The organism is Shewanella sp. ZOR0012, from assembly GCF_000798835.1.
In the GTDB taxonomy this organism is placed as follows: Bacteria; Pseudomonadota; Gammaproteobacteria; order Enterobacterales; family Shewanellaceae; genus Shewanella; species Shewanella xiamenensis.
In genome coordinates this window covers 323325-380995 of sequence record NZ_JTLE01000094.1, presented here as the reverse complement: position 1 = coordinate 380995, position 57671 = coordinate 323325, and the positions used below count along the sequence as shown (strand labels likewise).

Annotated in this window: 50 protein-coding genes (1 of these 50 only partly in view); 29 read left to right on the top strand and 21 right to left on the bottom strand. The window is 47.0% G+C overall.

What is annotated here, in order from left to right; translation table 11 throughout:
• Nucleotides 1-898, bottom strand: the 5' portion of a protein-coding gene (locus L976_RS03550) for a DUF1963 domain-containing protein (protein WP_047534233.1). 218 nt of this gene lie to the left of the window's left edge; the window shows 898 of its 1116 coding nt (coding positions 1-898); its start codon is at nt 896-898; its stop codon lies off the left edge, out of view.
• A gap of 215 nt (nt 899-1113) precedes the next feature.
• Between L976_RS03550 and L976_RS03545 the strand changes: the two genes are divergently transcribed.
• From L976_RS03545 to L976_RS03535, 3 genes are all read left to right on the top strand, one after another.
• The gene (locus tag L976_RS03545) at nt 1114-2640 is read left to right on the top strand and encodes a YifB family Mg chelatase-like AAA ATPase (RefSeq protein ID WP_047534230.1); all 1527 of its coding nucleotides are present in this window, start codon (nt 1114-1116) and stop codon (nt 2638-2640) included.
• Nucleotides 2641-2740: 100 nt separating this feature from the next.
• Entirely contained in the window at nt 2741-3643 is a 903-nt protein-coding gene (locus L976_RS03540; RefSeq protein WP_037413712.1) for an acyltransferase, read from the top strand.
• Between the two features lie 7 nt (nt 3644-3650).
• Complete coding sequence (locus L976_RS03535; RefSeq protein WP_037431237.1) at nt 3651-4592, top strand: acyltransferase; 942 nt, start codon at nt 3651-3653, stop codon at nt 4590-4592.
• A gap of 68 nt (nt 4593-4660) precedes the next feature.
• Here L976_RS03535 and L976_RS03530 read toward each other — a convergent pair whose 3' ends face one another.
• Complete coding sequence (locus tag L976_RS03530; RefSeq protein WP_047540110.1) at nt 4661-5125, bottom strand: DUF523 domain-containing protein; 465 nt, start codon at nt 5123-5125, stop codon at nt 4661-4663.
• A gap of 332 nt (nt 5126-5457) precedes the next feature.
• Between L976_RS03530 and L976_RS03525 the strand changes: the two genes are divergently transcribed.
• The 6 genes from L976_RS03525 (at nt 5458) to L976_RS03500 (ending at nt 17381) form a co-directional block, all read left to right on the top strand.
• Nucleotides 5458-6246 (top strand): GntR family transcriptional regulator, encoded by a 789-nt coding sequence (locus tag L976_RS03525; RefSeq protein WP_047540108.1) that lies wholly within the window; start codon nt 5458-5460, stop codon nt 6244-6246.
• 64 nt (nt 6247-6310) lie between these two features.
• Complete coding sequence (gene prpB, locus L976_RS03520) at nt 6311-7189, top strand: methylisocitrate lyase (protein ID WP_037431229.1); 879 nt, start codon at nt 6311-6313, stop codon at nt 7187-7189.
• A 235-nt stretch (nt 7190-7424) separates the two neighbouring features.
• Entirely contained in the window at nt 7425-8552 is a 1128-nt protein-coding gene (gene prpC / locus L976_RS03515) for a bifunctional 2-methylcitrate synthase/citrate synthase (RefSeq protein ID WP_037413722.1), read from the top strand.
• 80 nt (nt 8553-8632) lie between these two features.
• Nucleotides 8633-11236, top strand: a complete 2604-nt coding sequence (acnD, locus tag L976_RS03510) for a Fe/S-dependent 2-methylisocitrate dehydratase AcnD (RefSeq protein WP_047534226.1) — start codon at nt 8633-8635, stop codon at nt 11234-11236.
• A gap of 86 nt (nt 11237-11322) precedes the next feature.
• Complete coding sequence (gene prpF / locus L976_RS03505) at nt 11323-12516, top strand: 2-methylaconitate cis-trans isomerase PrpF (protein WP_047534225.1); 1194 nt, start codon at nt 11323-11325, stop codon at nt 12514-12516.
• Between the two features lie 326 nt (nt 12517-12842).
• On the top strand, nt 12843-17381 hold the full coding sequence (locus L976_RS03500; protein ID WP_047534224.1) for an EAL domain-containing protein: 4539 nt from the start codon (nt 12843-12845) through the stop codon (nt 17379-17381).
• Nucleotides 17382-17421: 40 nt separating this feature from the next.
• On the opposite strand, the gene L976_RS03495 is transcribed toward L976_RS03500, so the two are convergent.
• Together L976_RS03495 and L976_RS03490 are read right to left on the bottom strand one after the other, a co-directional pair.
• A complete protein-coding gene (locus tag L976_RS03495) occupies nt 17422-18513 on the bottom strand; it encodes a branched-chain amino acid aminotransferase (RefSeq protein ID WP_047534222.1) in 1092 nt (363 codons plus the stop codon).
• Nucleotides 18514-18667: 154 nt separating this feature from the next.
• The gene (locus tag L976_RS03490) at nt 18668-19489 is read right to left on the bottom strand and encodes a DUF1223 domain-containing protein (protein WP_052183960.1); all 822 of its coding nucleotides are present in this window, start codon (nt 19487-19489) and stop codon (nt 18668-18670) included.
• Nucleotides 19490-19560: 71 nt separating this feature from the next.
• Between L976_RS03490 and L976_RS03485 the strand changes: the two genes are divergently transcribed.
• Nucleotides 19561-19827, top strand: coding sequence for a Rho-binding antiterminator (locus L976_RS03485; protein ID WP_047540106.1), 267 nt, complete (start codon nt 19561-19563; stop codon nt 19825-19827).
• 17 nt (nt 19828-19844) lie between these two features.
• Complete coding sequence (locus L976_RS03480; RefSeq protein WP_047534218.1) at nt 19845-20180, top strand: hypothetical protein; 336 nt, start codon at nt 19845-19847, stop codon at nt 20178-20180.
• Nucleotides 20181-20316: 136 nt separating this feature from the next.
• Here L976_RS03480 and L976_RS03475 read toward each other — a convergent pair whose 3' ends face one another.
• Both L976_RS03475 and L976_RS03470 read right to left on the bottom strand, forming a co-directional pair.
• Complete coding sequence (locus L976_RS03475) at nt 20317-20673, bottom strand: RidA family protein (protein ID WP_047534215.1); 357 nt, start codon at nt 20671-20673, stop codon at nt 20317-20319.
• Between the two features lie 56 nt (nt 20674-20729).
• Entirely contained in the window at nt 20730-22250 is a 1521-nt protein-coding gene (locus tag L976_RS03470) for a Na+/H+ antiporter NhaC family protein (RefSeq protein WP_047534212.1), read from the bottom strand.
• A 179-nt stretch (nt 22251-22429) separates the two neighbouring features.
• Here L976_RS03470 and L976_RS03465 point away from each other — a divergent pair, with 179 nt between their 5' ends.
• Complete coding sequence (locus L976_RS03465; protein ID WP_037413745.1) at nt 22430-22651, top strand: cell division protein ZapB; 222 nt, start codon at nt 22430-22432, stop codon at nt 22649-22651.
• On the opposite strand, the gene L976_RS03460 is transcribed toward L976_RS03465, so the two are convergent.
• The 7 genes from L976_RS03460 to L976_RS03430 all read right to left on the bottom strand — a co-directional run bounded on the left by L976_RS03460 (nt 22648) and on the right by L976_RS03430 (nt 28248).
• A complete protein-coding gene (locus L976_RS03460) occupies nt 22648-22860 on the bottom strand; it encodes a DUF1107 domain-containing protein (RefSeq protein WP_011070699.1) in 213 nt (70 codons plus the stop codon). The two genes, L976_RS03465 and L976_RS03460, sit on opposite strands and share 4 nt — an antisense overlap.
• A gap of 454 nt (nt 22861-23314) precedes the next feature.
• The gene (locus tag L976_RS03455; protein ID WP_047534208.1) at nt 23315-23923 is read right to left on the bottom strand and encodes a thiol:disulfide interchange protein DsbA/DsbL; all 609 of its coding nucleotides are present in this window, start codon (nt 23921-23923) and stop codon (nt 23315-23317) included.
• 128 nt (nt 23924-24051) lie between these two features.
• Nucleotides 24052-25089, bottom strand: a complete 1038-nt coding sequence (locus tag L976_RS03450) for a serine/threonine protein kinase (protein ID WP_047534207.1) — start codon at nt 25087-25089, stop codon at nt 24052-24054.
• A 29-nt stretch (nt 25090-25118) separates the two neighbouring features.
• Nucleotides 25119-25412 (bottom strand): DUF3630 family protein, encoded by a 294-nt coding sequence (locus L976_RS03445; RefSeq protein ID WP_156143146.1) that lies wholly within the window; start codon nt 25410-25412, stop codon nt 25119-25121.
• A gap of 11 nt (nt 25413-25423) precedes the next feature.
• Entirely contained in the window at nt 25424-26878 is a 1455-nt protein-coding gene (locus tag L976_RS03440; protein WP_047534203.1) for a protein adenylyltransferase SelO, read from the bottom strand.
• 11 nt (nt 26879-26889) lie between these two features.
• Nucleotides 26890-27201 (bottom strand): hypothetical protein, encoded by a 312-nt coding sequence (locus L976_RS03435; RefSeq protein ID WP_047540104.1) that lies wholly within the window; start codon nt 27199-27201, stop codon nt 26890-26892.
• A 228-nt stretch (nt 27202-27429) separates the two neighbouring features.
• Nucleotides 27430-28248 carry a hypothetical protein gene (locus L976_RS03430; protein WP_037429241.1) on the bottom strand — a complete coding sequence of 273 codons (819 nt, stop codon included), beginning with the start codon at nt 28246-28248 and terminating at the stop codon, nt 27430-27432.
• Nucleotides 28249-28501: 253 nt separating this feature from the next.
• Between L976_RS03430 and L976_RS03425 the strand changes: the two genes are divergently transcribed.
• The 4 genes from L976_RS03425 (at nt 28502) to L976_RS03410 (ending at nt 31072) form a co-directional block, all read left to right on the top strand.
• Nucleotides 28502-28861, top strand: a complete 360-nt coding sequence (locus L976_RS03425) for a DsrE/DsrF/TusD sulfur relay family protein (RefSeq protein WP_047534199.1) — start codon at nt 28502-28504, stop codon at nt 28859-28861.
• A 104-nt stretch (nt 28862-28965) separates the two neighbouring features.
• Nucleotides 28966-29367 carry a nitrous oxide-stimulated promoter family protein gene (locus L976_RS03420; RefSeq protein ID WP_047534194.1) on the top strand — a complete coding sequence of 134 codons (402 nt, stop codon included), beginning with the start codon at nt 28966-28968 and terminating at the stop codon, nt 29365-29367.
• A gap of 54 nt (nt 29368-29421) precedes the next feature.
• Complete coding sequence (locus tag L976_RS03415; protein WP_047534190.1) at nt 29422-30354, top strand: hypothetical protein; 933 nt, start codon at nt 29422-29424, stop codon at nt 30352-30354.
• A 136-nt stretch (nt 30355-30490) separates the two neighbouring features.
• Nucleotides 30491-31072: a lipid-binding SYLF domain-containing protein gene (locus tag L976_RS03410; RefSeq protein WP_047534188.1), complete on the top strand. Its 582-nt coding sequence runs from the start codon at nt 30491-30493 to the stop codon at nt 31070-31072.
• Between the two features lie 72 nt (nt 31073-31144).
• Here the strand turns inward: L976_RS03410 and L976_RS03405 are convergent, their stop codons facing one another.
• The 4 genes from L976_RS03405 to L976_RS03390 all read right to left on the bottom strand — a co-directional run bounded on the left by L976_RS03405 (nt 31145) and on the right by L976_RS03390 (nt 34790).
• A complete protein-coding gene (locus L976_RS03405) occupies nt 31145-31702 on the bottom strand; it encodes a hypothetical protein (protein WP_052184054.1) in 558 nt (185 codons plus the stop codon).
• 129 nt (nt 31703-31831) lie between these two features.
• Entirely contained in the window at nt 31832-32869 is a 1038-nt protein-coding gene (locus L976_RS03400; RefSeq protein WP_047534185.1) for an acyltransferase family protein, read from the bottom strand.
• 1 nt (nt 32870) lies between these two features.
• Entirely contained in the window at nt 32871-34268 is a 1398-nt protein-coding gene (locus L976_RS03395; protein WP_047534183.1) for a hypothetical protein, read from the bottom strand.
• A gap of 171 nt (nt 34269-34439) precedes the next feature.
• Nucleotides 34440-34790 carry a YkvA family protein gene (locus L976_RS03390; protein ID WP_037413772.1) on the bottom strand — a complete coding sequence of 117 codons (351 nt, stop codon included), beginning with the start codon at nt 34788-34790 and terminating at the stop codon, nt 34440-34442.
• A 456-nt stretch (nt 34791-35246) separates the two neighbouring features.
• On the opposite strand from L976_RS03390, the gene L976_RS03385 reads away from it, so the two are divergent.
• The 7 genes from L976_RS03385 (at nt 35247) to L976_RS03355 (ending at nt 43535) form a co-directional block, all read left to right on the top strand.
• Nucleotides 35247-36209, top strand: coding sequence for a LysR family transcriptional regulator (locus L976_RS03385; RefSeq protein ID WP_047534179.1), 963 nt, complete (start codon nt 35247-35249; stop codon nt 36207-36209).
• 210 nt (nt 36210-36419) lie between these two features.
• The gene (locus L976_RS03380; RefSeq protein ID WP_047534176.1) at nt 36420-37856 is read left to right on the top strand and encodes a disulfide bond formation protein B; all 1437 of its coding nucleotides are present in this window, start codon (nt 36420-36422) and stop codon (nt 37854-37856) included.
• A gap of 111 nt (nt 37857-37967) precedes the next feature.
• Entirely contained in the window at nt 37968-40169 is a 2202-nt protein-coding gene (locus tag L976_RS03375) for a molybdopterin-dependent oxidoreductase (RefSeq protein WP_047534173.1), read from the top strand.
• An 11-nt stretch (nt 40170-40180) separates the two neighbouring features.
• On the top strand, nt 40181-40729 hold the full coding sequence (locus tag L976_RS03370) for a 4Fe-4S dicluster domain-containing protein (protein ID WP_047534170.1): 549 nt from the start codon (nt 40181-40183) through the stop codon (nt 40727-40729).
• Complete coding sequence (locus L976_RS03365) at nt 40726-41358, top strand: TorD/DmsD family molecular chaperone (protein WP_047534167.1); 633 nt, start codon at nt 40726-40728, stop codon at nt 41356-41358. Before L976_RS03370 ends, L976_RS03365 begins: the two co-directional genes overlap by 4 nt.
• 9 nt (nt 41359-41367) lie before the next feature.
• Nucleotides 41368-42333, top strand: coding sequence for a formate dehydrogenase subunit gamma (locus L976_RS03360; RefSeq protein ID WP_047534164.1), 966 nt, complete (start codon nt 41368-41370; stop codon nt 42331-42333).
• A gap of 155 nt (nt 42334-42488) precedes the next feature.
• Entirely contained in the window at nt 42489-43535 is a 1047-nt protein-coding gene (locus L976_RS03355) for a porin (protein ID WP_037431621.1), read from the top strand.
• Between the two features lie 46 nt (nt 43536-43581).
• Here the strand turns inward: L976_RS03355 and L976_RS03350 are convergent, their stop codons facing one another.
• The gene (locus tag L976_RS03350; RefSeq protein ID WP_037413785.1) at nt 43582-44340 is read right to left on the bottom strand and encodes a helix-turn-helix transcriptional regulator; all 759 of its coding nucleotides are present in this window, start codon (nt 44338-44340) and stop codon (nt 43582-43584) included.
• Nucleotides 44341-44357: 17 nt separating this feature from the next.
• Nucleotides 44358-44906, bottom strand: a complete 549-nt coding sequence (locus L976_RS03345; RefSeq protein ID WP_047534161.1) for a YbhB/YbcL family Raf kinase inhibitor-like protein — start codon at nt 44904-44906, stop codon at nt 44358-44360.
• 472 nt (nt 44907-45378) lie between these two features.
• Here L976_RS03345 and speFL point away from each other — a divergent pair, with 472 nt between their 5' ends.
• The 4 genes from speFL to L976_RS03330 all read left to right on the top strand — a co-directional run bounded on the left by speFL (nt 45379) and on the right by L976_RS03330 (nt 50650).
• Nucleotides 45379-45495, top strand: coding sequence for a leader peptide SpeFL (gene speFL, locus L976_RS23835; RefSeq protein WP_367303096.1), 117 nt, complete (start codon nt 45379-45381; stop codon nt 45493-45495).
• Nucleotides 45496-45804: 309 nt separating this feature from the next.
• A complete protein-coding gene (gene speF / locus L976_RS03340; protein WP_047534159.1) occupies nt 45805-47967 on the top strand; it encodes an ornithine decarboxylase SpeF in 2163 nt (720 codons plus the stop codon).
• An 84-nt stretch (nt 47968-48051) separates the two neighbouring features.
• On the top strand, nt 48052-49371 hold the full coding sequence (gene potE, locus L976_RS03335) for a putrescine-ornithine antiporter (RefSeq protein WP_037413789.1): 1320 nt from the start codon (nt 48052-48054) through the stop codon (nt 49369-49371).
• A 124-nt stretch (nt 49372-49495) separates the two neighbouring features.
• Entirely contained in the window at nt 49496-50650 is a 1155-nt protein-coding gene (locus L976_RS03330; protein WP_047534155.1) for a porin, read from the top strand.
• A gap of 203 nt (nt 50651-50853) precedes the next feature.
• Here the strand turns inward: L976_RS03330 and L976_RS03325 are convergent, their stop codons facing one another.
• Nucleotides 50854-53202, bottom strand: coding sequence for a YgiQ family radical SAM protein (locus L976_RS03325; protein WP_047534153.1), 2349 nt, complete (start codon nt 53200-53202; stop codon nt 50854-50856).
• A 211-nt stretch (nt 53203-53413) separates the two neighbouring features.
• Nucleotides 53414-53812 (bottom strand): MAPEG family protein, encoded by a 399-nt coding sequence (locus tag L976_RS03320; RefSeq protein WP_047534151.1) that lies wholly within the window; start codon nt 53810-53812, stop codon nt 53414-53416.
• Between the two features lie 155 nt (nt 53813-53967).
• On the opposite strand from L976_RS03320, the gene L976_RS03315 reads away from it, so the two are divergent.
• Both L976_RS03315 and L976_RS03310 read left to right on the top strand, forming a co-directional pair.
• A complete protein-coding gene (locus tag L976_RS03315) occupies nt 53968-55188 on the top strand; it encodes a threonine/serine ThrE exporter family protein (RefSeq protein ID WP_037413798.1) in 1221 nt (406 codons plus the stop codon).
• Nucleotides 55189-55361: 173 nt separating this feature from the next.
• Entirely contained in the window at nt 55362-57002 is a 1641-nt protein-coding gene (locus L976_RS03310) for a hypothetical protein (RefSeq protein ID WP_047534147.1), read from the top strand.
• Nucleotides 57003-57671 lie beyond the last annotated feature (669 nt).

The window sequence follows — 57671 nt, the reverse complement described above, 5'->3', positions numbered from 1 at the left end:
ACGGCAGCGGCTGCTCGGGGACGAGCAATGCCTGCAAGTTGGATGACTGCCAGTCGGTATTAGCCCATTGCGATTGAGTGAGAATCTGACCAGGGATAAGCCCGTGCTCATTCAATTGTATCAGCTCATAGCCCTTGAGCTGATCTTGCCACTCTGGTACCAATTCATCATCCACAACCTCTATGGCCTCCAGCACCATGGCTTGTTGCGGTTCAGGTAGCGCTTGTAAACGTGCCTTGGCTAACTTTACTAAATGCGGGTTGTCACTATTAATCATGTCAGGGGCAATCATCTTAAGGCTGGCAATCCCCTGAAGTTGATAAGCCGTCTGATACTCATAGTTTGTACATACCGCATCGTCGAACTTAAGTGCGGCAATCGCTTTCCCAGAGTTCAGTTGCTGATCCTCAGCGACATAATAGACATGGCCGCGAAGCATTTCCGAGAATCGCCAGCGCTCTAAAAAGAATAACAATCGCCCTTCTCGGGGCAAATAAGATTGCAACGCCTTCAGTTCGCTACAATTGATTTGTGCGATAAATTGCATCGGCACACGGAAGGCCTGCGCCGCCTCGTCCCAGTCCCAATCTTGCGACCACCCATAATGCTCCTCGATATACTCGCGAGTATGCTCGAATTCCTCAGCGTAAGCATCCAGCATCGCCTCCCTTCCGACCAAGGTCACCGGATAATCCATCCCTACAGGTAAATCCGGCAATCCACCCAGTCGGCTGTTACCTAACTGGCTATAGTCTTCGTTTGCACAGGGATAGAGATCGACACTACTGCGAATAAATGCCGAAAGCGTATGGGCAAGATGCGGGTCTTTAAACTGCGCCAACTTTTGCTCGAGCAGCTGCTGACGAATGGGGGAATTTTCTGCTAACAACATATCCATATTGACCTCACGACTCCAATATTGGCTTTTTATCATTTCTATCAAATATTTGCTATCGCTTAACAGCTCAAATTGCCGAGGCTATCACGCTAACGCTAAAGCCTGAGTCAGCAGCTTGCGGTGCAGTCGGACAGCGATCCTATGAATTGAAAACCCTTAGGCGAATTACTGCTACACTCAAACTCTGCTCAAAAGATCAACAAAAGGATTTGTTTATGGCGATAGCCTGCGTGCATACCCGAGCCAGTTGTGGGGTTGAAGCACCCGAAGTCACGGTTGAAGTCCATCTTAGTAATGGCCTGCCGGCTTTTAATCTGGTGGGTTTGCCAGAAGCCTCTGTCAAAGAAGCCCGCGAGCGGGTACGCAGCGCCTTGATCAATGCGGGATTCGAGTTTCCGATGCGGCGAATAACCGTTAATCTCGCGCCGGCGGATTTACCCAAGCAAGGCGGCCGCTACGATTTACCTATCGCCATCGGCATTTTGGCTGCTTCAGAGCAAATCCCCCACACAAGCCTTAAGGATACCGAATTTGTCGGCGAACTTGCCCTCTCAGGGCAAATCCGCCACTGCCAAGGACTGCTGCCTGCGATCATTGCGGCTAAACGCCATAATAATCAGTTAATTCTGCCCCTCGAGAATCGCCACGACGCTGAGTTAGTTGGCTACCCTAAGGTCTACTTTGGCTCCCATTTGCAAAGTTTAGCGGCCTTTCTCCATGGACAAGCGCCACTTCCCATGTTGGAGCAGCAGCTCGAGTGGATCTCGGATGAGCCAGCGCAGTCCACGCCTTGCCTTAGCGAGGTGATAGGTCAATACCAAGCTAAACAAGCGCTTGAGATCGCCGCTGCAGGCAACCATAACCTATTAATGCTAGGTCCGCCGGGTACTGGCAAAACCATGTTAGCCAGCCGCATGATGGCGCTATTACCTGCACTCAATTATGAAGAAGCCTTAGAAGTGGCTGCAATTCATTCCGTCGCGGGCATCAATATCAAACCTGAGGACTTTCTTAAGCGACCATTTCGCGCGCCACACCATACTTGCTCCTCAATTTCCTTAGTCGGAGGTGGCAGTATTCCTAAGCCTGGCGAAATTTCATTGGCCCATCGCGGAGTATTATTTCTGGATGAAGTCGCTGAATTTCCAAGAAAAGTGCTCGACTGTTTGCGTGAACCTATGGAAACAGGTGAGGTGGTGATCTCCCGCGCGGCGGCAAAACTGACCTTTTTAAGCCGCTTTCAATTGATCGCCGCCATGAACCCCAGCCCGAGCGGCGATATCGACGGCCCCAATCGAGCTACACCCGATCAAATCCAGCGCTATCTCGCCAGGCTCTCTGGCCCGTTTATAGATAGATTTGATCTCACCATCGAAGTCCCCAAACTCCCAGCAGGCACCCTAACGCAACAGTCGACGCAAGGCGAAACCAGCCATCAAATCGCCAAACGAGTAAAATGCGCCCGCGATATTCAACTCGCCAGAGCGGGCGTGCTTAACAGCGAACTATCAGGTAAACAACTTAAGCAATTTAGTGGTATCAATGAGGCTGACCTAGTTTTTTTAGAACAGAGTGTCGTCAAGTTAGGATTATCCGTGCGCAGCTTTCATCGCATTCAACGGGTTGCCCGCACCATTGCCGACCTTGAGCAGGCCCCCAATACCGAAAGGCGCCACCTCGCCCAAGCCTTAGGTTATCGGGCTATGGATAAATTATTGGCCCGTTTATCCCAACAGTATTGAGACTCGAAATGTTAACAAATGCCCCGACCAGCCGCCCTAAGATTGAGCCAAACGCCGACACCGAGTAACATAGGCCTCCAATTTTTATCAGGGGGCGCCAATGGGGACGTTGTTTTCACAATTAAAAGGCTGCATAGCTTTCTTAGGCTATGTCGTGAATACGCTGTTTTGGGTTGTACCCATTGTTCTGGGCAGCTTCATTAAACTTATTCCTTTGCCTGTGTTGAGAACGGCGACGAGCTATTTTCTCGACTTTTGCGCCAGCGCTTGGATAAGCGTCAATGGGGTGATTGAACGTGTGCTGCACCCAGTGCAAATTGAGCTCTCGGGCGATAGCCAATTTTCTACCAAAGAATGGTATATGGTGATCGCTAATCATCAGTCTTGGGTCGATATTTTGATCCTGCAGCGCGTATTTAATCGCCGAATCCCGTTTTTGAAATTCTTCCTGAAACAAGAACTGATTTATGTGCCCGTGTTAGGGCTAGCATGGTGGGCATTAGATTTTCCTTTTATGCGCCGCTATAGCACAGCACAACTTAAAAAGAACCCAAAACTCAAGGGCAAAGATATCGAGATCACCCGTAAAGCCTGCGCAAAGTTTAAGACTAAGCCTGTGAGTGTGATGAACTTTGTCGAAGGAACACGCTTTACCAAGGCCAAACATAAAAAACAAAACTCACCGTTCCAACATCTGTTAAAACCTAAAGCGGGCGGCATGGCCTTTGCGCTATCCGCCATGGGAGAACAGATCCACAAGCTAGTCGATGTCACGATTTACTATCCAGATAGCGTTCCAAGCTATTGGGACTACCTGACAGGCAAGCTGCCAAAGGTTAAAGTACACATAACAGTGAAGGATATTTCGCCGGATATGCGTGGCGATTATATGAATGATCGCGAGTTTAAAATTAGCTTCCAAGAACAATTGAATGAACTTTGGCTCGCTAAAGATCAAGTGATCAGCCAATTGGCTGGGCAAGCGGACCAAGAAGTAAGGTAAAACCTCTATGTTGAATTTTCTCCCCGGCCCAGTGCTGTTTATTCTCAGTCTGAGCCTGCTGATCATTAACACCGCCCTTTGGGGAACCTTGGTTTGCCTTGGTGGTTTAGTGAAAATGTTGATGCCAGCTCAAGGCGCACGCAATGCAGTGACCGGACTGATGAATCGTTTTATGTGGGCATGGGCAACCTGCAATGGTGGCATTTTGTATTTGATTGCCAAAATCGAGTGGGATGTTGAAGGACTTGAAGGGCTCAATAAAAACAGCTGGTACTTGCTAATCAGTAACCACCTCAGTGGCTTTGATATTGCCGCGCAAACTTACCTGCTGCGTAACCATATCCCCATGTTGAAATTCTTCCTCAAAAAAGAGCTGATCTATGTCCCTATTATGGGCCTAGGTTGCTGGGCGCTCGATATGCCTTTTATGGACAGAACCAGCCCGGCAAAACTCAAAAAAAATCCGAAACTTAAAGGTAAAGATTTAGCCACCACTCGCCGAGCCTGTGAAAAGTTTAAAAATATGCCCACATCAATTATCAACTACGTTGAGGGCAGCCGCTTTACCGAAGATAAACGCCAGCGCCAAGATTCACCTTACCGTCATTTACTCCGGCCTAAAGCAGGTGGTATTGCCTTTACACTTTCCGCTATGGGTGAGCAATTTACTAACCTACTGGATGTGACGGTAGTGTATCCGGATGCGCCAGACGATGTGTTATTTGGCGTAATGAACGGCAAAGTACGCAAGATTATTGTACGGGTGCGAGCCTTGCCAGTACCGCAGGTCGACGCTACTCGCTACTTTTCAGAATCGGAATATCGGGTCGAGTTTCAGCGTTGGTTAAACCAAGTTTGGGCGGAAAAAGATGATCAAATTGCTGCACTCTTGCAGCAACATCAGCAGCTAACGGATAGTGCCACCAGCACCCACACACAGCTTCACTAATACAGATTAACGAATACAGATTCACTAACGTAAGTGAGTCGATAGCGGGTTAGGCTTACCTAGCCCACTTATTCGACCTCAAGTTGTGCCAGCCTCATTGCCGCTTCTGCTAATTCCGTTTCATTAAACACACTCATACCTGCCGCTAGCAGAAGTTCGGCCGTCATTCCCCGCCCTGCAATTAAATGCTTACTGAAACTGCCATCATAAATGTGCTGATTGCCACAGGAAGGACTACGCGCCTTTAAAATCGCTATCTTAATGCCTTGCTCCTGAGCCAAAGCAAGCGCCTTTTGTGCTCCCAACCTAAAAGCCGCTGTTACATCTTCACCCTGCGCCGTTAGCACTAGATCGCCAACACGCTCGGCCACAGGCCTTGGTGTGGGTAATCCGCCCGCGCATTCAGGGCAAAACGCCACTATCCGCCCTTCTCGTTGCCATCGCTGCATCCACTCGTCTTGCAGCAGATTATGACCGCCGTCATAACGTACCGCCTGCCCAAGCAAACAACTGCTAATGAGGATTTTCTCCATATTGTCCCCCGATGCATTAACCCTATGAGTGCCGACCAATACTTCCTCTGCATTGTACTCAATAAGTCGCAATGGGGTAAAAGCTGTGTTTGATCGCACCATCTGACATCACTCAACACCAAAATTGTCGACAATCACCAATTACGCAATAGAGAAGATAAAATTATCAAAATCAAATAAAATACAAAATAACAAATAAATACAACAACTAATAATTAAAACACCAGAAATGTAGACTTACGTCTAAGTAAACATATTGTTGACAATGGCATTTAACGGGACTATTTTTTACTCATTGTCGACAATCCAGCAATCAACGAGTGATGCGCAGTATGTTGAAGCAAGAGACCATATTCCCAACAGATGACACCCCAAGCTCTGTGGCTCATGCCGCAACCAGCTCAACAACGAAGGTGAAATCCCTAGCCAGCGAAAAATCGTCGACCACCTTAGCCGATCAAATTTTGGTGCAAATACAAACCAGCATCATCAAAGGCGAACTGCCTGCGGGCAGTAAGATCAACGAGCAAGCCCTCGCCGAAAAATACGGCATCAGCCGCGGCCCGACCCGTGAGGCGCTGCAAACCTTAGAAAGACAACGTCTCGTAGTCCGTGCGCCCCATGTGGGTGCCCGTGTTGCTCAACTCACAGTGAGCGAGTTAAACGATTTATATCAATTGCGTAGCGTGCTCGAAGGCATGGCCTGCGAACTTGCGGCCAGCCGTATTACCCCAGAACAATTAGCCAAGTTAGAAGACTTACTCGCGGTGCAAGAAACCGCGCTGGCCAATGGCGATACCTATTTCCAAGAGGAAGGTGATGTCGACTTCCATTATCAAATCATCCAAGCCAGCGGCAATAAACATCTGCAAGAAACCTTAATTGGCGGGCTTTATCATCTGCTGCGGATGTATCGCTATCAGTGCACCAATAAGAACCGCCCAGTAAAAGCCATTGCCGAACACAGACGCATAGTCGAAGCCATTGCCCAGCGTGATGGTGAACTCGCTAGCCTGTTGATGCGTCGCCATATTGAGCAAGGCCGTAAAAATACCGAATTACGCTTGATTGAATTACAAGCTAACGCCGCCGCGAAAGAAACTTTAGCCAATATCAGCTAAGTCGCAGCCCATAAGCATCGAATACTGATCATTCAGTACTTTTTAATTGGATAAGGACAAGACCATGACCCAAAGCGCAGGATTACGTTTTCGCCAAGCTCTTGCTAACTCAAAACCCTTACAAATCGTTGGCACCACCAATGCGTATTTCGCCTTGATGGCGGAACAAACCGGTTTCCAAGCCCTGTATCTATCGGGCGCAGGCGTCGCAAACGCCTCCTACGGTCTACCTGATTTAGGCATGACCTCGATGAATGATGTGCTAATCGATGCCGGTCGTATCACCTCGGCAACTCAACTGCCACTGCTAGTCGATATCGACACCGGTTGGGGCGGCGCCTTCAACATCGCCCGCACCATTAAAGAGTTTGAGAAAATCGGTGTAGCTGCCGTGCACATGGAAGACCAAGTGTCGCAAAAGCGTTGTGGCCACAGACCCAATAAAGCGGTCGTCAGTACCGAGGAAATGGTTGACCGTATCAAGGCCGCCGTCGATGCCCGTACCGATCCTAACTTTGTGATCATGGCGCGTACCGATGCGGTTGCCGTTGAAGGTTTAGAAGCGGGTATCGAACGTGCAAAAGCCTATATCGCCGCGGGTGCCGATATGATTTTCGCCGAAGCCTTAACTGAGCTGGACCAATACCGTCACTTCAAAGCCCAAGTTAACGCACCAATTCTGGCGAACATGACCGAATTTGGCCAAACCCAATTGTTCAACAAAGAAGAACTCGCCGAAGCGGGCGCCGACATGGTGCTTTACCCACTCGGCACTTTCCGCGCCGCTAACCAAGCCGCACTGAAAGTGATGCAAGCGCTGATGAATGATGGTCATCAACGCAATGTCTTAGACACTATGCAGACCCGTACGGATTTGTATAAGTACTTGGGCTACCACGCCTTTGAAGACAAGTTAGATCAATTATTTAGCCAAGATAAGTAAAAGATAAGTACAGACCATGGACGTCAGTAGAAGCTTAGGCTTCGCGTTGTTACTGATACCCAGATGCGAGAGCCGTGACCTCAAATAACGGCTCCTGCATCACCGATATGCTGCAACCCTACATAAGGCTAAAACTCTGTATTTAGTCAACATTTATGCAGCTTTAACCAAAAAGGTAGACGGCTAATATTGAGCCTGTCTGCAATAACCATAGCGTTAACGGAAGGGAAGAATTATGTCAGACGCAAAAAAATTAAGTGGTGCTGGATTACGTGGCCAGAGCGCGGGTGAGACTGCACTAAGTACTGTAGGTGTATCGGGTAGCGGCCTGACCTACCGCGGTTACGATGTAAAAGATCTGGCCGAAAACGCCACCTTCGAAGAAGTCGCCTACCTGATCCTTTACGGTGAGCTGCCCACCACAGCACAACTCGAGGCCTATAAGACCAAACTTAAGGGCATGCGCGGCCTGCCACAGGCATTAAAAGAAGTGTTAGAGCGCATCCCTGCCGACGCCCATCCAATGGATGTCATGCGTACCGGTTGCTCTATGCTGGGTAACCTCGAAGCCGAGCACAACTTTAGCGAGCAAAGCCAAATTGCCGATCGTTTATTGGCGGCCTTCCCATCTATCATCTGCTACTGGTATCGCTTTAGCCACGATGGCGTACGCATCGACACCGAAACCACCGATGAGCAAATCGGCGCTCATTTCTTACACCTGCTACACGGCAAAGCCCCATCGGCGCTGCACGCTAAAGTAATGGACGTTTCGTTAATTCTGTATGCAGAGCATGAGTTTAACGCTTCAACCTTTACCGCTCGTGTGTGTGCATCGACCCTGTCGGACATGCATTCTTGCGTAACTGGCGCAATCGGTTCACTACGTGGCCCACTGCATGGCGGCGCCAACGAAGCGGCGATGGAGCTCATTCAAGACATGAAAGACGAAGCCGATGCCCGCGATGTGCTGATGGGTAAACTCGAGCGCAAAGAAAAGATTATGGGCTTTGGTCACGCTATCTACCGTGATTCAGATCCTCGTAACGCCATCATCAAAGAATGGTCAGAAAAACTGGCCGCAGATTATGGCGATGATCGCCTCTACCGCGTATCGGTCGCCTGTGAAGCCCTGATGTGGGAACAGAAAAAACTCTTCTGTAACGCCGACTTCTTCCATGCCAGTGCTTACCACTTCATGGGCATTCCAACCAAGCTATTTACCCCAATCTTCGTTTGTTCACGGGTAACGGGTTGGGCAGCACATGTGATGGAGCAGCGTTCAAACAACCGCATTATTCGTCCAAGTGCCGACTATGTGGGTGTATCACCACGCAAAGTGGTACCCATTGCCAACCGTTAAGCAAAACTGACCACACTTAGCGCGAGACTTCACTCAATGTGCGTCTCGCGCCAACTTCATTTTCCGAAATGGATGATGTTATGAGCACTGTTATGAACACCCAATATCGCAAGCCTTTACCCGGCACAGCACTCGACTATTTCGATACCCGCGAAGCCATTGAAGCCATTGCCCCCGGCGCCTATGCGAAATTGCCTTACACCTCGCGCGTGTTAGCGGAAAACTTAGTGCGTCGCTGCGAGCCGCAGGCGCTTACCGACTCGCTAAAACAAATTATTGAATCAAAACAGGAACTGGATTTCCCATGGTTCCCTGCGCGTGTAGTGTGCCACGATATTTTGGGCCAAACCGCGCTGGTAGACTTAGCGGGGCTGCGTGATGCGATTGCCGCTAAGGGAGGCGATCCTGCCCAGGTTAACCCAGTGGTTCCGACCCAGCTGATTGTCGACCATTCCCTAGCTGTGGAATATGGTGGTTTCGATAAGGATGCCTTTGCGAAAAACCGCACCATCGAAGATAGACGCAACGAAGACAGATTCCACTTTATCAACTGGACTCAAAAAGCTTTTAAAAACATCGATGTGATCCCACAGGGCAACGGCATCATGCACCAAATCAACCTGGAGCGTATGTCACCCGTGATCCATGCTCGCGATGGCGTGGCCTTCCCCGATACTTTAGTCGGCACCGACAGCCATACGCCACACGTAGATGCGCTGGGTGTTATCGCCATTGGTGTGGGTGGTCTTGAGGCCGAAAGCGTGATGCTGGGCCGCGCCTCATACATGCGTCTACCCGACATTATCGGCGTTGAGCTAACAGGCAAACCTCAGCCGGGTATCACTGCAACCGATATCGTGCTGGCCTTGACCGAATTTTTACGCGCCCAAAAGGTGGTTTCTTCTTATTTAGAGTTCTTCGGCGAAGGCGCTGAGGCCTTAACCCTTGGGGATCGCGCAACCATCTCGAACATGACGCCAGAATTTGGTGCCACGGCCGCCATGTTCTATATCGACCAACAAACGCTAGACTACCTAACCCTCACGGGTCGTAGCGATGAGCAAGTTAAATTGGTTGAGACCTATGCCAAGACCACAGGTTTGTGGAGCGATGATCTCAAGCAGGCCGAGTACCCACGTACCCTGCATTTTGATCTATCATCGGTAGTGCGTACCATTGCTGGCCCATCGAATCCCCATGCTCGCGTTCCGACTTCAGAGTTGGCCGCGCGCGGCATCAGCGGCGTGGTTGAAAACGAGCCAGGCTTAATGCCAGATGGTGCCGTGATTATTGCGGCCATCACTAGCTGCACCAACACCAGTAACCCACGTAACGTGATTGCAGCAGGCCTGCTGGCACGTAACGCCAATGCCAAAGGCTTAAGTCGCAAACCTTGGGTTAAAACCTCACTCGCCCCTGGCTCTAAGGCGGTACAACTGTATTTAGAAGAAGCCAACTTGCTGCCAGAGCTTGAGTCATTAGGCTTCGGTATTGTCGGTTTCGCCTGCACCACCTGTAACGGCATGAGCGGCGCCCTCGACCCGGTTATCCAGCAGGAAGTGATCGACCGCGATCTGTACGCCACCGCCGTATTATCCGGTAACCGTAACTTCGACGGCCGTATTCACCCTTACGCTAAGCAAGCCTTCCTCGCATCGCCACCGTTAGTGGTGGCCTATGCGATTGCGGGCACCATTCGTTTCGATATCGAGAAGGATGTGTTAGGCCTAGATAAAGATGGCAAGCCCGTTCGCTTAATCGATATTTGGCCAACGGATGCCGAAATCGATGCTGTGATTGCGGCAAGCGTGAAGCCAGAGCAGTTCCGCAAAGTCTACGAGCCGATGTTCGACCTGAGCGTCGACTATGGCGATAAGGTCAGCCCACTGTACGACTGGCGTCCACAATCGACCTATATCCGCCGCCCACCTTATTGGGAAGGTGCATTAGCGGGCGAGCGCACCCTCAAGGGCATGCGTCCACTGGCGGTATTAGGTGACAACATCACCACAGACCATTTATCGCCCTCGAACGCGATTATGATGGACAGCGCGGCGGGCGAATACCTGCACAAGATGGGCCTGCCAGAGGAAGACTTTAACTCCTACGCGACCCACAGGGGCGACCACTTAACGGCCCAGCGTGCGACCTTCGCCAACCCTAAACTCAAAAACGAGATGGCAATTGTCGATGGCAAGGTGAAGCAAGGCTCACTGGCGCGTATCGAGCCAGAAGGCCAAGTGACCCGCATGTGGGAAGCCATTGAAACCTATATGGATCGCAAACAACCGCTGATTATTATCGCTGGCGCTGACTATGGTCAGGGATCATCCCGTGACTGGGCGGCAAAAGGCGTGCGTTTAGCGGGCGTAGAGGCGATTGTCGCCGAAGGTTTCGAGCGTATTCACCGCACAAACTTAGTCGGTATGGGCGTGTTGCCGCTGGAATTCAAAGCGGGCGAGAATCGCGCAACCTATGGCATCGATGGCACCGAGGTGTTTGATGTTGTTGGCAATATCGCGCCACGTGCAGATCTCACCGTTATCATCACCCGTAAAAACGGTGAGCGTGTCGAAGTGCCTGTGACCTGCCGTTTAGATACCGCAGAAGAAGTGTCTATCTACTCTGCTGGCGGCGTACTGCAACGGTTTGCGCAGGACTTTTTAGAGTCAAATCTGAAGTAAGATTCGCGCTAAAAGGCGGCAATGCCGACAAGCTTGCCGCCTATATCGACACGAACCTTTTCGCTATTCCCCTTGGAGTTAATAGCATGAGTAATAAACTTTTCCCGCCCCAGATTAAAGTGGCTGCAACCTATATGCGTGGTGGCACTAGCAAAGGGGTATTTTTCCGTCTGCAAGATTTACCCGAAGCAGCCCAAGTGCCAGGCCCTCACCGTGATGCACTACTGCTGCGCGTCATTGGCAGTCCCGACCCCTATGGTAAACAGATTGATGGTATGGGCGGCGCAACTTCCAGCACCAGCAAGACGGTTATTCTGTCTAAAAGCAGCCAAGCCGACCACGATGTTGACTATCTGTTTGGCCAAGTGTCTATCGACAAACCCTTTGTGGATTGGAGCGGTAACTGCGGCAACTTGACCGCCGCCGTCGGCGCATTTGCTATTAGCAATGGGCTGATTGATGCTGATCGCATTCCACAAAACGGTGTCTGCACCGTGCGTATTTGGCAGGCCAATATTGCAAAAACCATTATTGCCCATGTGCCGATTACCGATGGCATGGTGCAAGAGACAGGCGATTTTGAGCTCGATGGCGTGACCTTCCCCGCCGCCGAAGTGCAGATCGAATTTATGAACCCCGCCGCTGACGAAGACGGCGATGGTGGCAGCATGTTCCCAACGGGTAATTTAGTGGATGTACTCGAAGTACCTAGTATTGGCAGCTTTAATGCCACCATGATTAACGCGGGTATTCCAACCATCTTTATCAATGCCGAGGACTTAGGTTACTCGGGCACTGAACTGCAAGACGATATCAACAGCGATAATGCCGCTCTTGCCAAGTTTGAGACCATCCGTGCTTATGGCGCCGTACGTATGGGACTTATCACACATATTGATGAGGCCGCATCACGCCAACATACCCCTAAGGTGGCCTTTGTTGCTAAGCCGAAAAACTATGTGTCATCCAGCGGCAAAGCAGTTGCAGCGGAGGAGATCGATCTTCTGGTACGTGCCCTCTCCATGGGCAAATTGCACCATGCGATGATGGGCACAGCCGCCGTAGCGATTGGTACCGCGGCGGCGATTCCCGGCACTTTAGTCAATCTCGCGGCAGGCGGTGGTGAGAAGGAAGCGGTACGTTTTGGCCATCCTTCTGGCACCCTTCGCGTCGGCGCACAGGCCATGCAACAAAACGGCGAATGGACAGTGACTAAAGCCATTATGAGTCGCAGCGCCCGAGTGCTGATGGAGGGTTTTGTACGCGTGCCCACCGTATAAACCCTAACAACTGATTCGCACCTCCAAGTTGATTGATATCACCCTATCAATAGAGTTCAACCAAAGGCCTTGCTTCTCCCCCTTCCGGCAAGGTCTTTTTTTATTTATCTTCCCTGCGAGCTGCAATATGTTGGCATTCGGTAAAAAATGCTAAACTTGCGTTGGTCACAGCGGATATTGATAAAAACACCTTACGCTATATAAATCTGTGAATAAATTAACCATTATTTTAATTTTAAAACTGAGATCGTGTCAGTCTCATTCTTAACGCGACATTCCTAAAGTAACGTTAATAATACCTCCCAAAATTGGGGAAAAAGTAGGGAATGATAGGGGTAGCTTTGAGTCAACCAATCCTTAGACTAATCGTTAGCGTGCTCTGCATTCTCAGTTTTGTTGCGGTGCTTCCCGCAGGCTTGGCATTACCGCTTAATGCGGCAAATACACTGCTTAAATTTGAGCATATCCGCAGCGAAGAAGGGTTAAACCAAAACACAATCACCAGCCTATTTATGGACAGTGCTGGCATGCTGTGGATTGGCACTCAAGATGGACTCCATAGCTATAACGGTTACAACTTCAATCTTTTTATCCACTCCCCTAATGATCCTCAAAGCATTTCAGAAAGTTATATCTCGGATATTATCCAAGATGCCCAAGGTTATCTTTGGATAGGTACTTTTAGCCAAGGTATAAATCGGCTCAATTTAAAAACAGGCACCTTTGAACGCATTGGCATAGAACAGGGTCTCACCGATCCCAGGGTCACTAAACTCAATATTGTCGGCAATACGCTGTGGATTGGCACTCAAAGTGGCTTGTTTTTTTTTTCCACAAGAACAAAACGCTTAAGCCAAGTTTCACTAGGAACCAGCATTGAACCCTATATCACCAGTCTTGCCAATGTTGATAACACCTATTTACTCGCAGGAACCAGGGATAATGGTACCTTTGCAGTAAGTGCAAATACGATTACGCGGCTGAATGTGCCGCAGGACGTGATTGCTTATCAGATTAAAGCCAATTCAAGTCGAGCAATTAGCTTAGCGCTTGGTAATCAGCTCTGGCACTATGATCTGACCACTCAACAAGGGACTATCGTCTGGCAAGCAGAAAATAATGTTCCCTATATCAAAGATTTTGTTCAAACATCCCAAGGACAATTCTGGGTCGTCGGACCTGAAGCTGGTTTAATACAATTAGAAAGAGAGGCAGATCAATTCGTTGCCACTTATCATAAATTTGATCCCAAACGTACAAACAGTATCAGTGAAAACAATATCTTATCCCTGCTAGAAGATCCTTTTGGCAATCTATGGCTCGGCGCGAGTTATTCTGGATTGAATAAGATCAACACTCGCCGTCAATATTTTCAGCATCTGTTTGAATATACGACCGAATTACCTCAACAGAGCAATAATGTCCGTAGCCTTTACCGCAGCCAAGATCAGGCACTGTGGATAGGAACAGAAGGCGCGGGCCTTAAGCGGTTAGCACGAAATAGTAAAACATATGAAAACTACAGCACTTTTTTTGCCAAGGCATTAGGGTTAGGGACTCAATACTTAAACCTCACTCTGCGCTCGATTATTCAAGATAAGCAAGGCGTCCTCTGGTTTGCCAGTAACTATGGACTAGGGCGTCTGGCTCCAAACGGTGAATTTAGCCTACTCAATGTTGCAGATAGCAAAGACACCTCAGCAGAAGCGAACTATATCCGCAGTCTAGAGTTAGATGATCAAAATAGGCTTTGGGTAGCGACATCCCATGCGCTATATCGGAAATCCACTGTAAATGATGAATTTACGCCTGTTTCGCTAACAGGCATTGAAAATTTTCATCCTACACAAAACCTGTTACTCACCCTTAGGGCCAATAATAATATTCTGTGGATTGGTTCGCTCAATGGACTAGTAAAATTAGATATGCAAACAGGGCATGGCGACGTTTTTTACCATGACCCCCATGACAAAAACAGCATTATCAATAACCGCATTAGGGATATCTTAGTCGCAAATAATGGTGATGTTTGGTTTGCGACCCACGGTGGCATTAGTCGGCTATCGTATCAAACCTTATTGCCCATTTTTAGTAATTATACCCGTGAACAAGGTCTACCTAGCGATACGATTTACGCTCTGCTGGAGGACGATGAGCATCATATTTGGTTCAGTAGCAATGCCGGTATTGGAAAATTAAACCCTACCAATAACAAAATTATCAATTTCAACGAACAGGAAGGCTTACAGGCACTGGAATTTAACGGTGGTGTAAAGCTTAAAGACAGTGATGGTGATCTCTGGTTTGGCGGAATTAATGGCATCAATCGCTTTAACCCTAAAATCCTACCTGACAAAAGGGGTGAAGCGAAGGTAGCACTCACAGCATATAAAATTGCCGGCCAAAAACAGACGATTTTAGATCTGAGTCATCCGCCGAAAATCGTAATGAACTACGCAGATCAATTAGTTAGCTTTGAAATCACCTCACTGGATTTTAGCTATACAGGAAAAAACCGCTTTAGTTATTTCCTCGAAGGATTTGATAACCATTGGCACGATTTACCGACAGGCAATGAAATCACCTTCACTAATATCGATCCAGGCAACTACGTGCTCCATGTGCGCCATTCACTTGAATACAACCGTCAAGGTGACTATACGCTATTGGTCGATTTAACCGTCAATGCACCTTTTTATCGCACTGAATTGGCCTATGCGCTTTATATTCTACTGACACTGACTCTACTGATATGGATAGTAAAATGGCGCAAACAAAAACGTCGCCAACAACAAGAGTTTGAAACTAGCATTCGTGCATCTGAAGAACGGCTTAAACTGGCGCTTTGGGCTTCGGGCGACGGGATGTGGGACTGGAATATCCAAGAACAACAGGTTTACCGGACGCATACAGATATACCTGTCCCTCAATGGAACCGTCACCATCTACTGCACGACAATGCTCATCCTGAAGATAGGGAAAGATTTAGGCACGAGTTAGCCGAACACCTACAAGGACGCACTCCCTTCTTTGAAGTGGAATACCGCATTGAGCATTCGCCCAACAAATGGGTTTGGATCCTTGAGCGGGGTAAAGTTGTTGAAGCTAATGGGCAGGGCCATCCCATTCGTATGACGGGCACAACTCGGGATATTACCTCGCGCAAACTGATCGAAAACGAGCTGGTACTCTCCTCGCAAGTGCTTAATAGTATGAATGAAGCCGTCGTGGTGGCAGGATTAGACTATCGAATCCGTTCGGTAAACCCTGCTTTTAGCAATATCACTGGTTATTCAGAGCGGCAGATTAGTGATAAATACTTAATTCACTTAGCCTATAGTAGAAAACAACGGGATCTGTTTAATAGCATTGAACAGCAACTACTACGCCATAAACATTGGGCGGGAGAAATTTGGATCCGCAATAAGGCCCGTAGAGCAATTTTGGTGTGGCTCGAGATAAATCAAGTAATTGACGTAAAAGGTGAAACTAGCCACTTTGTGGCGGTATTTACTGATATTACAGAGCGTAAAAAGGCCGAGGAAGATTTACGTTTCCTCGCAAGCTTTGACACGCTCACAGGGCTGCCTAATCGAACCTTATTCCAAGACCGGCTTAATCACGCGATATCTCAAGCACATAGATCGAATAATATTGTCGCCCTACTGTTTTTAGACCTCGACCGTTTTAAGCACATTAACGACTCTATGGGGCACCACATTGGCGATCTATTACTCAAAGCAGTGGCCCATAGGCTGCAAAATGCCGTCCGCGAAGGAGATACCGTAGCCCGCTTAGGTGGTGATGAATTTACTATTATTCTAGAAGGTGTGGCGAAAACTAAAGCGGCGACGTTAATTTCGGAAAAAGTGCTCAAAGCCTTTCAAGCGCCCTTCTTATTAGAGGACAAATCCCTCACGATCTCCACTTCGATAGGTATCAGTCTCTATCCTAATGATGCTGTAGATGTGGATTCGTTAATTAAATTTGCCGATACCGCCATGTACCATGCTAAGGCTCTCGGGCGAAATAACTTTCAGTTTTACACCAATAAACTCAATGAGATGGCGACTCGCCATATGCTGCTCGAAACGGGATTAAAACAAGCAATCGCCCACAATGAGTTAAGCTTGGTGTATCAACCTAAGTTTTGCCTACGCAATGGATCTCTGACAGGGCTTGAAGCACTACTGCGCTGGCAGCATTCAGAATTAGGCCCCATTTCTCCCGCCGAGTTTATTCCCCTCGCGGAAGAAACAGGCATGATCAATCAAATAGGCCATTGGGTGATTAATCACGCTTGCCAACAACTGGCCGAATGGAATGAGTTAGGTTTTAGCGATATCACCATGGCCGTTAACTTGTCAGCTAGACAGTTAAAGGCCGATATTATCTCAACCATTGAAGTAGCCCTTGCGGTATCAGGACTTCCCGCCCAGGCTCTTGAGTTGGAGCTAACTGAATCGATGATCATGGGCAACCCACAGGAGTCAGTTAATATCCTCTCAAAACTCAAAGCATTAGGCTTAACCATCGCTGTCGACGATTTCGGTACAGGCTATTCAAGTTTGAGTTACCTTAAACGTTTCCCTATCGATACCTTAAAAATTGACCGCGAGTTTGTGCGCGACATAACCAACGACCCCGATGATGCGGCCATTACCAGCGCGATTATTGCTCTCGCCCACAGCCTAGAGTTAAATGTGGTGGCAGAAGGAGTTGAAACTCAAGAACAACTTAACTTCTTGGCGCTGCAAGGCTGTGATCAAGTCCAAGGCTTTCTGCTGAGTAAACCGCTGAGCGCCAAAGATTGCCAAACACTTTTAATACAACAGATACAAAAGCGGCAAGACGAAAAAGAATAAGGCTCCATAATGGAGCCTTATCGTATTGATTTAGAAACTATTAAGGTGCAATACGCTCAACGCGTCTCACCCAGCCATCAGGGCCTTGAATATGGCCTTTCTGGATATCGGTATACAGCTTGTAGATGCGTTGAATATGCTCACCGACTTCACCGTTGCCCACAGTCACCACTCGGCCATCTTCAAAAATATAGGAACCGACAGCAGACACTACGGCAGCCGTCCCAAAACCACCCGCTTCGATAATCTCACCGGATTCGATATCGGCGATAAACTTATCCAGCATGACCGTCTCTTGGCGCACTTCGCAGCCGAGCAATTCACCCAGCTCCATAATAGATTGCGAGGTAATCGATTTTAAAATGGTATCGGTGAAGGTTGGGATGATCACTGTGCCGTCTTTCAGAATGTGGAAGTGGTTCATCGCGCCCGCTTCTTCAATCTGTTGGTTGTTCGCATCTAAATACAGCACCTGTGATGCACCAAACTGTGCGGCAGCTTTACCCGCACGCAATGAGGCAGCATAGTTACCCGCTGCTTTAGAGGCGCCAGTACCACCCGATACGGCGCGATGGTAAGTCTTGCTGATCAGTAGACGAATGCCTTTATTCACACCCGCCGCGTAGTAAGCACCACTTGGGCTTAACACCACGCAGAATGTGTAGCGCGAACTTGGGCTTACAGACAGACGGTCTTCGGTCGCAAAAATAAAGGGGCGAATGTATAAACAGGCACCTTCTTGCATCGGGAACCAAAGACGGTCTACGTCGATCAAGGCGTTGATCGCATCGATTTGCATCTGCTCATCAATATTAGGAATACAGACAATATCCGCAGAGCGATTCATACGCTCGGCGTTTTTGTTGATGCGGAACGTGTAAATTTCGCCATCTTCATGCATAAAGGCCTTGGCGCCTTCGAAGATTGACTGACCATAATGCAGGGCCATCGCACCCGGCGCCATTTCAAACGGGCCATAGGGCACAATACGAGGATCGCGCCACTCACCATCGCGATAATCCATTAAAAACATATGATCGGTTCTGAGGCTACCGAAGCCCACATTTCCTTCGGGCTTGAATTGCTCAGTACGGCGTTCGGACGCAGGTTTTAAATCGTATTTTATTTCCATCGCATACCACCTTGATTACTGAACAAGCAGACTAGGTAGCGACAGGAATAAAGTCAATAGGTGAGATTCATCTAAAAGTCTTAGCCGATAAAATAACCCAGCAAAAATGTCTTATTAGCTTGCCGTAATCTTGAATAGGTTGATTCTACTTCCCTTATTGACTTTGGATTTCCCCCTGCTTCGCCTCAAGCCAACCACCGACGGCTTGTATGGGCTCTTCATTTAGCGTTAACCACACCACCCAAGCTAAATGAGGCGCCTTCTGCGCCGTAGCCGGAATGCTATTGAGATATTGCTCAAAATACAGTGCTGAATCTGATGCAACAAACTCCGTCGCACGGACACTCACAGGGATTGATTGCATGCTAAATACAACAAAGTCATGGGTTAACTGCTTATGGCGATTCTCACCGCGTTTAATTTCACTAGTTAACCCTGAGCCGACGAGTGCTAACTGTAAACGTGCTTGACTCAGATCTTTATGCTGCCCCCAAGGTTGCTGTGGCACAAAACTCGCCTCAAGCTGCTGGTTGGCGATACGCACTTTAAGCACACCCACCTCAGGTTGAGGCACGGCAAAAATCTCGGTTAATTCACCCGAAAACCAGCCACGCCACTCCTTAGCATTAATCACAAACTGTGGCGTATACACTTGCCGTGTATGCTTTTGGTTTAAATGTTGATATTGGCGCTCACTAAATACTTTTTGACCAAAAATATCCCGCCAACCAAGGTAATCCCAATAGGTCACATGAAAGGCTAGCGGAAAATATTTCTGCCATAAATCGGTCTGGTTAAACTGCCCAGATAACCAAGCTTCGGCGGGCGGACAACTACTGCATCCCTGCGAGGTGTAAAGTTCGATAATATAAGGACGGGTCACGGCACTCTGCGCTTGAAATGGGGCCAATGTCTGAGCAAATACAGGTTGCCACCACTGCAACCACAAAAGACCAACGAGTAAGATGCATTTCATATTCAATCCTCCTATCACTGAGTGATGAGACCTTGAATTGCACCTAAATCATTCAACTGAGAAGAAAGATGATGTCTGACTATAAAATGATCCCCTGTGCCCATTATGACTACCTTGAGCTGGCTTGCCTTCGGAGCTATTGGCTCAAGATTGAGTTACAGGACGGCAGCCAGTGCCAAGCACGGGCAATTACGACTCAGACCCATGCAGATAAGACTGAATGGCTGGTCGTTGAACATCAAGCGGGCCAGCAAATACTGCGGCTAGATAGCATTATCGCCATAACGCCCACGGATCCCGCTGCTAGTTTTGGCCGTGTTATGATTGCGAGCCAATAACAAAGGAGCAAAAATAAATGGCAAGGATGATTCTGCTGTTGGAATTAGGCGATTGGACTGGTGGTCACCACGGCCAATCTCCCTACTTGGTGGAGTTTGATAGCAAGCGACTCGATTCCCCCTTTGACGTTAGCGAAGGTTGGGGGCACGGATTAGGCGGCAGCCGTTATTCGTTGGCACGGTTTATTGAAACTGAACATTATACTCAACTCAAGCTCCACGCATCTTGGGCTGCGGCCATCATAGCGCAAGATTTACCAACACTGAATATTGAAGCCATCTCCCAAGAGTTGCAGGCACATTATGCCTCGCACAGCCCAAATATTCCGGCAAATCTGGCTCGCTATTTCTAACTGAAGATCTTGTTTTAATTGAAAATCGTGTTGTTGCGACGGATATGACACCAGAATCTCTGGCAGCAATTACCTGATGACGAATAAAGCCAAGTATTAACTTGGCTTTACGACTGACTTAGCTGTCGATCGCGGTTTACGCCTTGGCTACAGCCGCAATCACAGAGACTTCAACCAAATATTCGGGCTCGGCAATCGCCGCCTGTACACAGGCACGGGCTGGTGCATGACCTTGTGGTACCCAAGCGTCCCAAACGGCATTCATGGCATCGTAGTCATTCATATCCTTTAGATAGATAGTGGCTGACAACAAGTGCTCACGGGAACTGCCCGCCTGCGCTAACAGGATATCAACTTCCTCTAGCATAGTCGTCGTTTGTTCGGTGATGTTTTGATACTTATCCTTCGCCACTTGGCCACATAAGTACACGGTGCCTTGGTGGATCACTATGCTGCTCATACGTGTACCAACATCTAAACGGGTAATGCTCATAGGGATAATCTCTTAAATCAGATAGTTAATTCTGTGACCATTTTACCCCGAAAGGCTCAGTTTGTCTGCGAACGAGCGCCCACCCAGGGTGGATAAAAGCGCGTCATGAGCATGAGCAAACCTAGCGCCGTAAATATCACGCCACACCATACAAACACAGTTGCCACAGATAAATTGACTAACTGAAATCCCACTAATGCCGCAACAGCAGCAATTAATGCAAAGGGCAGTTGAGTCACCACATGGTCATGGGGTAAACAGCCTGAACTGGTCGCGCTCAGCACGCTGGTATCGGAAATTGGCGAACAATGATCGCCAAACACCGAGCCTGCCATCACCGCACTTAATACAGGTAACAGCAAGCTGGCATCCATGTTATGGGCGATTTCTCCGCCGATGGGGATCATAATCGCAAAGGTTCCCCAGCTTGAACCTGTGGCAAAGGCCATGATAGCGCAAAGCAGGAACATCCCCGCCACCAGCAAACTGGGGGATAAATACCATTTTGCCCAATCGGCCAATAAACTCGCCACGCCCAGATCTTGGATTACAGCACCTATCATCCAAGTGCAGAGTAAAATCGCGATAGCAAAGGCGATCATCCGAACCCCATGGGCTAGATCGCCCAGCAGTTTCCCAATGCTTCGGCCCGACAGCAGCAACAACACTAGAGTCACTAACGTCGATAACAAACACGCATCACGCATCGCAGCACCAATATCAGCGCTGGCTAACCAGGCCGAAATATCCCATGACGGCACCTGCTGCGCGCCAGACCAGAGAGTTAAACCGACAGAGGCGCACAGTAAGGTCAGCATCGGAATGGACAACAGCCAAGGATTCCCTTGGGTGCTAGGCGATACAATTTCAACATGATCAGTATCCAGCGGCTCAGCTCCCAACGCAGCCCTCTCCATAGGATTAAATCCGACCCCAAACCAGGCCACAATCAACGACAAACCTAAAGTCGTAATCGCATAAAAATTGGATAAGGCCACCTCGATAAAGGCTTCAAGGGCTGAAACGGGTAAAAAGCTGAGTCCCGCCAGTAGCGCCATCACATAGGGCCCCCAGCTAGAAAAAGGCAAGAGTGAACAAAGCGGCGACGCATTAGAGTCAACCAAATAAGCCAGTTGTGTCTGACGAATACCATAACGCTGGCTCAACGGTTGGCACACATGCCCTACGGCAAGGCAGCTAAAAATGCCATCAATAAACACTAACCAACCCAGCAATACGACACCAATACGCGCTTGTCGGCCCGTACGAATACGCTGATATAACCAATCACCGAACTGCCCTACCGCACCACTTCTGGCAAGTAGCTGTGTCATGCTCCCCAGCAATAACATGGCCATTAGCACGTTTAAATGCCACCATTGCCATGCATCTTGGCTATAAAACTGCTTAACGCCTATCTCCACAAGATAACTTAAGCTTTGCAATATATTGAAGTGGGCAATAATCAAGGCGCCCGAGAGGATACCAACACCTAGGGCAACTAAGGTACGTCGCAACCACAGAGCTAACACTAAGGTTAATAACAGGGGAATTATGGCAAGCAGGCTCGATGTCATGGGCCATTCCGATAATAAATAAAACTAAGAATACTAACGAGTTAATAACAAATGCAAAAAAACTTAAATTAGCACTCCGTTATCGGGTATTTTTTAGCCAAACGGCAAAGACTGCTATTCCTTATGCTCTTGGCACTGCTAGAATCATAGTCCCATCCAGAAACTATAGGACTCTCCAGATGAGCCTTGAATTACTGTCCAAACTGGAAACCAAGATCCAGGCTACACTCGAAACTATCGAGCTTCTAAAAATGGAGCTAGAGGAAGAGAAGCAAAAGACGTCAACCTTGAGTGAGCAAAACCAACAATTAAGTGAGCAAAACCAACAATTGCAGCAAGAACTGAGTTCTTGGAACGAGAAAGTTACCGGACTTGTTGGCTTGCTCAATAGTGAAATCTAAGCTGTTTTAGTTTGATGATTCTGCGCTTCAATCAATTCGTTCAGCTCTAAGATAGCCTGCTTTACTTTTGGCAGGCTTTTTCTCGGTAATAAAAATCTTCCTTTTTCAAATTCCAATCGACCTAAGTCTTTTACCCATATCACGCCAGTGAGAAAAATACGCGCATGCTTAACAATAAGCTTAGGTGCGTAGACAGGGAAAACTCTCATATAACCCCCTACAGGCATTTTTGTTGTTATTGACCACAGTCATTTGACAGAAAGATGACCAATTGAGTTTCATCGATAAAGAATTATTTTCAAAACTTACAATAAATACAAAATAACAAATTGATTTAATTTATAAAAATAAAGCAATGATAAATACAAATCAAAACGTCAATATTTTGACTATTGACATTATTTTGACGCTTATCTAAAATCATCCGTGTTACTCAGGGTAAAAATGAGCCATATGGCTCAAGTCCGTACTCTCCATTATCGGAAGTACGGTTTTTTTTTGCCTAAATCCTAATACGCATTCTCCGCAAAACTGGTTCAACGTATTCTGGACAATTTGATGCGGCCAATAAAAAAGGAGCGCTCGGCTCCTTTTTTATTACTTTTTCATTATCAATGAGTTAGATTGCAATCAGATGACTAAATCACCGCAATCCTAAGATAATTACTTTCTCGCTAAGTAATAAGCAATGTCTAATAGCTCGTCATAGGACTTAATCGCACCCGTTTCAACACGGTATTTGCCATTCACCACTATCGCAGGCACGCCAGAAAGTTTCGCGTTTTCAGTATCGCGCTTCATTTTCGCCATTTGGGCTTTGACCATAAATGAATCCGCTGCGGCATCAAAAGCTTTACCATCAACGCCATTAGCCACAAATAAGGCACGCACATCGTCACGGCTAGTAAAGTGTTGTTTCTTGTCATGGATGGCAGCAAATAAAGCCGCATCGATTTTTTCATCGACATTGAGTTGATGAGCAACCGCAAAAGCGCGTGACATCTCTACGCCCATTTCTTTGCCGATAAAATCAACGTGGGCTTGGTTAAATTCCACACCTGCTGGCTTTTCAGCCAAAATTTTAGGCACAACCGTTTTCGAAAAGTTGTAGCAATGCGGGCAATAGAAAGAGAAAAACTCGGTGATTTCAGGTTTAGCTGTCGCGGGACCATCATTAATCACAGTGTAATGTACGCCTTCTTTGTATTCCGCTGCCGAAACCGCTAATGGAGCCAATAACAGCGCTGCCGCCATAAGTAATGCTTTTTTCATGAATTTTCCTTAAATCAATTATCTAAAATAGCTGGAGCCTAACATATTTCATTTTTTGAGTGTAACTCAAGCTGAGAGTTCAATCCGTTAGGCAAGAGAGCCTCGTAAATCCCACCCTGTTCACACATTTAATAAGGGATCAAACTTAGCGGTGGTTCATTAAGTGCCGCGAGTTGCTCCTTAAATGCCAAAATCTGCTGCTCCCAATACTTTTCATCCCCAAACCATGGGAAATGCATAGGGAAAGCCGGATCTTGCCAACGCCTGCCAATCCAAGCGTTATAGTGCACCATCCGTAATGCGCGTAGGGGTTCAATCAACGCCAGTTGCCGCGTATCGAATTCACAAAATTCCTCATAGGCTTCGAGCAATACCTCGAGTTGCAGTTGCTGCTGCGCCCTATCCCCCGTTAACATCATCCATAAATCTTGAATGGCAGGTCCCATACGGGCATCGTCTAAATCCACAAAACCAGGCCCATCGGGTGTCCAAAGAATATTCCCTGGGTGTAGATCGCCATGCAAGCGAATCGGTTTGAAACATTGCTGCGACCAAACGGTGTTGACCTTCGCCAGCACTTGTTCGACCACAGTGAAAAAGGCGGCCCGTAGAGAAGTCGGCACTAATTCTGATTGTTTCAACCACGCCAAAGGCTCATCGCCTAAGATTTGCGGATTGAGCGGTTCGCGGGCATGAAAAACCGAATGCGCGCCGTACTGATGTATACGACCGATAAAACGGCCAACAAATTCCAACTGTTCTAAATTATCGACCTCAAAGGCTCGACCACCGATGGAAGGAAACAGTGCAAACCGAAAACCTTGGAAATGGTGCAAGGTACACCCTTGCACTAAGGCTGGCACCGCCATCGGGATTTCCTGCTCGGCAAGCGCGAGGGCAAAATCGTGCTCCTCCTGAATTTGCGCATCGGTCCAACGATTTGGACGATAAAACTTCACTACATAGCGCCGCCCTTCATCACTGCGAAATTGATACACGCGGTTTTCGTAGCTATTGAGTGCAAGCAGACCCGTTTCAGGGTAAATGCCAAGACTTTCGATAGCATCTAAAATCAAATCCGGTGTTAGAGCTTGAAAAGCAAAGGCCGCCCCCGAATCAGCATTATCGATGGCACTTTGGTGTTGATTTAACGTATCTAGGCTCATTGGAACTCTCTCATTAAATGGTGGCGCGCTCATAAGTGGCGGCTTAACAGCGTGGCAAGGTATTCTAGCACCTCAACATCAGCCTCACGCTCCACACTCAGCCAACAGATATTGCCGTAAAACTCATAATTGAGCCAAAGTGGTGTACCTTCAAACTCCAATAACCATTGATGACGATCGGCTCCCCATTGACGCTCGCGCACGCGGCAATCTAAGGCCTTGGCTAACGGCTCGGCAAAGGTTTCGAAATGATCAAAATCGATATCACCGCTCACACTTAAGCTTAACGCGGCTCTATCTAACTGAATGGCGTTTAATTTCATCTTTACTTCCATCAACTACTGCACGACATAATCAGCCCTTGCCCCCAATCCGGAGGACGCTTGGCCAGATCGTCATGCTCAGCTTGCTCGCTAAACGGTTGACGCAACACTTGGTGCAAACGCTGTAGCGGCGCAAGATCCCCTTCTTCAACGGCGATAATCGCTTCTTGGGCCAAATAGTTGCGCAAAATATACTTGGGATTGATGTTATTACGCGCCTGCTGCCACGCCTCAACATCAGTAACCTTACCAAGCCGCACCTGATATGCCTGATACCAAGTATCGAACTCGTTGAGATCAATAAAATCATCCCGCAAAGGCGTGTGCACACTGCTAGGATCAAGCTGACCAAATCGACGCCAAGTGTTGCTGTAATCCAGCTGATTTTTCTCCATCAACACGGTAAAGCGGCCAATGAGTTCTAAGTCCTGTTGATCCTGCTCGGCTGTCGAATCCGCTCGCTCAGCGAGTCCTAACTTAGCGCGCATCAGCATCAAATAATGCTGCACTAGAGCATGTTGATATTGATTCAAAGCGGCAATTAAATCATCTGACGGGATAACAGGCGTCAACGCCTGCGCTAAACGTTGCAGGTTCCACAGCCCAATGCCGGGCTGCTGCCCAAAGGCATAACGCCCTTCAGGATCGGAATGATTGCAAATAAAGTCTTCTTGGAAGGTATCGAGGAAGGCAAACGGGCCAAAATCGAAACTATCACCAAGAATCGACATATTATCGGTGTTCATCACCCCGTGGGCAAAACCGATAGCCTGCCAATGGGCAATCATCTTGGCGGTATCTTGCACCACCTGTAAAAACCAAGCTTTATAACCCGCCAGATCGCAGCTCAAATGCGGATAATGCTGCTTCAAGGTAAAGTTGAGCAATTGCGTCAGCTTATCGGCTTGACCACGCTCGCTATGGCAGAAAAATTCGAAATGACCGAAACGGATATGGCTGCGCGTCAAACGCACAGTAATGGCTGCGGTTTCTTGGCTCTCGCGCCAAACGGGCATATCAGAGCCGATCACCGCCAAGGCACGGGTCGTTGGCACACCTAAATGGTGCAATGCCTCAGAAACGAGAAACTCCCGCACCGCAGAGCGCATTACGGCTCTGCCATCACCATGACGAGAATAAGGGGTCGGCCCGCCGCCTTTGAGTGCCACATCCCATGCACCATTAGGGCCGATTGCTTCACCGAGGATAATCGAGCGCCCATCGCCTAATCTAGGGGTATAGCCACCAAACTGGTGCCCGCTATAAACCTGCGCATAATAGCTTGCACCTTCAACAGCCGCGTTACCCGATAAGCCCTGTAATAACCCATCTGTTGGCTGACTTAACCCAATTAATGACGCGGCATCTTCACTCCAAGCGAGCCAATGGGGGTTACTAATGCCCTGCGGATAGACTTGGGAATAAAACTCAGGCAATTGGGTGAAAAAATCCTGTTTGAACTTCATCAATACATTCCCTATTGAGTGAGCAGCTTGCACACCAGCACGGACTTATCGTTCAACTCACACTGCTGGCCACATTGATATACGCCGGCGCCGCTGGCCTCGAAGCCACTCATACCTGACCCCGTTAAACGCTGTAATCCATGGGCTTTGCGCTGGCATTGTTCGAGAGTGTCGTAATAACCATTGATATCATCAGGTTGTAACGGCGTCGTGGGCAGCGAGATCGCCTTCGAATAATAAAATAGCGTCCATTCCGGGGTTTTAGTGCAACCTGTCAGCCCAAGGCCCAAGCTGGCAAATAAGACAACCAAGGGTAATTTCATTTTGACGATTTGATTCAATAAACTCGCAACACACTTCATAAAAATAGCTCATAAAAAAAGCGAACCTTAGTTCGCCTTTTGCGCGGTAAGTCTCCGGATTCTACACGGCTTTTAGCCGTTAAATAACCGCTTTTAGGTTATGGGCATTTGAGGCGCTAGAATTAACCAGTTTATGCCAGAGTCTTTAACCTTACGCCATGACAACATAGTCATTCTTACTATCAACTTTTATGCAGTTGCAGCTTTTGCCTGCGCCTTCTCAATACGGCTGATCCGGCCTTCGAATCCTGTGACAGTACCGTCGGTTAAGCCAAGTGAGACAGCCTGCTGACATAGCGCGATAGCTTCGTTAAAGGCTTGAGTATCATTTAATAATGTTGCAAGTTGCATAAAGCCTGTGGTTTTAAGCTCAACCTGTTTGGGCTTGGTGGCATTCGCTCGATGGAATAATGCCGGATAAAGCTCACACAGTGCTGCACCATAGGCTAAATAGTCAGTCGATTTTCGCTGCTTATAACACTCTGCAATCACATCCTGTAACGCGTTATAGCGCGCAAGTTCGGTCTCTGCACTTTGATAACCTTCGAACGCACGCTGCAATGTCACATTCGCCCATGAGCCTGGTGTCGCAAGGCCTTCGGCCTCGGAGGATACAGGTTTAATTTCAGCCTCTTTCTCAATTTTTTCAGAGGCGTCGGCCAAGATAATCACAGGGTCTTCATTGGGCACAGCGGGAATATCGACATCGATAATATCTTCACTTATTGCAACGATTTCGGCGCGGCTAGGCTGATGCACCTCTTCCCTCGGCATTAATTCAATCTCAGGCGCTTTCATAATAGCAGAAGCGTCTTCAGGCGTATTATTTACTGGAGGAGTAACTTCGGGCGTAGATTCAGCCACTTCTGGGAAAGAATTAGTATCCTTTGTCATTTCAGTTGTTTTTTTTGCCATCATTGCCTCTTGCTCTTCCTTCGCCAAGCGCTGGGCACGACGAAATAAAAACACTCCGATAACGATCAGTATTAAAACGACAATGACCTTCATTCTTCTTCACCTTTTATGGCTGCTTCCTGTTAGAAGCTATTGCAGTTGGCTTGCCAGAACGACTCAGTGGTCTGCGACTGACAAGGAGTTTTGTCCAAAAGTTGAGCAGTGATTAACCGCTATTAAAGTCCATAGTGTCTGTGTAAATCAAGTATTTATGCCGTTTTATCCGATCTTGCACGCAAATCGATATAAGCAATTCGGCTAGACTGCTAAGGTTTATGACCGTTTGCAAAAAATTAAGGAAAGCCTAATGCAAAAAATTCTTATTGTTGCCCACGCGAGTCCATACGGCACAGAAAAACTGTTTAACAGCCTGCGCATTGCTTTAGCCCTCAAGGATCAAACCGAGCAAGATGTTGATCTCAAAATCTTTTTAATGTCAGATGCGGTATTTGGGGCACTCAAACAGCAGACAACGCCTGATTTAAGCTATAACTTGCAGCAAATGTTTGAGATCCTTAGTGCTCAGCAAGTCCCGATTTTACTGTGTAAAACCTGCGCTCAAGCGCGAGGAGTGAATACGGATATGCTGCTCGAAGGCGCTGAAATTGGCACCTTACAGGATCTCACCCGCTGGACACTTGATGCCGATAAGGTAATGCACATTTAAAGTCTTATTTTGTGCGCATCTTCATAAATTGACACTTAGGTTTTGAACAAGCCCGCGCCGCTGCTTATGATGGGATTATCCGAGTAACAGACTAAGGTATTCCCATGGACTCAGCGGCCCTACTCACAGGCAAACTGCGCTACGAGCATCAAACCATTAGCGCGATGGCGAAGATCTATTGCAAAGCTAAGCACCAAGGCCAAACGGCATCCGGCCTGTGTGAAGAATGTTTAGCACTGCTAGAGTATGCAGCCGTTCGCCTCGACCGTTGTCCCTATGGGCAAGATAAGCCCACCTGCAATAAGTGCTCAGTGCATTGCTACAAGCCCGCCCAAAAGGCGCAGGTCAAAGAGATCATGATTTTCGCGGGGCCGAGAATGCTGTTACCGCATCCCATTCGTGCAATCAAACACTTACTGGCCGAGCGTCATCCCGTACCTGCGTCAGTCCCCGAAGCCGCATCTAATCGTCATCAACGCATCGCCATTTCACAGAAAAATACCTAGGAATGCTTTTTCGCCTCGAATTTCCCTGATATAACAGGTCGTCGAGGTGACAAAATGAACGAATTTAATACATTTTTTGCTCAAGCCTATTGGTGGTTATCCCTATTTGGTGGCTTACATTGCCTCGCGTTAGCTATTTATATTCGTTACTTTTATCATTCGGACAATAATCAAAAGCTGTTGGCGGCTTTTCTAAGTCTCATCGCACTGTATTTTCTGACAGGAATGCTTAACCGTGATAACATGCCAATTCCTATCCACATATTATTTAATTTGCTTGCCCCGATTTATTTTTTACTCATGCCACTGCTTTACCTCTATTGCAAACGCAGTTTAGAGCAACATACTGAGCCTATTGGTTTTTCATGGCATTATTGGCCGGCGATTATCACACTACTGCTTGCAGTTATAGATATTACTTTGCGGCTCAACTTACATAAAAACGCCATTTGGTTTCAGGCTGAATTCTTTAATAATCCGCTGACGATCGATTTCAGCCACTGGAGTTTAGCAATGCCGTTGTTGCTATTTACTCAAACAGCAGCCTATTTTGTCGCTCTGTGGCATCTACTTAAACAATATAAAGTCAGTCAACCGCCATTGAGCGATGCACCACAGGACACCTTGAAACTCATCCGTTTCCGCTGGTTATTTGGCCTAACCTTAGCGATGTTATTTAACTGGCTACTGCGTGTTTTTGTGGTTGTACTGCCTTTTTATCTAGGCGACTCGCTTTCAGCCTTATCCCACGCCTTGCCCCGATTAAGCTTACTATTAAGTTTCTACTTACTTGCCGCCTATGGTCTAAAGCAGATCACTCGTACAGCGTATTTGAAAGGCCATTTATCAGTGCCTAAGCCCAAAGTTGAATCTTCATCTTCAGGAGTGCTCACCCCAGAGGAGTTTGAATTTATTCAACAACTGCAGCAAGAATCGAACGATAGCAAGGAAAAATCGACCACCACGCCCAATCCACCTCAGAACTAAACCATCGCTTAGCAATCAAAACTGGCAACATGTCTTATTGAAAAACTGAATCCGAGCTGACATTAACGCAGCTTTAGGCTGTCATTTGTGACAACAAAGGGTAGTCTGATGGAACCAAGACTTAAGGAGGAACGCCATGAAATCAATTTTATCTTTTGTTGTCGCATCGACCTGCTTGATTGCCAGCTTACTGACACCAGTTGCGCAAGCAGATGATAGTTACACTGAGGCTTTAAAAAATTTTCACCAAGCCAAGGAAACCCGCAAATTTTTTGATACCGCCTATGGCTACGCCCTCTTTCCAACAGTTGGCAAAGGTGGGATTGGTATTGGCGCCGCCTACGGCAAAGGTCGGGTTTTTCAAGCGGGACAATATATGGGAGACTCCAGCCTAACCCAGCTATCTATTGGATTTCAATTAGGTGGACAAGCCTATAGTGAAATCATCTTCTTTAAAGATGCCAAATCCTACAATGAGTTCACCAGTGGCAGTTTTGAGTTTGATGCCCAAGCCTCCGCAGTTGCCATTAATATGGGTGCTAACGCCAAAGCAGGCACCACAGGCAACTCGGCAGGTGCTGGTCAAGCCGGTGGTAATCAATCGGCTACCGCAGCCTATATCAATGGTATGGCGGTCTTTACCGTTGCCAAGGGTGGACTAATGTTTGAAGCCGCACTGGCGGGACAATCTTTTACCTTCGAGCCTAGGGGTAACTAAGATTACAAGACCGCTTCCAGAAAACCTCTGAACTCGAAAAGCTCAGAGGTTTTGTTTTAATTACGCTTTAACCTACTCATGTCCCCAAGGAACTGGCGGTAAAGGCTGCGGTTGGGTTAGATCAAAATCCACTTGAAAATGACGGGCTTCCCGAGTGAGTAAATAACTGAAAGTGTTTGGCGTAACTTCTATATGCCACACATTGGTGACAGACTGGGTTAGGCCATTTTGCATAAAGTTATCAATCGATGCCTGATCGATGGGAAATGATTGCTTTTGACTGGTTCCCATACTGGCGGTATCGCCACCATACATAGTGACTTTATCTTCAGTCCCATCTTGATGGCGGTGATCGTGCTTTAGCCTTAACCCCTGATCCGTTTTAGTGATCACCCAAGTACGGGAGTGGTCGTCTCCCACATGGAATGGGATTTTCAGCTCAGTATCGCTGCACTCTCGCACATGCATCACTAATGACTTATCACGAAAAGCCGCATCGGCGCTGTCCTTTGAGACGACTTTACCCGCAAACGCTTTACCGCAATGGGCGGCTAATTGATTGAAGAAAGTCTCTTGTTCTACGGCAAGTACAGGTTTGGGAGTCGCATTGGCAAATACTGGCGTTGCCATCCATAGGCCGACAATTCCAAGACGTGCTAAGGTGATAGTTTGCATTATGTTTTCCATGGGAAATTCAATGCAAAACACGCTAACACAGGGGAATAAATTTAAACTTAATTCCCCTGTGCTTGTGAAGGATTACCAACCGATGTAAAGACGAGAACGGTTACCTAAACGTTTTTTGATAAAGCGTGCCGTGATAATACTGCCCACCATCAGGAAGAGAAAAATCGCGGCCGAGAACAGAATACTCGTGATAGCAGACCCTGGCGGAAAACGGAAACGGAATATCGTTGCAGTGGTATTAAACAACATATCGAACAGCGGATGGATAAAGAAAATCGCAAAACTCATTTCGGCGATTTCGATAAGCCAAGGTAAGCGACTACGTTTTGACAACCAATCACAGAAGTTAAGCACCAACACACACAGGCTCAGTTTTTGGATAAACTGCCAGTCGATGCCGTTATATTCAAACGGTGCTTTATGATAGTTACCCACATGCTGCACTATATAACTCTGTTCAACCAAGCTCACGACAAGGAAAATTCCTGCTAGCGCACTTAAAATGGAACCATAGCGCGACACAAGATGTTCATCTTGGGAATATAAAATACCAATCAAATAGAAAGGCATAAAATAAACGACTGAATGAATAAAGTTAACGTTGCCTATGGGTCTGTGGAGCAAAATGGCCACCACACAACTCAGTACAAATAGCGTCCAACGCATTTGCTGTGAGCAGCGAATAAACCATAAAAATACTGGCGACAATAAAAACACTGCCATGATAAAAGGGATATACCAATGCGGGTACAAGATGTAACCATTCCGTACGGTATAAAAAATACTGAGCAATAACTGTTCAAGTGGCTGATGCTCCATAAAAATCCAGCGCAAACTCAAGCAGAATAAGCCAACAGCAGAAACCACTAAGAAAGGATAAAGCACATTTTGCACTTTATTCTTCATGAACTTACCGTAATCGAAGTCCTTATAAAAAATCCGATGGAAAAAATAGCCAGAGATAAACACGAACAGCGCCGTGCCACCTCTGAGTAAATTTTCCAGCAATAACGGAAACCCTTCCTCAGAGTTGTAAATACTATGCCCAAGCACGATAAAAATAATCGCAATGCCACGCATGTAGGTAAATTCGAGCTGATTTTTTCTCATATTAATTCATCGTACAGTAGAGGGTTCTTCCCTCAACAACACTTGCAGAAACCCTTATTGTTCCGTGGATTTCCGGCTCATTAAACACCAGATACTGACCTTCGCGTTGGAAGGAAAACCCCAAAGGTAACAGAGTTGCGGCTTCAATGCCCTCACAATAATTTTGCAAAGGCACATCCAACAAGGGGCTACCACTGACATTTAAGTTACTAAATTGCACACTCATCCCTAAATAAGCCTGAGTCATTTCCTCTTGATAAGGCACGACATAAAACCCGGAACGAACTTCCCCCACATCCATAAAACTACTGCTATCGCTCACGCTCGGCATGACCAATAGTGGCACCTTGGGGTCCTGCACATCTCGCAATAGCTGAGCCAATTTTTGGTCAGTCGACGGATAGTAAGCCAGCATATCTTGCAGACGTTTCTTCTGCGCACTATTTTGCCCAACCGGTGGAGTAATCGGCTTAATGCGACCCAGCAGTAAATCCACAGGCAACATGCCCGACATGACGGACTCTTTCCACACATAGGCATCTTGAGTGCTGTCTAACAGTATTCCCGCAAGTGCGCCGATATTCTCAGCTTCGGCCGTCCAACCGCCAAGCATTTGCTGCTGTTGATAATAATCCTGCACATATTGCAGCAGTATCTGTTGATAACCGAGATAGGTTTGGTTTTGGCTCAGGAAGCGCGCGCCCGCAATCAGCTCAACGTATTTTGCACTGCCTTCGACTAAATCACTCACATAACTGACTTTATCTTCGTTAGGCGCCGTTTGACGCCATGCCTGCAACCAGTAAGCAGCATGGCCTAAGTACAATGCTTGTTGCTCGGGCTGTTTTAAGGCTGACATGAGCGAGTTGAATAACTGAAGACGGTAATAGCGCGCATCAAAATTAAGCGGGTAGACCTCCCCTTCATAGCGGCGAGCGTCCTCTAATACACGCCACTCGGATTGAGCGTAAAAATGAAACGCCTCATGCACACTATTGCCAGCCCAAATCACGAAAGGCAAATCGGCAGTTTTTGTCGTACTATCAAATTGAATCGTGGGAGACTCGAGCTGGATCAACACACCAGCCAACCCTTGATACTGAGGAAAACCAAAATTAACTGATAGACCAGAGTGAAGGTTAACTGACTCTAACACACTGTTGTCTTTAATAATCTCACCACCGGGCTGACGTAACCAAACACTGCCCGCATAGCTGAAGAGGTGGACTTTATCGTCGAGACGAAATCCCGGCCACAGAGTTTCACTCTGACGACTAGTTTGAGCCATAAAATCGAGGTATAGACGAGCGAGTTGTTCTGGCGAGGCCTTATCGGCGAACACGGGAGTGGCGGCAGAGACTCCTATCAACCACAGGATCACCACCATAATATTTTTCATTTATTTGCCTAAACACACACAATGGGTTCACAAAACAGCGCTAGCATATAGCGCAATTGCGTAATAGTGAAACGTTTAACAGAAAATTTTTTTACCCTCAAAAAACTAAGCCAACTCATCTTCATGAACCACTAATAAAATCATATTTTTAAGGTTTAATGCTCAGAAGTATCAGGATTTAGGCGTTGTCGGCTCATCGCCAAACCACAACGCTAACTTAGCCGCAGCCAGTGATTTAACCTCATCATCAATATAAAGCGTTACCATAGTCAACGCCGCCGCTAACGCCCCTAAATCATCAGTAAAACCGACTAACGGCGTTAAATCGGGAATCGCATCTAAAGGCGAGATAAAATACGCCAAGGCCCCAAAAATTACCGACTTGGCCCACGTAGGTGTATTAGGCTTTTGCGCAGCATAGTAAAGCCACAAAGCACGCTCAACCACCTCACGCCCAGCCTGGCGACCAAACATTTTGATTTTGTTCCAAAAACCAGTTTCAGTGAATTGCTCTTCTGCCATAAATACCTCCTGTTAAGTGAGCCCTAAATGCGATACGAATACTGCAACTCATAGCGACTTTTCTAAATTAGCAAACCTCTAGCATTAAGGATAAGTAACCACACTTTTGCTTAAGAATAAAGCAAGCATTCGTTCTGAAATCACGCTTGTATATCGATGGTTATTTAGCCTAACCCATCCTCCTACGACACACCAATAGACAACACAAGTACGAACGTCACAATTTTTTATCTCGACATATCTTTCAACTTTATTCCTGAACTCATTCACACATTCACTAATAAAACCCAGAAAAATTAAATTTCACCATCAGAAATAAGGTTATTTCAATCACTTAAAAACAGGATGAAACTCATAAATAACAGAATTAACCAGAACATAATGCCATATTAATCTTGGCAACAAGCCTACAAAGAGCTCATAGTGATATGAAAATAAAGCCAAGAACTTACCAAAATGAAAATAGATAATCTTAATTACCTTCAGCTTAGAGTATTACTTTCCGTTTATAAAAATGGTCAAGCCAATATAGCCGCCACAGAGCTTGGTCTATCAAATTGCAACGTTACGCGTATATTAAATGCTCTACGCGATATATTTATGGACTCACTATTCATTCGTAAATCACATGGATTAATTCCAACTAAAAAGTTAGAAGAGCTCATTCCGCACGCCAAGTATCTTGTTGAACAATATCAACTACTCGAACGTCAACATTCTGTTTTTACTCCTAGTGAGTCAGGCGGTCATTTTGTAATACGCGCCTATGACGAGTTTGTTTATGCTGTTCATAAAGTGATCTCAAACTATATTCAACCTGAAGCACCCAATATTAGATTCGATGTCCGTAGCTTAAGTCACGATTGCAACAATGAGTTAATAACTGGTGATATTGATTTTGTTGTTGTGTACGAAGGCTTCGATGATAGTCGACTCAATAATGAAATCTTCTCCGAAACTGGAGATATCTACATCTTAGCCAATCATAATCACCCCATTCTTGAGGGTGAAATGTCATTGGAACAACTATCAAACTATCCACTGTTAGAGATTGATAACTATAACGATCTCAGTTGTCCGCTATTGGTTAACCTTTGTCGTGACAATGGATTACAAATGGATGTGGCGGGTTATACAGACAGTGTAGCAACCGCCATGCAACTGCTCGCTCAATCTAACAGCATCACGTTAAGTTGTAATCAATTTACTCGTCAATTTGTCGACATGATTCCCTCGGTTAATTATCGAAGATTAACAGATGAAATGATTAACGATATTAAAGAAATCCGCAGTGAACAAAGAGCAGTTGGAAATTACATTCTCTATGGAAATATAAATAACTCACCAGCATTCAACTGGGTTAAATCAAAACTCGTTTATGGATTAGAGAGAGAATGGCGATTAGCCTCAGCTAATTAAGAGATAAGTCACACGTCAATAAAGAGGTAGTTAATGGAATTCACACTTTTTTGCATCACGGCATTTGCCGCTTATCTGGTGTTAAAAAAACCAGAAAAAGAGTCGCTCGCAGACAAATTATTATTTGGTTGCATTGGGTTAAGTTTCTTCATTTGGATAATGATGTCTTGGGGCATTTTACTTCCTATCGGCAATTACTAAAGGGCTACCATGAAAGAGCATTTATTTAACAAGCTAGCTTCATTTGCTTCTATTATTATCATGGCATTACCCGTTGGTATTGCTTGTTTTATTTTCGGATTTATTTATTTAGATAACCCTTGTGCTTTCTGCTGGCAAGAACGTACAGCCATGATCTTAGTGGCGCTAACAGCCCTCTATATCGTTCGCTTTGGCCTAAAACCTAAATATATCGCCGCGTTAGTTTGGCTTGGAATATATGGTGCCTTTATGGCCTCAGTTCATACCTCGATCAATTTAGGCAGTGATATTGGCCAAGGTTTTTCACTGAAAATCATGGGCGCTCATACCTACACTTGGGCGTTATTCGTGTTTGTCGTCGTGCTTATTGTGGTGGCATTACTCATGCTCACACTTGGCAATAAGTTCCCGAATAACGGCTACGGCAAGCAACCACTCGATACGCTTCCTAAGGTTGCCTGTGGGATATTCCTAGTCGTGATCAGTGGCAATATTGTCCAAGCCTTTACGCAAACGGGCCCCCTTCCCTTCGTAGGTCAAGATAGCCCTGGCCGAGTCTCTTTTAATCCTCAATACATGAGTTGGGAACTCGACCACTGGCCAACTTATGCACCTAATGCTCGCGGTGCTTACGCCATTGATAATCCAGATATTGAGACTTGGCAACCAACAGAACCGCTATTTGCTAAGGCTCCTAGAGCGAAATTAGTCGCTGAACAAGTACTCCCATTGGAGATAAGTGGACGTGTGACTGCCATTGACTATCAAGCTGACGCAGAGATTTATGCCCTAACGACAACAAATAATTGGGTCTATATCCTTGATAAGAAAATGCAAATTCTCAGTAAAGCGCAGATTGACGGCATGTATATGCTGCATATTGAAACGCTTCATGGGGTTGCCTTTACTTCCGCCAACAGCTTGCTGGTGATGGGCTTCAATAAAGCTTGGGCGGAATTAACGCTCGATCCAACACAAAACTGGGAAATGAACTATCGCCGCTTCAACCAAAGTAGCGATGGCATAGGTGAAACCGCTCGCGGCCAGTTCAGCACGGTACGCGCTAAAACCAGCTACAGCTTGGCATTGGGTTACAGCAGCACACTCGCACAATTTGTCACAGTGACGACCCGCGATGCACTCAACGAACACTTAGTGTTATCACGCTTTGACCGCTCAGATATGACGCTCTCTGCCGAATCAAATTTACAAGGACTCCCTGCACTACCTCAAGTAACAGGCATCAGCGTTCAAGGCGAGCAAGCTTGGATCCTCAACAATGACGGCAGCGAGGTACTTAAGCTCAATCTGCTTACTGGCGAAGTAACACCTATGGCCAAACTGGCTGGCACGAACAATCCGCAAGGACTGTTAGTACAGGATGACAAACTGTTGACCATCAGCCAGATCAATGGGCAAAACCAACTGCAAACCTATGTGATGTAAGTAATTTCGCCCTGGGATTCTCTCGGGGCATGCCGATTTCCCGGCGATATAAAAGGCACAAAGCCAATAATCAAAACGAACCTAAGGTTCAAATCATGGTGGGTGATGACGATGAAAATCGATAGACGCACGTTTTTACAAGGAGCTGCAGCAAGCGCTGTACTGTCCTCCCTGTCAGGCTTAACCCCCGGCATAGCACATGCCAAGCAACAAGGCGCCAATACAGGTCTATTGGCAAAACGAAATGGAGATGTTGTTTATCATAGTTGTTTACGCAACTGTGCAGCCCGATGTTTACTTAAGTTTAGAGTGCAAGATGGTCGCATGACCTATGTATCCGGGGCAGAAGAACAAGCTAAAACAGGTTTAGCGCCCTGCTTGAAAGGTCAAAGCTACGTTCAGTATACCTATGCCGCCGACCGGATCTTACATCCAATGGAGCGTGTTGGTAACAAAGGCGAAGGTAAATGGCGCCGTATTAGTTGGGATGAAGCCTATAGTAAAATATCTAGTCGTTTCAAACAGATCATTGCAGAGCACGGTTCAGAGGCCATTCTTCCCTACAGTTATTCTGGCAATTATGGCGCCATTGGAATGTCCGCTTCCGGTGAGCGTTTCTGGAACCGTATCGGCTCCTCTATTCTTGAACGTAAAGTCTGTACCTATGCCGCCTATGATGGGCTCGAATCCTTGTATGGCACCTTCCTCGGCCCAGATCCTGAGGATATCTTACTCAGCGATGTGTACCTCACCTGGGGACATGATGAAGTTGTTTCTAACACTATTGCTATCAAACTCATTAACCAAGCCCGCGACCGCGGCACCAAACTGTTAGTCGTCAATCCACAGCGAACCCCTTTATGTTCACAGGCAGATATTTACCTACAACCTCGCCCCAGCACAGATGTACAACTCTGCGCGGGCATAATGAAATATCTTGTAGAGAAAGATTTTGTCGATCATAAGTTTATCGCAGAGCAAACCATTGGCTACGACGCCCTATTGCAACGCTTGAACGAGATCAGTTACGACGAAATAGAGAAGATCACGGGGGTTCCTCGGGCAAAAATGTTTGAATTTGCCAAGGTGCTAGGCGAAAACGAAAAAACCATGTTGCGTATGGGCTATGGTTTCCAACGTAACTTTAACGGTGCCCGCATGTCCCGCGCTGTGGCTATGTTGCTCGCCGTTACAGGGAACTTTGGTAAGCGTGGTAACGGGTTAATCTACGATAACGTTCATGCAGGTGGCGGACTGAATCAGTACCAAGCGAGCGGTAAATATATGCGCTCCAATCCTGATGCGCAGCGGATCAATATGACGGAGCTTGCCAAGGCGCTTCATCCTACACATCCCACCAGCCATGACAAACCGAGTAAACCGATTCACGGCATGATTATCTATAACGGTAACCCTGTCGTTGTGGCACCGGATACCAATGCCGTTATCGAAGGAATGAAACGGGAAGATCTGTTTGTGGTCGGCCATGACATGGTCATGACGGACTCACTGCAATACTGCGATATTATCCTGCCTGCGGCCAGCCAATTTGAAACCGATGATATCGTCGGCGACTACCATGGCTACTATGTACAGGTCTGTCAGAAAGTCATTGAACCGCTGGGAGAATCTAAATGCAACTGGACCTTCTTCCGTGAATTAGGCCAAGCCATGGGATTTGAAGACCCCGCCTTCAAAGCCAGTAATGATGACATCATTCGCGAGCTGTTAACGACCGATTCGCCTTACTATAAAGGCGTCAGTTACGAGCGGTTGATGAAGGAAAAATACATCAAGTTAGACATTCCCCAGCCTGTACTCGCCGATGGTAAATACGATACGCCAAGTGGCAAGATTGAATTTAGTTCTCAGCTCATGGCCGATGCAGGTTTTCACCCTGTACTCGATTGGGGTTTACCCGAAGATGAGATGGAAGCCAAAGAAAAAGCACTTCCCTTCCGCCTACTCTCATCAGGTGTTCCACAGCGGGTCAATAGCTCCTTCTACAATGTAAAATACATTCGTGCCATTCCCGCCTACTACGTAAAAATCAATCCTGAAGATGCAAAAACCTACGGCATCAAAAACAACGACAGAGTTCAACTCAGTAATCACCGCGGTGAGGCCAAGTTTGTAGCCATGATAACCAGTGGCGTACCTCAAGGGACCTTGATGAGCCCTAAATGTAATTGGCTCAGACTCAATCCTAACGGCACTGAGGGTTGCACTAACTCATTGACGACAGACAGATTGACCGACATGGGTGGTTGCTCTGCCTACCATTCAACCCGCGTGTCTTTGGCTAAAGCCTGATGGAGAACCCCATGGAAAATAAACATCAACTCGGATTCGTCTTCAGACAAGAAAACTGTGTTGGCTGCCAAGCCTGCACCATTGCCTGCCAAATCCACAATGAACTCCCAGAAGACGTACGCTTTCGTAAAGTCGACAGATATGAAGTGCAGCGCGATGACGGTGAGGTAGACGTATGGCTAAGCCACTCCTGTATGCACTGTGGTAATCCAGCCTGCTTAATTGCTTGCCCTGCCCAAGCTTATACCGTTCGCAGTGATGGACTCGTCGTGCTTAACCGCGACAAGTGCACAGGTTGCGGCCTGTGTGTCAGTGCCTGCCCTTACGATGCCGTCGTCATGCTTAAAACTGATGGTAAAGCCGCTAAATGCAATATGTGCATTGAACTGATCGACCAAGGTCTTAAGCCTGCGTGCGTCGATGGCTGTCCAGTAAAATGTCTCGATACCGACCGTATCAATCAGCTACTCGCTCAAAAACCTTCAGTCTCTAAGCAAGGGATTGGTTACGGTAACTGCGTCACCAAACCTAACATGGTCATTGTTAAGGAGCGGCTATGACATCAACGGATTTTGGTCCAGTAGCGGCAGGTTATCAGGCGTTCAAGGGAATGTTGTTTACTCCTTCCTCTCCCGAAACCTTGCAACGGCTGATCACTTGGTTAGAGCATAACCAGCAATATCCCATGCTGTTGCAGGAGGCTCGTAAATGGTTGACTGAGCCGATAGAGCTCGAATGTGACTATAACCGCATGTGTATCGGGCCGACACGCTTGTTAGTTCCCCCCTATGAGTCTGTGTATCGCGATGGGGGAAGGCAGCTCAACACCGACAACACTAGTGCTGTGGCGACGTTTTACCAAAAACTGGGCTTAGTTATAGATAACAAACTCAATGAACCTGCTGATTATATTGGCAATGAAATGGAGTTTCTCTTCTGTGCCGAAGCCCTACGTCACCACCATAGCCACACAAACCCCACTGTAGCTAATGAGCTGAACCAGATGGCGCAGCATTTTTTACAGCAACATCTCGGTACTTGGTTTGAGCATTTCACCGACAAAATGTCACACCACGCTCAGCTCCAGTTTTGGGACTGCTATGCCAAGGCGCTAGCCGACTTTTTGGCGAACAGATTAAATATTGCAGGGGCCCATGCCCCATCTGAAAAGCCTCGACTCGATGCTTAAGGATATAATATGAAAAGATTAATCACTGTTATCACTAGTCTTACTGCTGGCATTTACAGCTTACCGCTACTGGCGAGCGAAACGTTAATGCCCCAACCTCAACAATGGCAACCCATACAGGAAATCGCCGTTCAAGGGGATATTCCTGAACTTCGTGGAATGCCACTACAGCCTGAGTTTCCTGCGCCCTTGGCCCAAGTCAATCAAGGCTATCTCGAAACGCTCGCTCCTGCGACTTGGTGGGCCGATCTACTGACTTACAGTTTCTTTGGGATGTTTTTCGTCTTAGCCCTGTTTGTTTTAATCAATGGCAAGGCAAAACTGACTCAAGGTTTCTCTGGTCATAAAGTCAATCGTTGGAGTGGAATGGATATATTGTTCCACTGGATAGGCGCAATCGCTTGCCTACTGCTGATCGGCACCGGACTGGCGATGATCGCAGGCCGTTTTTGGTTAGAACCGAATATGGGAGCAGAACGTTGGATCGGTTTTATCGGTAGCTCTGTAGCCATTCATAACCTTATGGCCTTTCCCTTTATATTAGGTTGGTTAGTAATGGTGGTGAAATGGGCCAACAAACAACTCCCTGAAGCCTGCGACTTAGGTTGGTTTAAGGCGCTCGGCGGCTACCTCAACTTCGGCTCGTTCAAAGGCAAGCACCCTGATGCGGGCTTTGCTAACGCAGGCGAAAAACTCTGGTTCTGGTGTTTTGCCCTGTTTGGCGCTCTGATGATTGGCTCCGGTGTGGTCTTGATGTTCCCAAGCTTGGTCGCAACCAAAGATGGCGCCAATCTCGCCTTAATCCTGCATCTCGTGAGCGCTTTCGTGCTAGGGGCATTTACCGTCGTACATATCTATATGGCAACAGTGATTTCTGAAGGCGGTATGGAATGCATGCTCACAGGGAAATGCGATGAGAACTGGGCTAAGCAACACCACAATCTCTGGTTCCAGAAGTTACCTAAAAGCAAGTAAAAGCTGACGACTCGGGGTCACTGCAACTCCAAGTGAGTCAATAACGCCAGTATCCCCCCATTCGGGGGGAATCACCCACACCCATGTCCGCGATCTTTAAGGTCAGGGCTAGTTGCATCTTAAAAAACCGTTACACCCTAAAATAAGGGGAAATTATGAATAAAACCTCACTACTGCTACTCGGTCTCACGCTGCCTTTTGCCACTATGGCCGCAGAAAATCGTGATTGGGAGCAACTCGATCGCCGCCTACAACACTTAGAACAGCAACAAACAACTCAACTGCAAAATACCGAACTTAGCCTCTACGGCTCACTGAGACCGACGCTAGTCTACAGCGATAGTCGTTTGAGCGACGATTGGGATGTTGGAGATGCGCTCTCACGTATAGGAATTAAGGGTAAAACTGAATTCGCTCCCGGCTGGGCATTGCTGGCACAGGGGGAATGGAAAATAAACCTGAACGGTGATGGTAGCTTTGGTGATGCACGCTTAGCTTTTGCGGGCGTAAGCTCTCCTTGGGGACAATTCACTCTCGGCCGTCAACGCCCCGTACAATATAGCCTAGTCGCCGAATATACTGACATCTTCAATAATGCCAACTCGCCTTTCGCCTACAATCAGGAGAGTCCTTTCTTTACGGATAATCTCGCGCTCTATCAAACAAAAATCGGCTATTTTACCCTTATGGGATCCGCGCAATTTAAGAGCGAAGAGGCCAACAGTGGTGCCGATATGCTGAACGCAGGGCTTGGCTTCGACTGGCAACAGTTACACCTGGGCCTAAGTTACCTAGAGCAGGATACTTTCGAGTCAAATCTTAATACTGGCAAAGAAAATACTACTGGCTTTGCAATGGCTTATAGCTTTACCAATGGTGTCTATCTTGCCGTTGCCTATCAATATAAGGACTACCAACTCAATCAAGGCGAAGACAGAGAGGGCTATAGCCTCGATAGTGCACTCGCCCTGCCACTCGGCCAGGACTATAAGCTTAAGCTGGGTTACTTCCGATTCGACGATGGGATAAACGACTCAAGCAGTCTTAACTATCAAGGCGTTAATACCACAATAGAGTGGAATCCCAGCGCCAATGTGCGCCTACATGCAGAATACTTATATCAAGACAATGACAACCGAGATACAGATAACAGTATCGCTATCGGGGTTCGCTACGACTTCGATTTAAACTGGAAAGGTTAACCCAAACCCAGCCAAGGATGGCACTCCTCTCAACTGCGCAGATTGCTCATAAGGTACGGCGATATGCGGCGGGTGTTAGGCCGAAGGTTTGTTTAAAGCGTGCCGAAAATTTTTCTGCTGACAAGTACCCGCAAGACAATGCGACTTGTAAAACTGAATCGCTAGAGTTTTGCAACAGTGCTAAACCCTGGCACAAGCGCACTTCGGCGAGCAATTGCCTAAAGCTAGTGTCTTCCTGCGCCAGTTTACGTCTTAAACTTGCACTGCTCATATGCAACTTGTCGGCGATTTCCTCTTGCTGCCATGGGGCAGAAGGATGTTGACTCAGTATTGCCAATACGGCTTGAGTGACACTCGATTGCTTATGCCCATAAAGCCAATTCACACTACTTTGCTGCGGCAAACTTAACAATAATGCGGCTAAATAATGCATCTGCACCGATGTGGGCAGCGCCAAGGTCAGGCTATGCAGTAACGCATTCCAGGCAAAATCGACCGAGCGTGAGATTGTTTGTGTAGGCTTTGGCATCATCCTATCGGTTGCCGCCAGCGTAACGCCTGAGGGCAACTCATAGGGCAAGACGAGTTGCACCGCTCGGTAACGTCCGCTCATCGGCCGATTGACGAAACTGATATGGCTTCCGGCGGGTAACAATAATAGCTGTTCCGCATTCACGGCGAGGGTATCATCTTGCCAAAGCAACGACTTTTCCCCTTGGATCACTCTAATAATCGAGGGCTGATGCACAGGCACCCGTGAGAGTGACTGCGCCTGTTTCGAATCGTATTCAAACATGCGGATCATACATCAGCCCTGTAATATCAGCGGTGATACACTGCGGTCAGCTTAGCGTGCCCTAAAGCTTGTGCATTGAGCATAAAGCCTAACAGCGCGGGTGAGGCATCCTTAGGTAACTCTAATGGCGACGGTAGCGCCCACACTGTAAATTCATATCGATGCATTCCGTGCCCCTGTGGCGGACAGGCACCACCAAAGTCGGTGGTGCCAAAATCATTCTTTAGCGCAATCGCCCCTTTAGGTAATGCATTGGCTTTAGAACCCGCACCTTGCGCTAATTGCTGTTGATCGCCACCAATATTATAAACTGCCCAATGCCACCAGCCGCTGCCCGTGGGTGCATCGGGATCATACGCCGTCACCGCATAGGCTTTCGTGCCTTCAGGGGCATCGCGCCAAGCAAGTTGGGGCGAAATATTTGCGCCTGTACAGCCAAACCCATTAAAAACAAATTGATTAGATAATTGCTGACCTTCACTAATATCTTTGCTCGATAAGGTCATGGCCTGCACCGACCCTAATACTGCGGTAAATAATCCAATTCCGACTATCCACTTATGTAAATGCTTCATCACAATCTCCAATTGATACGTAACACCGCTAATTTACGTCAGTCTTAAGTGGCAAACCTGCCTCAAAACGCCAATTTTCTTCCCTAAATGCTCAAAATTGAGAAAAAGTGTCGACTTTTTGTCATCTTTAAGCACTCAAGTGATTTTGTAAAGACTTCATCTGCATTTTTATGCAAGGATGGCGTACCCTATAAATCACCAAGCAAATTAATACTGTAGTTTGCGCGTAATTAGATATTTATTATTTATAAATTTATGCATTTTTAATTTTAAAAATAAACTGACAATATTTACTTTCGTTATTTAGATAATGATACTTAAGGATGATTGACTGTAATTACACAGATAAAACTTATTGCAATAAATAATTACAGTTAATTAAAAATAAGACACCGATCATATTTTTATTGGCAACACCTAGATAAACTCCATGCCGTAATAAAACGAATTAATAATTTTCTCGAATTTCATAATGGAGTTGTATATGAAGAGGAAATCTAAAATCATGGCACATATCCGACGTACTAGACATATCATGATGCCTAGCCAACGTGATTACTTCGACCATTCATTTATCTTCCTTCGCTAATCTTCGCGTAGGTAGTAGACCAATTAACAGGTCTAAAGTGGTATTGCCCTCGTAAGCGCATACACTTATCGTACTGTTTTTTCAGGTTTATTATCTCGCACCTAAATCAAAGCATTCTTTTGCTCGTGCAGTAACGCTGCGGCTAAGTCATTCATTTTGAATAAATCTATCTATTTATTCTTGGACGACTTATAGCTTCATCATATCTGCACACGGAATAGCCATATCTAATTTAATACCATTAATATTTTTAATTAGGTATAGGCCAAGTTGTATCCAAAACTTTTTAAAGTAAAAGGGAAATTAACGATGAAATCATTAAAAGTTGCCGCCAGCTTATCTGTTAGATCATGTTTTGAAATAGACAGAGAAGTCGTCAATGTATTAACCACAGATTTTTGCGATGTGGGCGCGGCTGTAGTTTCTGTTGATGATGTTAAAAATGGTATTGTTGAAAAAATTAAAAATACCGGATTAAAACTGCCTATTTTCGTATCCGTTTGCTGTGAAGAAACCTTCCCAGATGATATTTGCTCCTCGATTACTGGGGTATTTGAACTCTGCGGTAGCAATACCGATTTCTATGGAAAACAGGTCGAAACCGCCGTCCAAAAATATGAGCAAGCTCTACTACCACCTTTCTTTGGCACACTGAAAAAATACGTGGAAATGGGTAACTCCACCTTTGCCTGCCCAGGCCATCAGGGTGGTCAATTCTTCCGTAAACATCCTGTGGGTCGCCAATTTTTCGATTTCTTTGGCGAAACCATTTTCCGCTCAGATATGTGTAATGCCGACGTTAAACTCGGCGATCTATTAATCCACGAAGGCGCGCCACTGGATGCACAAAAATACGCGGCGAAGGTATTTAACGCCGATAAAACCTACTTTGTGCTCAACGGCACTTCTTCTTCAAACAAAGTGGCGACCAACGCACTGCTGGCAAAGGGTGACTTGGTATTATTCGACCGTAACAACCATAAATCCAACCACCATGGCGCGTTAATTCAAGCGGGCGCAACACCGATTTATTTGGAAACCGCCCGTAACCCCTTCGGTTTTATTGGCGGTATCGACGCCCACTGTTTCCAAGAGTCTTATTTAAGGGAGCAGATCCGCGCCGTTGCGCCTGAGCGTGCCGATGAACAACGTCCATTCCGTTTAGCGATTATCCAGCTCGGCACCTACGACGGCACCATCTACAATGCTCGCCAAGTGGTTGATCGTATTGGTCATCTATGTGATTACATCCTGTTTGACTCTGCTTGGGTTGGCTATGAACAGTTTATTCCTATGATGAACGACTGCTCGCCACTGCTGCTGGAACTGACACCTGAAGATCCCGGTATTATCGTGACTCAGTCAGTGCACAAACAGCAGGCTGGGTTCTCACAAACCTCGCAAATTCACAAAAAAGATAAACATATCAAAGGCCAAGCCAGATACTGCAACCATAAACGCTTCAACAACGCCTTTATGATGCATGCCTCTACCAGCCCCTTCTACCCTCTGTTTGCTGCATTGGATGTGAACGCTAAGATGCACGAAGGCGCCAGCGGCCGTTATCTGTGGCGTGAAGCGGTAAAAGCCGGTATCGAAGCGCGCAAGTTACTGCTGAAAAAATGTAAATATATCAAGCCATTTATCCCAAGTATGATCGAGGGGCGCCCATGGCAGGATTATCAAACTGAACAAATGGCCGATGATTTACGTTTCTTCGAGTTTGAACCCGGACAAAAATGGCACTCCTTCGAGGGCTATGAAAAAGGCCAATATTTCGTTGATCCTTGTAAATTCCTATTAACTACGCCAGGTATTGATGCCGAAACCGGTAAATATACTGAGTTTGGTATTCCCGCGACGATTTTGGCTAACTTCTTACGTGAAAATAATATTATTCCCGAGAAGTGCGACTTAAATTCGATTTTATTCTTGATGACACCTGCAGAAGATATGGCAAAAATGCAGCACTTAGTGTCGCAAATATCTCGCTTCGAGAAATTAGTCGATGAAGATGCGCCATTATCGGAAGTATTGCCAAACGTCTATAACGCCAATAAAGCTCGTTATAAAGACTATACCATTCGTCAACTCTGCCAAGAAATGCACAACCTTTATGTCAGCCATGACGTAAAACAATTGCAAAAAGAAATGTTCCGCCATGCTCACTTCCCAACAAAAGTAATGGACCCACAGGAAGCTAACCTCGAGTTTATTCGCGGCAATGTTGAATTAGTGCCACTGTCACAAATCGAAGGGCGAATTGCCGCAGAAGGCGCCCTGCCATATCCACCAGGGGTATTATGTATGGTGCCAGGTGAAATATGGGGTGGCGCAGTACAACGTTATTTCCTAGCCCTTGAAGAAGGCATCAATTTATTACCCGGATTCTCTCCAGAATTACAAGGTGTTTACCTCGAAAGCACCCCAGACGGAAAAATCCAAGCCCTAGGTTATGTATTAAATAAATAATTGAATCTGACTGTAGAGTTAATTAACCCCGCTCTACTGTCAATTTCAACCTTCTATAATGAATTATATTATTAGGTCATTATTATGAGTAAATCAGAAAATAAAATTGGCGTTGTCCAATTAACGATTATCACCATAGTTAATATGATGGGCTCTGGGATTATCATGCTGCCCACCCAATTAGCCCAAGTCGGTACTATCTCTGTGCTTTCTTGGCTTGTGACCGCCGCAGGCTCAACCGCGCTGGCTTTTGCGTTTGCAAAATGCGGTATGTTCAGTAAAAAAACCGGTGGTATGGGCGGTTATGCCGAATATGCCTTTGGCCGCAGCGGTAACTTTATGGCGAACTACACCTATGCGGTTTCGCTACTTATCGCTAACGTCGCCATCGCTATCTCCGCCGTGGGTTATGCCGCGGTGCTACTCGAAGTGAACTTAAGCCCAATGGCTATCTGTCTTGCCACCATTGGCGTGCTTTGGTTAGCCACAGTCGCAAACTTTGGTGGTGCTCGCATTACGGGTCGCGTGAGCAGCGTGACCGTATGGGGGATTATTCTGCCAGTGATTGGCGTGTCGTTAGTCGGTTGGTTCTGGTTCGACATCGACCTCTATAAAGGCGCATGGAACCCACATGATATGCCGTTCTTCAAAGCCTTAGGCGGTTCTATCGCGATGACCTTATGGGCATTCCTTGGCTTAGAATCGGCTTGTGCTAACTCAGAGGCCGTTGATAACCCAGAGAAAAACGTTCCTATCGCCGTAATGGGCGGAACGTTAGGAGCAGCGCTTATCTATATCGTTTCCACCAACGTGATAGCTGGGATTGTGCCTAACGCCGAACTTGCTAATTCAAACGCACCTTTTGGTTTAGCCTTCGCGCAAATGTTTAACCCTGTTGTGGGTAAAATCGTAATGGCCTGCGCCATTATCTCCTGTACAGGTTCATTGCTCGGTTGGCAGTTCACTATCGCGCAAGTGTTTAAAGCCTCTGCCGATGAAGGTTTCTTCCCTAAAGTGTTCGCTAAAGTCAGCAAAGCAGATGCGCCAATTTGGGGGATGACCATCATCGTTTCGATTCAAACCCTGCTGTCTTTGATGACTATCAGTCCATCACTGAGCAAACAGTTTGAAGCGCTCGTTAACCTTGCGGTGGTAACGAACATTGTGCCTTATATCCTGTCGATGGCAGCCCTAGGTGTGATGCAAAAACAACTCAAGGTGCCAGCCAACAAAGCCCGTGTTGCCAACGTGATTGCGATTATCGGCGCCCTGTATAGCTTCTACGCCCTCTATAGCTCTGGTGAAACTGCTGTGATGTTAGGTGCTATCGCGACCTTCTTCGGTTGGACCATCTACGGGGTGATTTCAAATAAAACCCCAAGCGTTGGGATCAAAGCGGCGTGAGCACAATGCACCTGCGAGTCTAATCCCTTAATAAATAAGAAACTTAACAGCAATCCGTCTTTAGGGACCTTAAGCCACTGCGCCTAAGGTCCCCAGACAAAACTTGCCAAATTTCGGTGGAATGATGAAAAAAACCTGCATAGCGTTAATGCTACCTATGCTGTTGGTGGCCACCAGCAGCCAAGCGATTGAACTCTATAACGATCAAAAAAATTCATTAGATTTAAGCGGTTGGTTAGGCTTCGCGGCACTCAACGACAGCCACGATACCTCAGTAATCGATGACTCCTCCCGAGTACGATTTAGCTTTGAACGCAGCGAGAGAAATGGCTGGACCGCCTTTGCCACCACGGAATGGGGCATCAACATGGTGTCTAGCGATGACAGTTTAGTGATGCAAGGTGGCAAATTGGCCGCCGAAAAAACCGAAGACTTCCTCTACAACCGCTTAGGTTATGTCGGTATGTCGCACGATGAATGGGGTAGCCTCAGCTTTGGTAAGCAATGGGGCGCTTACTATGATGTTGCAGGCACTACGGATTTACCGAACGTCTTCGCCGGATATAGTGTCGGTGCCTATGCCTTTAGCGATGGCGGGTTAACCGGAACAGGCCGTGCCGACTCCGCGTTTATCTACCGCAATAGCTTTGGCCCAGTGCAAATCGCCCTACAATACGCCGCCAAAACCAATGGTGATGTCACCTTAAAAAACGACGACGGCAGCGAAATGACTAACTCTGAACTCAATTTCGACAGCAGTTACGGTGCCAGCCTGACCTACTCACTCACCGATAAATTTAAACTGCTAGCCGGCTTTAACCGTGGCGACTTTGAAGGCCACCTAGGTAACACTCAAGTCGATGAAACCAACGAAATCGTCGGTATCGGCGCCATGTATGGTGATTACTATCACTACGCCGATAACCGCGAAGCCAGCGGTCTCTACGTCGGCTTTAACGCCCATCAGAGTAAGAACAATGAGCTAGTCGGCGGCGAACTCTACGACGCTACTGGCGCTGAGCTGATGACGGCCTATCAATTCGATAATGGCTTTGTGCCTATGATTGTCCTCAGCTATTTGGACTTAGACACAGATGCCAGTACGCCCATCCAAGGCAAATGGACCCGCCAATTCGCCATGCTTGGCCTGCACTACCGTTACAGTAACGACACTGTGATGTTTGCCGAAATGAAGTTAGATTTCAGCAATATGGATGATCCAGCACTCGAAGCACAGGAAGATAATGGCTTTGCGGTAGGGATTAACTACTTCTTTTAGGAATGGAAAGTCTTCATCAGGCTCTCCCGTACATTGAGGGATAGTGGCGCACGTTCCTCATATCCGTGGACCCATTTGAGACTGAGGTGCGGCGCACGTTCCGTCTACAAACGCTCGCCACACACTCATTGGATGGTACCGCTGGTTTACCATCATCTCTGCGCCACTCCAAATCGGTTTACTGGAGTGGCTTTTTTTCACCATTACTTGGCGTGCTGACGGCCTGAAGAGGCTTTGTTTCCGCGACCTTGGTGGCCAGCCTTACCCTGCTCTGATTTTCCCTTAAAGCCCGACTGACCAAAAGGCGCCTTAGCTCCGGGACGGCTGCTTTTAGGCTGCTGACCTTGCGTTGCATTCGCCCCAGAAGACTTGGGTCCCTTAGGCTTGCTTGCGCTCGGTTTGACCTTGGCATCGCCTTTACCCTTACGCTCATCGAACTGATTGCCCGAGAAACGCGTCAGGGCTTTTTGCCCTTGGTTAGCATCCTTCATCCATTTCGGGCCACGTTCGTTGCGCCCTTCTGGTGGAACAAGGTGATTTGGGCTGTTACCAATCAAATCTTCACGTCCCATGGCAATCAAGCCTTCACGGATAATTGGCCAACCTGCTGGGTCGTGGTAACGCAGCAGCGCCTTATGCAGGCGGCGTTGGCGGCCCTTCTTCGGCACTGGCACCACCTCACTGGTGTGCTTGACGTTTTTCAGCGAGTTCAACTCAGTGTGATAAATGGTCGTCGCATTCGCCATTGGCGATGGATAGAAGTTTTGCACTTGGTCGAGCTTAAACTTACGCTCCTTCAACCAGAGCGCGAGGTTGAGCATATCCTCGTCGGTTGTGCCGGGATGCGCCGAAATAAAATAAGGGATCAGGAACTGCTCTTTACCCGCTTCCTTAGAAAACTTATCGAACAGCTCTTTAAACTTATCGTAGGCGCCCATGCCGGGTTTCATCATCTTGCTGAGCGGCCCTTCTTCGGTATGCTCAGGGGCGATTTTTAAATAGCCGCCCACATGGTGCTGGACCAACTCTTTGACATAAGCAGGATCTTCAATCGCTAAGTCGTAACGCACACCCGAAGCAATCAAGATTTTCTTAATGCCGGGCACAGCACGAGCGGCGCGGTACAAGTCGATAGTATGTTTATGATCTGTGCCTAAATGGCCGCAAATCGATGGATACACACAGGATAAACGGCGACAGGTTTTCTCCGCTTTTTCACTGGTACAACCGAGGCGATACATGTTGGCAGTGGGGCCACCTAAGTCAGAAATCACCCCAGTAAAACCGGGAACCTTATCCTGAATATCTTTGATTTCTTTGATAATCGATTCTTGCGAACGGCTCTGGATAATTCGGCCTTCGTGCTCGGTAATCGAGCAGAATGAACAGCCACCAAAGCAGCCGCGCATAATGTTGATCGAGGTTTTGATCATGTCATAGGCAGGGATTTTCTCCTTGCCGTAGGCAGGATGCGGCACCCGTTTATAGGGTAAATCGAACACGGCATCCATTTCGTCGGTATTGAGTGGCCAAGCTGGTGGGTTCACCCACACGCCACGGTCACCGTGGGGCTGGAACAGCGCTCGCGCACAACCAGGGTTTTGCTCTTGGTGCAAAATCCGCGAAGCATGGGCGTATAAGTATTTGTCTTCAGACACCTTTTCAAAGGCAGGCAGCAGCACATAGGTTTTATCCCATGGCTTAGGGCGTGGCGGCTGCACACTGATAGGCTTTGGCGCATCGTTATCGAAAATTTTAACATCCGATGGGCCTGATAAATTGGCGCAGCCCACATCGTCGGCGCCATAGGGGTTCGGAATAGGATCAATCTTATGCAATTGATCGATTTTGCGAGAATCCATCCCACGCCACTCGGGCATAGGTTCTTTACGGATCACCGCTGTACCGCGCACATCTTGGATATCCGCAATGGCTTCACCCGCCGCTAAACGACGCGCCACTTCGGCCAGCGGACGCTCGGCGTTGCCGTACATTAAAATATCGGCCTTGGCATCAAAAATCACGCTGCGGCGGACTTTATCCGACCAATAATCGTAGTGCGCAATACGGCGCAGACTCGCTTCGATGCCGCCGATAATGACAGGCACATCTTTAAAGGCTTCTTTACAACGTTGGGTATAAACCGTCACAGCGCGGTCGGGGCGCTTACCGCCGACATCGCCCGGAGTATAGGCATCATCGCTGCGAATACGGCGATCGGCGGTATAACGGTTGATCATTGAATCCATATTGCCGGCGGTAACGCCAAAAAACAGATTCGGGCGCCCTAGCTGCATAAAGGCATCTTTGCTCGACCAATCGGGCTGAGAAATAATCCCGACGCGGTAGCCTTGGGCTTCTAACATCCGGCCAATGACCGCCATACCAAAACTAGGATGATCCACATAGGCATCGCCAGTGACGATAATAATGTCACAGCTGTCCCAGCCTAATTTCTCCATCTCCTTGCGGGACATAGGTAAGAAAGGCGCTGTGCCAAAACATTCGGCCCAATACTTGGGATGGCTAAACAGTGTGGATTCAACTTGCATCGATTTTGACCCAAAAACGTAATGTCAAACAAAGGTGCAGACAAAAGCAAGCCGCACCGATTTAGGGACGCGGAGTATAGCAGGCAAACAGGGATAAGTGCGATTAAAAAAACAGCAGCCGAGGTGTTTTTAGGGGTATTTACGCCAATGCGCTTAATACCCCTAAAGTGGCTAAGGATATGGCTTAGACGGCCATTACCTATCCCAGCAGTTACAGACTTTGGGCAAAATGCACTAAGTTGACTAGGGCTAGGCTGATAGTCACCAACCAAGTGAGCAACACGCCCCAAAAACGGCCGAAATGATAACCGCCTTTGCCTTGAGTTAAGCCAATAGCATGGAGTAAACGCGCTACAATCCATACAGTACCAAAGCAGTGCAAATAGAAATGCGCTAAGCCACCCGCCTCGGCCACTAGCATTAAAATCAATACGATGGGCGCATTCTCAATTAGATTTGCGTGCACCCTGTTCGCCAGTGCTAAAGCATCGTTACCGCCGTCACCGAGACCGATTTTTTGGCTTCGTCTTAATTTCACCACTCGATACGCTAAAGCAATGATTAACAACCCAGTCAAGCTGGCGTAAAACCCTGTTACGATTAATGGCATAGCAACTCCCTTTTAATTAACATAAGCGCGGTATACACCGCAAAAATTCAGCAATTTATTTGTATTAAGGTTAAAAGCCATTAACCTTTTAGTGACGAGATAGGTTAATATGCGCGCGCAATCTCTTACAACTTTTTATACAGCGAATAGCCCGATTGGATAACGAACAGTTTCTCGAAAAGCGTAAATTTATCATTAAGCTAGGTAAGGCTTTGCATAAGTTTGGCACACCCGCTTACCGTCTTGAAACCCATTTACAAACCGTTTCTCGGACGCTCGGAATCGAAGGTTATTTTTTAATCTCGCCGACCTCCATGACCTTCGTATTACAACACGATACCGATCAAGAATATAACCATGTTGCGCGGGTAAAACCCGGCGAGTTGGATTTAGGTTCTCTCGCCCGCACCGATGAACTGGTGGATGAACTCACCTCAGGTAAACGCACGCTCACCGAAGCCTTAGACAGGCTAGAGGAAATTGCCAACAAACCCAACCCCTACGGCCCAGCACTAACTTGTTTTTCCTTCGGCACCTCAGCAGCGGCATTTGCCATGTTGATGGGCACAGGGTGGAACGATGTTTTTTGGTCTGGTTTGTTAGGCTTGCTAGTCTATGGCTTTGTATACCGCGCCGAGCGCTCGACTCGCATGGCAGAAGTGTTAGAGCCATTCGCGACGATTGTTTGCGCCATTGCCGCCTGCGCCATTGCCCGCATCGACCCTAATATTAATATTCCGGTGGTGATCCTCTCCTCGATCATCATCTTTATTCCCGGTTTAGCCTTAACCTTGGGGCTTGCTGAGCTGGCGGCACGCGATTTGATTTCGGGCACAGCGCGGATCATGGACGCCAGTATGCTGTTGTTTAAGCTATATTTTGGTGCAGTTTTGGGGATGGCAATTGGTAAAGCCTTCTTCGGTGAGGCCATTTATATCGAACCGGAAGGATTGCCTCGCTGGGCGATTTGGTCGGCGGTGCCCATCCTTTCTATGGCGCTGGTGTTCATCTTTAAAGCACGGATGCAAGATTCGCCTTGGGGCGTTCTAGCGGGAATTGTCGCATTTTTCTCCGCCATGTTAGGTGGGCACTTTTTTGGGGATTCGGTGGGGATCTTTTTTGGTGCCCTAGCCGTAGGAGTTTACTCCAATCTTTATGCCCGTTGGATGAAGGCTCCCGCCTCAATTGCATTGCTGCAAGGCATTGTGATCTTAGTACCCGGCAGTAAAACCTACATAGGGCTGAACGCGCTGATCTCCGGCGAAACTATGCTTAACCAATCCCATATTGGCTCACAGATCTTTTTGATCTTTATGTCGCTTATCGCCGGACTGATTTTTGCCAACGTCGTAGTACCACCAAGGCGTACGCTATAACATTCATCCTCAGGGCTGGCGCCAATTCCAGCCCTATTCTTAAAATAACCTTATGAAAAATCATAATCTTATTAAAATGTTTACTTGACTAATCGTCATATCCCGTGTGTTATTAAATTGTGAAGCACAGCAGAACCTTAAGCTGTCGCCATCCAGTTTACGGGAGTGGTTTTATGCAGAAGTTTACCCTGTATGCATCGATTCTACCTTGTTGCCTCTGTGGTCTAGTCAACCTAGCCAGAGCGGATGAGGTTTTGCCTAAAACGCCCCCCGAGGAAGCCCCAAAAAAGGTCAGCAAAATTGTCGTGGTGAGCAACCCGATCTTCGACGAGTCAGATCCCGATGCATTTTTTATCCACCGTTGGGCGAACTATCTGCATATAAATACCAAGGAATATGTGGTTCGCGATAAGCTTACCTTTAGCGAAAACGATACGGTCACCCAAAAAGATCTCGATGAGTCTCAACGTTTATTGCGCGCCGAACCCTATATTCGTGATGCCAGAGTTTATACAAGTGAGAAGGATCCCCAAACGGATTCTCCCCTCGAAGATGAATCCATCATTATTGAAACTTGGGACAACTGGTCGCTACTGCCAACGGCCAGCTTTAGCAGCTCAGGAGGAGACACTCGTTATTCCTTTGGCGTAAAAGAAGATAACCTACTAGGTACTGGCATTCGCACCCGCTTAAAGTATCAATCTAACGAATCCCGCACTGGCTATAAGTTTGCCTTTGAGGCTCCCGTGAGTTTTATCGATCACGGCATTGTCGCCGCTGAATTTTATGATAATAGTGACGGCCAAGCTAAACATGTGTACGTGAGTAAGCCTTTCTATTCATTGAATACTGAGACCATGTACTCGGCCGAGTTTTTAGATGATAGCCGCACCGATATTTTGAGACAAAATGGGCAAGAGGTGAACGAGTTTGCCCACACTGTCGATTACCTTAATTTGCAATATGGTTGGTTACTCAATAGAAGCAACGACAATCTGTCTCGCTTTATTGCTGGCTTTACCCAAGACAAACACGAGTTTGCCAATTCAGAGGTGTATCCCAACTCAGCGTTACCACAAGATAGGGACTTTATGTCTCCCTGGGTTGCCTATGAATATGTTCAAGATGATTTTCAGATACTCAACAACGTGCACCTGATCCGTAATAATGAAGACTTTAACTTAGGATGGCATCACTATATCCAACTCGGTATTGAAACCAATGATATCGGCGACAATAGCCCAGTGGGTTACCACTTTAAATGGCAAACCAGTAAGGGTTATAAATTTGATGAACATCTTTGGTTACTGGAAATGGGCGCGACCAGCACTCTAGGCACCACACAAAAAGACACTTTTCAGGCTAATGTACAAGCGGAATACTTCTATCAAATCAATCCTAAATGGATTGCCTATGGCAAAGCTTGGGCAAGCCTATCCAATAATACCTATCTCGATCTAACTCAAGGACTTGGGGATGAAACTGGAGTACGAGGTTATCCCAACGAATATCAGCAAGGGGATAACCAATGGTTATTTACCGCCGAAATCCGCAATTATCCGAATATCAACTTATACCAATTAGCCGAACTCGGCTGGGCAGTCTTTGCGGATGTAGGCCAAGCCTCTGGCGGTCCCTTAGCCGACAATAACGAAGTCAACGGCCCACTCGGTAGCATAGGTATTGGCGCGCGGATTTATTCATCTAGATCCAGTTATGGCAACGTCGCCCATATCGATTTTTCGCTACCTTACACGGGGGGCGATTCAGTAAACAGTTGGGAATGGCGATTCTTAGTCAAACAAAGCTTTTAAGCTATTTAGTTGACAGAATATTAGCCTTAGAGACGCTATAAACCAGTTTAAATCTGGCCGATAAGAGCGATCCCTATGGCTCACTTTTAGTGATTTTTAAGTAGGCTATATTCTTCTAATCACTAAAGGGGGATTTATAGTGGTCAACAAAATTGGATTATCATCTCTGCTATTACTTCAGCCTTTAACCGCTTTTTAGTCGAGTATTTTCATTCTCAAGTTCATTTAAGCAAACCACTGACACTGTCCCGATCCCACTAAATTTAGCTCGCCATTGAAACCATCCACATCAAATATCTCATCAGTTCATAGCCTTACAGGTATTTCAATCCGAGGCGCATTAACGCAGAAAGAGTTATTCCATTTTAAGTCAACCCCACAGGAAGCAGGATGCCTTTGAGGCTGTCAGGTGTTCATTGCATGGTAAAGCGCTTATGCTGCGATCGAGGCATTTGGCAGAGCCCATTATGCCTTCAAGCCTTCACCTTGCCTAAAGTGCTTTGCTCTCCGCTAAATGAACAGATATTAAATACGATTGGTATGGTACATCACACAGTGATGCGCTCATAAATGAGAGGGATAAATGCTGTAAAACAGGATTCTGCGACAATTAAAATAGATAAACTCCAAAGACGAAAAAGCCCTAACATTGCTGTTAGGGCTTATCGA

Coding starts and splice junctions, on each gene's coding strand:
- L976_RS03545 (WP_047534230.1), top strand. CDS start 1,114: ATGGCGATAGCCTGCGTGCATACCCGAGCCAGTTGTGGGGTTGAAGCA.
- L976_RS03540 (WP_037413712.1), top strand. CDS start 2,741: ATGGGGACGTTGTTTTCACAATTAAAAGGCTGCATAGCTTTCTTAGGC.
- L976_RS03535 (WP_037431237.1), top strand. CDS start 3,651: ATGTTGAATTTTCTCCCCGGCCCAGTGCTGTTTATTCTCAGTCTGAGC.
- L976_RS03530 (WP_047540110.1), bottom strand. CDS start 5,125: ATGGAGAAAATCCTCATTAGCAGTTGTTTGCTTGGGCAGGCGGTACGT.
- L976_RS03525 (WP_047540108.1), top strand. CDS start 5,458: ATGTTGAAGCAAGAGACCATATTCCCAACAGATGACACCCCAAGCTCT.
- prpB (WP_037431229.1), top strand. CDS start 6,311: ATGACCCAAAGCGCAGGATTACGTTTTCGCCAAGCTCTTGCTAACTCA.
- prpC (WP_037413722.1), top strand. CDS start 7,425: ATGTCAGACGCAAAAAAATTAAGTGGTGCTGGATTACGTGGCCAGAGC.
- acnD (WP_047534226.1), top strand. CDS start 8,633: ATGAGCACTGTTATGAACACCCAATATCGCAAGCCTTTACCCGGCACA.
- prpF (WP_047534225.1), top strand. CDS start 11,323: ATGAGTAATAAACTTTTCCCGCCCCAGATTAAAGTGGCTGCAACCTAT.
- L976_RS03500 (WP_047534224.1), top strand. CDS start 12,843: ATGATAGGGGTAGCTTTGAGTCAACCAATCCTTAGACTAATCGTTAGC.
- L976_RS03495 (WP_047534222.1), bottom strand. CDS start 18,513: ATGGAAATAAAATACGATTTAAAACCTGCGTCCGAACGCCGTACTGAG.
- L976_RS03490 (WP_052183960.1), bottom strand. CDS start 19,489: ATGAAATGCATCTTACTCGTTGGTCTTTTGTGGTTGCAGTGGTGGCAA.
- L976_RS03485 (WP_047540106.1), top strand. CDS start 19,561: ATGTCTGACTATAAAATGATCCCCTGTGCCCATTATGACTACCTTGAG.
- L976_RS03480 (WP_047534218.1), top strand. CDS start 19,845: ATGGCAAGGATGATTCTGCTGTTGGAATTAGGCGATTGGACTGGTGGT.
- L976_RS03475 (WP_047534215.1), bottom strand. CDS start 20,673: ATGAGCATTACCCGTTTAGATGTTGGTACACGTATGAGCAGCATAGTG.
- L976_RS03470 (WP_047534212.1), bottom strand. CDS start 22,250: ATGACATCGAGCCTGCTTGCCATAATTCCCCTGTTATTAACCTTAGTG.
- L976_RS03465 (WP_037413745.1), top strand. CDS start 22,430: ATGAGCCTTGAATTACTGTCCAAACTGGAAACCAAGATCCAGGCTACA.
- L976_RS03460 (WP_011070699.1), bottom strand. CDS start 22,860: ATGAGAGTTTTCCCTGTCTACGCACCTAAGCTTATTGTTAAGCATGCG.
- L976_RS03455 (WP_047534208.1), bottom strand. CDS start 23,923: ATGAAAAAAGCATTACTTATGGCGGCAGCGCTGTTATTGGCTCCATTA.
- L976_RS03450 (WP_047534207.1), bottom strand. CDS start 25,089: ATGAGCCTAGATACGTTAAATCAACACCAAAGTGCCATCGATAATGCT.
- L976_RS03445 (WP_156143146.1), bottom strand. CDS start 25,412: ATGAAATTAAACGCCATTCAGTTAGATAGAGCCGCGTTAAGCTTAAGT.
- L976_RS03440 (WP_047534203.1), bottom strand. CDS start 26,878: ATGAAGTTCAAACAGGATTTTTTCACCCAATTGCCTGAGTTTTATTCC.
- L976_RS03435 (WP_047540104.1), bottom strand. CDS start 27,201: ATGAAATTACCCTTGGTTGTCTTATTTGCCAGCTTGGGCCTTGGGCTG.
- L976_RS03430 (WP_037429241.1), bottom strand. CDS start 28,248: ATGAAGGTCATTGTCGTTTTAATACTGATCGTTATCGGAGTGTTTTTA.
- L976_RS03425 (WP_047534199.1), top strand. CDS start 28,502: ATGCAAAAAATTCTTATTGTTGCCCACGCGAGTCCATACGGCACAGAA.
- L976_RS03420 (WP_047534194.1), top strand. CDS start 28,966: ATGGACTCAGCGGCCCTACTCACAGGCAAACTGCGCTACGAGCATCAA.
- L976_RS03415 (WP_047534190.1), top strand. CDS start 29,422: ATGAACGAATTTAATACATTTTTTGCTCAAGCCTATTGGTGGTTATCC.
- L976_RS03410 (WP_047534188.1), top strand. CDS start 30,491: ATGAAATCAATTTTATCTTTTGTTGTCGCATCGACCTGCTTGATTGCC.
- L976_RS03405 (WP_052184054.1), bottom strand. CDS start 31,702: ATGGCAACGCCAGTATTTGCCAATGCGACTCCCAAACCTGTACTTGCC.
- L976_RS03400 (WP_047534185.1), bottom strand. CDS start 32,869: ATGAGAAAAAATCAGCTCGAATTTACCTACATGCGTGGCATTGCGATT.
- L976_RS03395 (WP_047534183.1), bottom strand. CDS start 34,268: ATGAAAAATATTATGGTGGTGATCCTGTGGTTGATAGGAGTCTCTGCC.
- L976_RS03390 (WP_037413772.1), bottom strand. CDS start 34,790: ATGGCAGAAGAGCAATTCACTGAAACTGGTTTTTGGAACAAAATCAAA.
- L976_RS03385 (WP_047534179.1), top strand. CDS start 35,247: ATGAAAATAGATAATCTTAATTACCTTCAGCTTAGAGTATTACTTTCC.
- L976_RS03380 (WP_047534176.1), top strand. CDS start 36,420: ATGAAAGAGCATTTATTTAACAAGCTAGCTTCATTTGCTTCTATTATT.
- L976_RS03375 (WP_047534173.1), top strand. CDS start 37,968: ATGAAAATCGATAGACGCACGTTTTTACAAGGAGCTGCAGCAAGCGCT.
- L976_RS03370 (WP_047534170.1), top strand. CDS start 40,181: ATGGAAAATAAACATCAACTCGGATTCGTCTTCAGACAAGAAAACTGT.
- L976_RS03365 (WP_047534167.1), top strand. CDS start 40,726: ATGACATCAACGGATTTTGGTCCAGTAGCGGCAGGTTATCAGGCGTTC.
- L976_RS03360 (WP_047534164.1), top strand. CDS start 41,368: ATGAAAAGATTAATCACTGTTATCACTAGTCTTACTGCTGGCATTTAC.
- L976_RS03355 (WP_037431621.1), top strand. CDS start 42,489: ATGAATAAAACCTCACTACTGCTACTCGGTCTCACGCTGCCTTTTGCC.
- L976_RS03350 (WP_037413785.1), bottom strand. CDS start 44,340: ATGATCCGCATGTTTGAATACGATTCGAAACAGGCGCAGTCACTCTCA.
- L976_RS03345 (WP_047534161.1), bottom strand. CDS start 44,906: ATGAAGCATTTACATAAGTGGATAGTCGGAATTGGATTATTTACCGCA.
- speFL (WP_367303096.1), top strand. CDS start 45,379: ATGGAGTTGTATATGAAGAGGAAATCTAAAATCATGGCACATATCCGA.
- speF (WP_047534159.1), top strand. CDS start 45,805: ATGAAATCATTAAAAGTTGCCGCCAGCTTATCTGTTAGATCATGTTTT.
- potE (WP_037413789.1), top strand. CDS start 48,052: ATGAGTAAATCAGAAAATAAAATTGGCGTTGTCCAATTAACGATTATC.
- L976_RS03330 (WP_047534155.1), top strand. CDS start 49,496: ATGAAAAAAACCTGCATAGCGTTAATGCTACCTATGCTGTTGGTGGCC.
- L976_RS03325 (WP_047534153.1), bottom strand. CDS start 53,202: ATGCAAGTTGAATCCACACTGTTTAGCCATCCCAAGTATTGGGCCGAA.
- L976_RS03320 (WP_047534151.1), bottom strand. CDS start 53,812: ATGCCATTAATCGTAACAGGGTTTTACGCCAGCTTGACTGGGTTGTTA.
- L976_RS03310 (WP_047534147.1), top strand. CDS start 55,362: ATGCAGAAGTTTACCCTGTATGCATCGATTCTACCTTGTTGCCTCTGT.